Annotated in this window: 50 protein-coding genes, 8 tRNA genes, 3 rRNA genes and 1 pseudogene (2 of these 62 cut by a window edge); 13 read left to right on the plus strand and 49 right to left on the minus strand. The window is 27.6% G+C overall.

Features of this window, described 5'->3' with window-relative positions; translation table 11 throughout:
• The 5 genes and pseudogenes from BGI42_RS14335 to BGI42_RS14355 form a co-directional block, all read right to left on the minus strand.
• Positions 1–230, minus strand: a pseudogene (locus BGI42_RS14335) (lactate/malate family dehydrogenase) (its annotated part extends 189 nt beyond the left edge of the window); the annotation flags it as partial.
• 319 nt (positions 231–549) lie between these two features.
• A tRNA-Lys gene (locus tag BGI42_RS14340) sits at positions 550–625 on the minus strand.
• 6 nt (positions 626–631) lie between these two features.
• Positions 632–748 (minus strand): 5S ribosomal RNA (gene rrf / locus BGI42_RS14345).
• Between the two features lie 174 nt (positions 749–922).
• A 23S ribosomal RNA gene (locus tag BGI42_RS14350) occupies positions 923–3,831 on the minus strand.
• A gap of 342 nt (positions 3,832–4,173) precedes the next feature.
• A 16S ribosomal RNA gene (locus BGI42_RS14355) occupies positions 4,174–5,687 on the minus strand.
• The 16S, 23S and 5S rRNA genes sit together here with 1 tRNA gene alongside, the layout of an rRNA operon.
• Positions 5,688–6,664: 977 nt before the next feature.
• On the opposite strand from BGI42_RS14355, the gene BGI42_RS14360 reads away from it, so the two are divergent.
• Complete coding sequence (locus tag BGI42_RS14360; RefSeq protein ID WP_242984733.1) at positions 6,665–8,308, plus strand: methyl-accepting chemotaxis protein; 1,644 nt, start codon at positions 6,665–6,667, stop codon at positions 8,306–8,308.
• A gap of 325 nt (positions 8,309–8,633) precedes the next feature.
• Here BGI42_RS14360 and BGI42_RS14365 read toward each other — a convergent pair whose 3' ends face one another.
• The 19 genes from BGI42_RS14365 to BGI42_RS14455 all read right to left on the minus strand — a co-directional run bounded on the left by BGI42_RS14365 (position 8,634) and on the right by BGI42_RS14455 (position 27,517).
• On the minus strand, positions 8,634–9,065 hold the full coding sequence (locus BGI42_RS14365) for a MarR family winged helix-turn-helix transcriptional regulator (RefSeq protein WP_069680933.1): 432 nt from the start codon (positions 9,063–9,065) through the stop codon (positions 8,634–8,636).
• Positions 9,066–9,268: 203 nt separating this feature from the next.
• Complete coding sequence (locus tag BGI42_RS14370; RefSeq protein ID WP_069680934.1) at positions 9,269–9,580, minus strand: thioredoxin domain-containing protein; 312 nt, start codon at positions 9,578–9,580, stop codon at positions 9,269–9,271.
• 170 nt (positions 9,581–9,750) lie between these two features.
• The gene (locus tag BGI42_RS14375) at positions 9,751–10,995 is read right to left on the minus strand and encodes an HD-GYP domain-containing protein (RefSeq protein WP_069680935.1); all 1,245 of its coding nucleotides are present in this window, start codon (positions 10,993–10,995) and stop codon (positions 9,751–9,753) included.
• Positions 10,996–11,298: 303 nt separating this feature from the next.
• Positions 11,299–11,934 carry a hypothetical protein gene (locus BGI42_RS14380; RefSeq protein WP_069680936.1) on the minus strand — a complete coding sequence of 212 codons (636 nt, stop codon included), beginning with the start codon at positions 11,932–11,934 and terminating at the stop codon, positions 11,299–11,301.
• A 212-nt stretch (positions 11,935–12,146) separates the two neighbouring features.
• Positions 12,147–12,539, minus strand: coding sequence for an HsmA family protein (locus tag BGI42_RS14385; protein ID WP_069680937.1), 393 nt, complete (start codon positions 12,537–12,539; stop codon positions 12,147–12,149).
• A 1-nt stretch (position 12,540) separates the two neighbouring features.
• Positions 12,541–12,972: a MarR family winged helix-turn-helix transcriptional regulator gene (locus BGI42_RS14390; RefSeq protein WP_069680938.1), complete on the minus strand. Its 432-nt coding sequence runs from the start codon at positions 12,970–12,972 to the stop codon at positions 12,541–12,543.
• 599 nt (positions 12,973–13,571) lie between these two features.
• The gene (locus tag BGI42_RS14395; protein ID WP_069680939.1) at positions 13,572–14,498 is read right to left on the minus strand and encodes a transketolase family protein; all 927 of its coding nucleotides are present in this window, start codon (positions 14,496–14,498) and stop codon (positions 13,572–13,574) included.
• A gap of 16 nt (positions 14,499–14,514) precedes the next feature.
• Entirely contained in the window at positions 14,515–15,327 is an 813-nt protein-coding gene (locus BGI42_RS14400; protein ID WP_069680940.1) for a transketolase, read from the minus strand.
• Positions 15,328–15,395: 68 nt separating this feature from the next.
• Complete coding sequence (locus BGI42_RS14405; protein ID WP_069680941.1) at positions 15,396–16,751, minus strand: PTS ascorbate transporter subunit IIC; 1,356 nt, start codon at positions 16,749–16,751, stop codon at positions 15,396–15,398.
• Between the two features lie 71 nt (positions 16,752–16,822).
• Positions 16,823–17,098, minus strand: a complete 276-nt coding sequence (locus BGI42_RS14410) for a PTS sugar transporter subunit IIB (protein ID WP_069680942.1) — start codon at positions 17,096–17,098, stop codon at positions 16,823–16,825.
• Positions 17,099–17,100: 2 nt separating this feature from the next.
• Positions 17,101–17,502, minus strand: a complete 402-nt coding sequence (locus tag BGI42_RS14415) for a PTS sugar transporter subunit IIA (protein WP_069680943.1) — start codon at positions 17,500–17,502, stop codon at positions 17,101–17,103.
• Between the two features lie 14 nt (positions 17,503–17,516).
• A complete protein-coding gene (locus tag BGI42_RS14420; RefSeq protein ID WP_069680944.1) occupies positions 17,517–19,403 on the minus strand; it encodes a BglG family transcription antiterminator in 1,887 nt (628 codons plus the stop codon).
• Between the two features lie 462 nt (positions 19,404–19,865).
• On the minus strand, positions 19,866–21,530 hold the full coding sequence (locus BGI42_RS14425) for an alpha-glucosidase (protein ID WP_069680945.1): 1,665 nt from the start codon (positions 21,528–21,530) through the stop codon (positions 19,866–19,868).
• A gap of 155 nt (positions 21,531–21,685) precedes the next feature.
• Complete coding sequence (locus BGI42_RS14430) at positions 21,686–22,603, minus strand: AraC family transcriptional regulator (RefSeq protein ID WP_069680946.1); 918 nt, start codon at positions 22,601–22,603, stop codon at positions 21,686–21,688.
• Positions 22,604–22,936: 333 nt separating this feature from the next.
• Positions 22,937–23,935: an inorganic phosphate transporter gene (locus tag BGI42_RS14435; RefSeq protein WP_069680947.1), complete on the minus strand. Its 999-nt coding sequence runs from the start codon at positions 23,933–23,935 to the stop codon at positions 22,937–22,939.
• A complete protein-coding gene (locus tag BGI42_RS14440; RefSeq protein WP_069680948.1) occupies positions 23,928–24,551 on the minus strand; it encodes a DUF47 domain-containing protein in 624 nt (207 codons plus the stop codon). Before BGI42_RS14440 ends, BGI42_RS14435 begins: the two co-directional genes overlap by 8 nt.
• Positions 24,552–24,873: 322 nt before the next feature.
• Positions 24,874–25,293, minus strand: a complete 420-nt coding sequence (locus tag BGI42_RS14445) for a DUF2680 domain-containing protein (RefSeq protein ID WP_069680949.1) — start codon at positions 25,291–25,293, stop codon at positions 24,874–24,876.
• A gap of 125 nt (positions 25,294–25,418) precedes the next feature.
• Entirely contained in the window at positions 25,419–26,852 is a 1,434-nt protein-coding gene (locus tag BGI42_RS14450) for a sensor histidine kinase (protein WP_069680950.1), read from the minus strand.
• Positions 26,852–27,517 (minus strand): response regulator transcription factor, encoded by a 666-nt coding sequence (locus tag BGI42_RS14455; protein WP_069680951.1) that lies wholly within the window; start codon positions 27,515–27,517, stop codon positions 26,852–26,854. Before BGI42_RS14455 ends, BGI42_RS14450 begins: the two co-directional genes overlap by 1 nt.
• Before the next feature lie 351 nt (positions 27,518–27,868).
• On the opposite strand from BGI42_RS14455, the gene glpQ reads away from it, so the two are divergent.
• On the plus strand, positions 27,869–28,969 hold the full coding sequence (glpQ, locus tag BGI42_RS14460; RefSeq protein WP_069680952.1) for a glycerophosphodiester phosphodiesterase: 1,101 nt from the start codon (positions 27,869–27,871) through the stop codon (positions 28,967–28,969).
• A 282-nt stretch (positions 28,970–29,251) separates the two neighbouring features.
• Here the strand turns inward: glpQ and BGI42_RS14465 are convergent, their stop codons facing one another.
• Positions 29,252–29,956, minus strand: coding sequence for a ferric reductase-like transmembrane domain-containing protein (locus BGI42_RS14465; protein ID WP_069680953.1), 705 nt, complete (start codon positions 29,954–29,956; stop codon positions 29,252–29,254).
• 475 nt (positions 29,957–30,431) lie between these two features.
• On the opposite strand from BGI42_RS14465, the gene BGI42_RS14470 reads away from it, so the two are divergent.
• Positions 30,432–31,199 carry a DUF975 family protein gene (locus tag BGI42_RS14470; RefSeq protein WP_069680954.1) on the plus strand — a complete coding sequence of 256 codons (768 nt, stop codon included), beginning with the start codon at positions 30,432–30,434 and terminating at the stop codon, positions 31,197–31,199.
• 384 nt (positions 31,200–31,583) lie between these two features.
• Here the strand turns inward: BGI42_RS14470 and BGI42_RS14475 are convergent, their stop codons facing one another.
• A complete protein-coding gene (locus BGI42_RS14475; RefSeq protein WP_069680955.1) occupies positions 31,584–32,126 on the minus strand; it encodes a hypothetical protein in 543 nt (180 codons plus the stop codon).
• 390 nt (positions 32,127–32,516) lie between these two features.
• Here BGI42_RS14475 and BGI42_RS14480 point away from each other — a divergent pair, with 390 nt between their 5' ends.
• Entirely contained in the window at positions 32,517–32,618 is a 102-nt protein-coding gene (locus BGI42_RS14480) for a putative holin-like toxin (RefSeq protein WP_069680956.1), read from the plus strand.
• Between the two features lie 216 nt (positions 32,619–32,834).
• On the opposite strand, the gene BGI42_RS14485 is transcribed toward BGI42_RS14480, so the two are convergent.
• From BGI42_RS14485 to BGI42_RS14510, 6 genes are all read right to left on the minus strand, one after another.
• Positions 32,835–33,257: a hypothetical protein gene (locus tag BGI42_RS14485; protein ID WP_125461022.1), complete on the minus strand. Its 423-nt coding sequence runs from the start codon at positions 33,255–33,257 to the stop codon at positions 32,835–32,837.
• Between the two features lie 203 nt (positions 33,258–33,460).
• Positions 33,461–33,940 (minus strand): 23S rRNA (pseudouridine(1915)-N(3))-methyltransferase RlmH, encoded by a 480-nt coding sequence (gene rlmH / locus BGI42_RS14490; RefSeq protein WP_069680958.1) that lies wholly within the window; start codon positions 33,938–33,940, stop codon positions 33,461–33,463.
• A gap of 55 nt (positions 33,941–33,995) precedes the next feature.
• On the minus strand, positions 33,996–34,637 hold the full coding sequence (locus BGI42_RS14495) for a lactate utilization protein (RefSeq protein ID WP_069680959.1): 642 nt from the start codon (positions 34,635–34,637) through the stop codon (positions 33,996–33,998).
• Between the two features lie 302 nt (positions 34,638–34,939).
• On the minus strand, positions 34,940–35,437 hold the full coding sequence (locus tag BGI42_RS14500; RefSeq protein ID WP_069680960.1) for an SEC-C metal-binding domain-containing protein: 498 nt from the start codon (positions 35,435–35,437) through the stop codon (positions 34,940–34,942).
• 64 nt (positions 35,438–35,501) lie between these two features.
• Complete coding sequence (locus tag BGI42_RS14505) at positions 35,502–36,293, minus strand: MBL fold metallo-hydrolase (RefSeq protein ID WP_069680961.1); 792 nt, start codon at positions 36,291–36,293, stop codon at positions 35,502–35,504.
• A gap of 39 nt (positions 36,294–36,332) precedes the next feature.
• Positions 36,333–37,595 carry a UDP-N-acetylglucosamine 1-carboxyvinyltransferase gene (locus BGI42_RS14510; RefSeq protein WP_069680962.1) on the minus strand — a complete coding sequence of 421 codons (1,263 nt, stop codon included), beginning with the start codon at positions 37,593–37,595 and terminating at the stop codon, positions 36,333–36,335.
• Between the two features lie 395 nt (positions 37,596–37,990).
• On the opposite strand from BGI42_RS14510, the gene BGI42_RS14515 reads away from it, so the two are divergent.
• The 5 genes from BGI42_RS14515 to BGI42_RS14535 all read left to right on the plus strand — a co-directional run bounded on the left by BGI42_RS14515 (position 37,991) and on the right by BGI42_RS14535 (position 41,994).
• A complete protein-coding gene (locus BGI42_RS14515) occupies positions 37,991–38,530 on the plus strand; it encodes a hypothetical protein (protein WP_069680963.1) in 540 nt (179 codons plus the stop codon).
• 181 nt (positions 38,531–38,711) lie between these two features.
• Entirely contained in the window at positions 38,712–39,188 is a 477-nt protein-coding gene (locus tag BGI42_RS14520) for a dUTP diphosphatase (RefSeq protein WP_069680964.1), read from the plus strand.
• A 147-nt stretch (positions 39,189–39,335) separates the two neighbouring features.
• Positions 39,336–39,767 carry a DMT family transporter gene (locus BGI42_RS14525; RefSeq protein ID WP_069680965.1) on the plus strand — a complete coding sequence of 144 codons (432 nt, stop codon included), beginning with the start codon at positions 39,336–39,338 and terminating at the stop codon, positions 39,765–39,767.
• Positions 39,768–39,834: 67 nt separating this feature from the next.
• Positions 39,835–40,653 (plus strand): MBL fold metallo-hydrolase, encoded by an 819-nt coding sequence (locus tag BGI42_RS14530; protein WP_069680966.1) that lies wholly within the window; start codon positions 39,835–39,837, stop codon positions 40,651–40,653.
• 135 nt (positions 40,654–40,788) lie between these two features.
• Positions 40,789–41,994 (plus strand): S8 family serine peptidase, encoded by a 1,206-nt coding sequence (locus BGI42_RS14535; RefSeq protein WP_069680967.1) that lies wholly within the window; start codon positions 40,789–40,791, stop codon positions 41,992–41,994.
• Between the two features lie 88 nt (positions 41,995–42,082).
• Here the strand turns inward: BGI42_RS14535 and BGI42_RS14540 are convergent, their stop codons facing one another.
• On the minus strand, positions 42,083–43,267 hold the full coding sequence (locus BGI42_RS14540; protein ID WP_069680968.1) for a peptidoglycan DD-metalloendopeptidase family protein: 1,185 nt from the start codon (positions 43,265–43,267) through the stop codon (positions 42,083–42,085).
• 174 nt (positions 43,268–43,441) lie between these two features.
• On the opposite strand from BGI42_RS14540, the gene BGI42_RS14545 reads away from it, so the two are divergent.
• Positions 43,442–44,431 carry a DnaD domain protein gene (locus BGI42_RS14545; RefSeq protein ID WP_069680969.1) on the plus strand — a complete coding sequence of 330 codons (990 nt, stop codon included), beginning with the start codon at positions 43,442–43,444 and terminating at the stop codon, positions 44,429–44,431.
• Positions 44,424–45,404 (plus strand): ATP-binding protein, encoded by a 981-nt coding sequence (locus BGI42_RS14550; protein ID WP_069680970.1) that lies wholly within the window; start codon positions 44,424–44,426, stop codon positions 45,402–45,404. The genes BGI42_RS14545 and BGI42_RS14550 overlap by 8 nt, the downstream gene beginning before the upstream one ends.
• A gap of 96 nt (positions 45,405–45,500) precedes the next feature.
• Here BGI42_RS14550 and BGI42_RS14555 read toward each other — a convergent pair.
• The 8 genes from BGI42_RS14555 to BGI42_RS14590 all read right to left on the minus strand — a co-directional run bounded on the left by BGI42_RS14555 (position 45,501) and on the right by BGI42_RS14590 (position 46,807).
• Positions 45,501–45,577, minus strand: a tRNA-Asp gene (locus BGI42_RS14555).
• A gap of 14 nt (positions 45,578–45,591) precedes the next feature.
• A tRNA-Val gene (locus BGI42_RS14560) sits at positions 45,592–45,667 on the minus strand.
• Between the two features lie 13 nt (positions 45,668–45,680).
• A tRNA-Glu gene (locus BGI42_RS14565) sits at positions 45,681–45,755 on the minus strand.
• Between the two features lie 22 nt (positions 45,756–45,777).
• Positions 45,778–45,852: transfer RNA gene (locus BGI42_RS14570), tRNA-Thr, on the minus strand.
• Positions 45,853–45,861: 9 nt separating this feature from the next.
• Positions 45,862–45,938 (minus strand) — tRNA-Asp (locus tag BGI42_RS14575).
• A gap of 6 nt (positions 45,939–45,944) precedes the next feature.
• Positions 45,945–46,020 (minus strand) — tRNA-Val (locus tag BGI42_RS14580).
• 12 nt (positions 46,021–46,032) lie between these two features.
• Positions 46,033–46,107, minus strand: a tRNA-Glu gene (locus tag BGI42_RS14585).
• A gap of 115 nt (positions 46,108–46,222) precedes the next feature.
• Positions 46,223–46,807, minus strand: a complete 585-nt coding sequence (locus BGI42_RS14590) for a hypothetical protein (protein WP_069680971.1) — start codon at positions 46,805–46,807, stop codon at positions 46,223–46,225.
• Positions 46,808–47,030: 223 nt separating this feature from the next.
• Between BGI42_RS14590 and BGI42_RS14595 the strand changes: the two genes are divergently transcribed.
• Positions 47,031–48,275: a BaiN/RdsA family NAD(P)/FAD-dependent oxidoreductase gene (locus tag BGI42_RS14595; RefSeq protein ID WP_069680972.1), complete on the plus strand. Its 1,245-nt coding sequence runs from the start codon at positions 47,031–47,033 to the stop codon at positions 48,273–48,275.
• A gap of 147 nt (positions 48,276–48,422) precedes the next feature.
• On the opposite strand, the gene BGI42_RS14600 is transcribed toward BGI42_RS14595, so the two are convergent.
• The 6 genes from BGI42_RS14600 to proC all read right to left on the minus strand — a co-directional run bounded on the left by BGI42_RS14600 (position 48,423) and on the right by proC (position 54,251).
• The gene (locus BGI42_RS14600) at positions 48,423–49,172 is read right to left on the minus strand and encodes an acyl-[acyl-carrier-protein] thioesterase (RefSeq protein WP_069680973.1); all 750 of its coding nucleotides are present in this window, start codon (positions 49,170–49,172) and stop codon (positions 48,423–48,425) included.
• A gap of 181 nt (positions 49,173–49,353) precedes the next feature.
• Positions 49,354–49,536 carry a DUF1858 domain-containing protein gene (locus tag BGI42_RS14605; RefSeq protein WP_069680974.1) on the minus strand — a complete coding sequence of 61 codons (183 nt, stop codon included), beginning with the start codon at positions 49,534–49,536 and terminating at the stop codon, positions 49,354–49,356.
• A gap of 102 nt (positions 49,537–49,638) precedes the next feature.
• Complete coding sequence (locus BGI42_RS14610) at positions 49,639–50,925, minus strand: adenylosuccinate synthase (RefSeq protein ID WP_069680975.1); 1,287 nt, start codon at positions 50,923–50,925, stop codon at positions 49,639–49,641.
• Between the two features lie 493 nt (positions 50,926–51,418).
• Positions 51,419–51,757 (minus strand): P-II family nitrogen regulator, encoded by a 339-nt coding sequence (locus BGI42_RS14615; RefSeq protein WP_069680976.1) that lies wholly within the window; start codon positions 51,755–51,757, stop codon positions 51,419–51,421.
• Between the two features lie 13 nt (positions 51,758–51,770).
• A complete protein-coding gene (locus BGI42_RS14620) occupies positions 51,771–53,018 on the minus strand; it encodes an ammonium transporter (RefSeq protein WP_069680977.1) in 1,248 nt (415 codons plus the stop codon).
• 432 nt (positions 53,019–53,450) lie between these two features.
• Positions 53,451–54,251, minus strand: coding sequence for a pyrroline-5-carboxylate reductase (gene proC, locus BGI42_RS14625; protein WP_069680978.1), 801 nt, complete (start codon positions 54,249–54,251; stop codon positions 53,451–53,453).
• A gap of 224 nt (positions 54,252–54,475) precedes the next feature.
• On the opposite strand from proC, the gene BGI42_RS14630 reads away from it, so the two are divergent.
• Positions 54,476–54,835: a protein phosphatase gene (locus BGI42_RS14630; protein WP_069680979.1), complete on the plus strand. Its 360-nt coding sequence runs from the start codon at positions 54,476–54,478 to the stop codon at positions 54,833–54,835.
• A 68-nt stretch (positions 54,836–54,903) separates the two neighbouring features.
• On the opposite strand, the gene BGI42_RS14635 is transcribed toward BGI42_RS14630, so the two are convergent.
• Together BGI42_RS14635 and BGI42_RS14640 are read right to left on the minus strand one after the other, a co-directional pair.
• Positions 54,904–56,121 carry an IS701 family transposase gene (locus tag BGI42_RS14635; protein ID WP_069679528.1) on the minus strand — a complete coding sequence of 406 codons (1,218 nt, stop codon included), beginning with the start codon at positions 56,119–56,121 and terminating at the stop codon, positions 54,904–54,906.
• Between the two features lie 222 nt (positions 56,122–56,343).
• Positions 56,344–57,671, minus strand: partial view of a replicative DNA helicase gene (locus tag BGI42_RS14640; protein ID WP_069680980.1) — the 3' portion only. Its footprint extends 10 nt past the window's final position; the window shows 1,328 of its 1,338 coding nt (coding positions 11–1,338); the start codon falls outside the window, past its right edge; it ends in the stop codon at positions 56,344–56,346.

A 57,671-nucleotide genomic window follows, 5' to 3' on the forward strand; every position in this document is an offset into this window, starting at 1 on the left:
TCTAATGTACCTAATCTTGTTTGTCCTGGCTTAGGAGGTGACCATTCTGTTATAACAACTATATCAGCACCTTTACAATCCTTATATTCTCCTGTTGCAACCATTGTATTTCTATTTAAATACTCAACACAATGATTTAAATCCATAACTTCTACATATGCTTTTTCTTTATTGATACCAATCATTAATATTTCATCACATACCCCTTGAGTTCTCAAGTTAAATGGAATTGTAGAACCTACAAATCCAGCTCATACTATAGCAACTTTACTTTTATTTAAAGCAATACAAATTCCTGCTCATATCTTTTAACTTTAGTTTAAATCCTTTACATGCAATATAGAATACATTATATTATGTATATATTTATAAATATGTACAATAAATTATTAACATAATTAACATGCCAACTAATAATATGTGTATAAATCTTTATAAATTTATTTAATTGTGAATAACTTTTAATCTATAAGATTAATACATAATCTTTCATATATTATAATAATATAAATAAAAAAACTACTGACATATATCAGTAGTTTTCTTATTTGGTGCGCGATCAGGGGTTCGAACCCTGGACACCCTGATTAAGAGTCAGGTGCTCTACCAACTGAGCTAATCACGCAAATAAACCTGGCAACGTCCTAATCTCCCACACAGTCTCCCATGCAGTACCTTCGGCGCTATAGATCTTAACTATCCTGTTCGGAATGGGAAGGAGTGTTACTTCTATGCCATCATCACCAGATTGAGTAAACTTCTAAATTTTATATTTAGCTAAACAAACTTATACAAATCACATTAATGATTTGTATTGCCTATTCAATCAAATAACTCTTGTAGTCTTTAGTTTACTTAAAAGACTTCTATTTTGAAGAAACAATGTTCTTTCAAAATTGCACATATTTGTATATAATATTTATTGGTCAAGCCCTCGACCTATTAGTATCAGTCAGCTAAATATGTTACCATACTTACACCTCTGACCTATCAACCTTGTAGTCTTCAAGGGGTCTTACTAGCTTACGCTATGGGAAATCTCATCTTGAAGGAGGCTTCACGCTTAGATGCTTTCAGCGTTTATCCCGTCCCGACTTAGCTACCCAGCTATGCTTCTGGCGAAACAACTGGTACACCATAGGTCGGTCCATCCCGGTCCTCTCGTACTAAGGACAGCTCTTCTCAAATTTCCTGCGCCCGCGACGGATAGGGACCGAACTGTCTCACGACGTTCTGAACCCAGCTCGCGTGCCGCTTTAATGGGCGAACAGCCCAACCCTTGGGACCTACTTCAGCCCCAGGATGCGACGAGCCGACATCGAGGTGCCAAACCTCCCCGTCGATGTGAACTCTTGGGGGAGATCAGCCTGTTATCCCCGAGGTAGCTTTTATCCGTTGAGCGATGGCCCTCCCACGAGGTACCACCGGATCACTAAGCCCGACTTTCGTCCCTGCTCGACTTGTAGGTCTCGCAGTCAGGCTCCCTTCTGCCTTTGCACTCTACGAACGATTTCCGACCGTTCTGAGGGAACCTTTGGGCGCCTCCGTTACTTTTTAGGAGGCGACCGCCCCAGTCAAACTGCCCACCTAACAATGTCCTGTCACCAGATTCATGGCATCCAGTTAGAATTCCAGTACTATCAGGGTGGTATCCCAAGGATGACTCCATCAAAGCTGACGCTCTGATTTCCCAGTCTCCCACCTATCCTGTACAGACAATACCGAAATTCAATGCTAAGCTACAGTAAAGCTCTACGGGGTCTTTCCGTCCAATCGCGGGTAGCGAGCATCTTCACTCGCACTACAACTTCGCCGGATTTGCAGTTGAGACAGTGCACAAGTCATTACGCCATTCGTGCGGGTCAGAACTTACCTGACAAGGAATTTCGCTACCTTAGGACCGTTATAGTTACGGCCGCCGTTTACTGGGGCTTAAGTTCACACCTTCGCTTACGCTAAGTGTTCCCCTTAACCTTCCAGCACCGGGCAGGCGTCAGCCCCTATACATCAGCTTTCGCTTTAGCAGAGACCTGTGTTTTTGTTAAACAGTTGCTTGTGCCTATTCTCTGCGGCCTGCTCTCGCAGGCACCCCTTCTCCCGAAGTTACGGGGTCAATTTGCCTAGTTCCTTAACTGCAATTCTTCCGCCGGCCTTAGGATTCTCTCCTCACCTACCTGTGTCGGTTTGCGGTACGGGCACTACTTCTCTTTCTAGATGCTTTTCTTGGAAGCATGGAATCAGATACTTCGGTTCCGTAGAACCTTCCCCATCACGCCTCAGGATTGTTAGAACGGATTTGCCTATTCTAACTCCCTAAACGCTTAGACTAGCATCCAATAGCTAGCACATCCTATCCTTCTCCGTCACACCATCGATAATAACGATAATAGTGGTATCGGAATATCAACCGATTGTCCATCGCCTACGCCTTTCGGCCTCAGCTTAGGTCCCGACTAACCCTCAGCGGACGAACCTTCCTGAGGAAACCTTAGGTATTCGGCCTGTAGGATTCTCACCTACATCTCGCTACTAATGCCAACATTCTCACTCGTAATCAGTCCACCGCTCCTTACGGTACGACTTCAGCCCGATTACGACGCTCCTCTACCGCTCACACAAAGTGTGAACCCGTAGCTTCGGTGGTAAGTTTGAGCCCCGGACATTTTCGGCGCAGGATCTCTTGACTAGTGAGCTATTACGCACTCTTTTAATGAGTGGCTGCTTCTAAGCCAACATCCTAGTTGTCTTAGAAATCCCACATCCTTTTCCACTTAACTTACACTTTGGGACCTTAGCTGACGATCTGGGCTGTTTCCCTTTTGACTACGGAACTTATCTTTCGCAGTCTGACTGCCGGACTGATAGTATCTGGTATTCGGAGTTTGATAAGGTTCGGTAAGCGCTATGCCCCCTAGCCCATTCAGTGCTCTACCCCCAGTACTCACATTTTCCGACGCTAGCCCTAAAGCTATTTCGAGGAGAACCAGCTATATCCGAGTTCGATTGGAATTTCTCCGCTATCCACAGCTCATCCCATGCTTTTTCAACAGCAACGTGGTTCGGTCCTCCACGAGGTTTTACCCTCGCTTCAACCTGGCCATGGATAGGTCACCCGGTTTCGGGTCTACAGCATGCAACTAGTCGCCCTATTAAGACTCGGTTTCCCTTCGGCTCCGTACCTTAAGTACTTAACCTTGCTACATACCGTAACTCGTTGGCTCGTTCTACAAAAAGCACATCATCACACACATAAGGTGCTTTGATCGGTTGTAGGCACATGGTTTCAGGTTCTATTTCACTCCCCTCCCGGGGTTCTTTTCACCTTTCCCTCACGGTACTGCTTCACTATCGGTCATCAGGTAGTATTTAGCCTTGGGAGGTGGTCCTCCCTGCTTCCCACAAGGTTTCACGTGTCTCGTGGTACTCTGGATCAGAACTTGATTGTTATAACTTTTACTTACAGGACTATTACCTCCTACGGTCCAACTTTCCAGTTGTGTTCAGTTAATTATAACTTCTCGTTAATGTTCTGTCCGCAACCCCAAAGATAAATCTTTGGTTTGGGCTCTTTCCCTTTCGCTCGCCGCTACTAAGAAAATCGATTTTTCTTTCTCTTCCTCCAGGTACTTAGATGTTTCAGTTCCCTGGGTTTACCTTCATAAAGCTATGTATTCACTTTACGATACATGGGGTTTCCCATGTGAGTTTCCTCATTCGGACATCTCCGGATCTCTGGCTATGTGCGCCTACCCGAAGCTTATCGCAGCTTATCACGTCCTTCATCGGCTCCTGATGCCAAGGCATTCACCATGCGCCCTTTGTAGCTTGACCTATTTATCTAATTTTAACAATTAATGAATAGTTCTTGTAAATACAAAGAATAATTCTTGGCTTGTTGTATTATATACAATATACTCGTTTATTGAATCTTATTACTTCGTCATCTGCATAATTTTTTCATTCACGTATAAAATACGCTCATTACAAAAATCATTTGATTTCTTGTACTAAACTTCACTAAACTTCGTATTATTATGTGCAATTTTCAAAGAACATTTTGAAAGACTTAGTCTTTCAAAATTGAACAGAAATCATTAAATAAACCTTCTTATATTAAGTAAGCATTCATTTTAATTACTAGTTAAACGTCTTGTTAACTAGATTTCTCCATAGAAAGGAGGTGATCCAGCCGCAGGTTCTCCTACGGCTACCTTGTTACGACTTCACCCCAATCGCTGACCCTACCTTAGGTCGCTGCCTCCCTTACGGGTTAGCTCACGAACTTTGGGTATTGCCAACTCTCATGGTGTGACGGGCGGTGTGTACAAGGCCCGGGAACGTATTCACCGCGACATTCTGATTCGCGATTACTAGCAACTCCAGCTTCATGTAGGCGAGTTTCAGCCTACAATCCGAACTGAGACTGGTTTTAAAGTTTAGCTCCACCTCACGGTATTGCGTCTCTCTGTACCAGCCATTGTAGCACGTGTGTAGCCCTAGACATAAGGGGCATGATGATTTGACGTCATCCCCACCTTCCTCCGCGTTAACCACGGCAGTCTCGCTAGAGTGCTCAACTAAATGGTAGCAACTAACAATAAGGGTTGCGCTCGTTGCGGGACTTAACCCAACATCTCACGACACGAGCTGACGACAACCATGCACCACCTGTCTTCCTGTCGCCGAAGCGACTTCCTCGATTAAGAGTAATTCAGGAGATGTCAAGTCTAGGTAAGGTTCTTCGCGTTGCTTCGAATTAAACCACATGCTCCGCTGCTTGTGCGGGCCCCCGTCAATTCCTTTGAGTTTTAATCTTGCGACCGTACTCCCCAGGCGGAATACTTAATGCGTTAGCGGCGGCACAGAAGCCATGACAGCTCCTACACCTAGTATTCATCGTTTACGGCGTGGACTACCAGGGTATCTAATCCTGTTCGCTCCCCACGCTTTCGAGCCTCAGTGTCAGTTACAGTCCAGAAAGCCGCCTTCGCCACTGGTGTTCTTCCTAATATCTACGCATTTCACCACTACACTAGGAATTCCGCTTTCCTCTCCTGCACTCTAGATATCCAGTTTGGAATGCAGCACTCAGGTTAAGCCCGAGTATTTCACATCCCACTTAAATATCCACCTACGCTCCCTTTACGCCCAGTAAATCCGGACAACGCTTGCCACCTACGTATTACCGCGGCTGCTGGCACGTAGTTAGCCGTGGCTTCCTCCTTGGGTACCGTCATTATCGTCCCCAAAGACAGAGTTTTACAATCCGAAGACCGTCATCACTCACGCGGCGTTGCTGCATCAGGGTTTCCCCCATTGTGCAATATTCCCCACTGCTGCCTCCCGTAGGAGTCTGGGCCGTGTCTCAGTCCCAATGTGGCCGATCACCCTCTCAGGTCGGCTACGCATCGTCGCCTTGGTAAGCCATTACCTTACCAACTAGCTAATGCGACGCGGGCCCATCTCATAGCGGATTGCTCCTTTTATTGCTGTTTCATGCGAAACTACAATCTTATGAGGTATTAATCTTCCTTTCGGAAGGCTATCCCTCTCTATGAGGCAGGTTGCCCACGTGTTACTCACCCGTCCGCCGCTAATCCACTCCCGAAGGAGCTTCATCGCTCGACTTGCATGTGTTAGGCACGCCGCCAGCGTTCGTCCTGAGCCAGGATCAAACTCTCAATAAAAAGTTTAATCTTGACTTACTTTAATAAAGAATTGCTGGTTTATTTTAATGTTTCTTCTGTTCAATTTTCAAAGACCAAATTTTTCTTTAGTTGACTATTTTGTCAACTATTGTTTTAATGTGTCACCCTCAAGCGACTTAATCATTATAACATTTAGTTTGTTTTTTGTCAACAAGTTTTTTAAAGTTGAAATCTTATTTCTTAAAACTTATTTAAACTTGTCCGTCGCATCTCTCAGCGACGTGTTTTATCTTAACACTATATAATATACATGTTTGTATTAATTATATATATATTCTAAGATTATAGTTATAATACTCTTATTTTCTCTTAATAATTTCTATTTTCTAGTATTGATACACGTGGACAGGTTATTATTAAGTCCTTTTTAAAATAACTTATCTTAATACCTTTCCCCCTAAAATCAAATAATAATCTTAATTAATTTACATATTAAATTTACAAACAATTATCATAAATCAGTTAAACTACTTTTAAATTTACAAATTAATATAATTAAGGTAAACTATGTTTCTATAATATTAATTTTCAAATAAAGGAGAAAACTAAAAGATGCACGCTTTAAAAGTAAAGCACTATTTAAAAGGGTTTAATAAAATTCAAAATAAACTCATGATAATAATAAGTATTATTTTAATAATAAGTTCTACATTATCTCAACTATTATCTTTAATTTTTTAGGCAATGAATTATTTAAAGGCAAACTTAAAAATTCTGAAGCAGAAACTCGTGGAATTTCTACTACAATAGAAAATCTTTTAGACAAAGAATTAGCAGAATTAAATCAATTTGCATATGATGATGATTTTATTAATTTTTCAAGTATTGATATACAATTATTAAAAGATAAAAACTCTCAATCAAGTAAAATACAATCTTATTTAAATAAATTACTAAAAAATTATAGTAACAAAAGTTATTTAGAAACTGTCTATCTTATAAATATAGATGGAATAATGATAGCTTCAAGTGATAAAAATGCTATATTTACAGATGTATCAAATAGAAAGTATTTCAATGCAATAGTTAATGGAGAAAATTCATATATCTCAGATATAATTAAATCTAATGAAACTGGAAATTACATTAATGTTCTAAGCAAAGGAATATATAATAAAGAAGGCTTACTTGTAGGAGTTATCTGTAAAGATATAGTTTCAACTATATATACACCAATATTAAATGAATATAATTATGGTAGATTTAATGTATCTTTAACTGACACAAAAGGTTCTATTATATATGATCCAAACATAAATTTAGTAGGTAATTTAACTGGAATAAATGAAATAGATACTACATCTACTGAAAATTTTGATAAAACAAAAGTTATTTATTACTCATATAATAATGAACCTAAAATTGCCACGTGTAGTAAAATTAAAAATTCAAATTGGACTGTATATTCTTCTGCTTACATAAATGATATAAAATTACCTATAAGAAAAGCTGCTAAATGGGTTACTTTACTATCAATAATAATATTAATTATTATGATGATAATTACTAAGTTCTTAGCTAAGAAGTTTTCTTTACCTATACAAAATATAACAAAATATATGAGTATAATAGCTCAAGGAAACTTAAATGTTGAAATAGAAAAGATAAATACAGGAGATGAAATCGAAGAATTAGCTAATTCAATAAATACAACTATTAAAAATTTATCTTTAATGCTAAAAGAAGTAAAAAATTCTATACATACTGTTCATTGCAGCTCACAAAATTTAGCTACTATGAATGAAGAATTTTTCGCTTCTAACTCAGAAATAACACAAGCTGTTAATGATATAGCTAAAAGAATATGTAATGTAGCTGAAAAATCTCAAGAATGTGAAAGTATAACTAAAAATCTTGATTATGCTATAAATAATTTAAAAACTAATAATATTGAAATGAATAATCAAAGTAATGAAGTTATAAGCTCTGTTACGCAAAGCAGTGATAAAATAAATTCTTTAATACAATCAAAATTAGAATCCTTAGAAAGTTTTAATGATTTAAAACAGACAATAGAAGAATTATTCTCAGGAATAAATAATATATCTAATTTTTTAAATTTAATAAGTAATATTGCTCAGCAAACAAACTTATTATCATTAAATGCTGCAATTGAGGCAGCTAGAGCTGGAGATTCTGGAAGAGGTTTTTCTGTTGTTGCTGAAGAAATAAGATTATTATCAAATGAAACTCAAACAGCTACTAGAAATATCAATAAAATAATAAAAGCAACAGATTCTTTAGTTACTAATACTAAATACACATTATATAATACAGAAAAAATCAATACTCAAGAAAGAGAAGCATTTGAAAATATGAATGAAGCATTTATTTCTATGCAAAAAACTTTGGACAAGATGGTTATAACTTCAAATCAAATATATAAAAACATAAATGTGGTAAGTATTGAAAAAGTTCAAGTGTTAGATTCCATTATGGATGTTGCAAATTCATCTGAACAGATAGCTGCAATCACTGAAGAAGTTAATGCCTCTGTAATTGAGCAAACTAATACATTTAAAACAGTAAATAGTAGTTCTGAAGAACTCAAAGATATAGCTGAAAATTTAAATACAGAAATAGACGTTTTTATTGTATAAAAACACTCTAAAAAGGATCATATATTTTGTTTCATATATATGATTCTTTTTTACAAAATATTCAATTTATATGTAGTTAGTTTCCCTGCTATTAAACTTATTCATTTATTCTCAGTTTTTGACTTTATCTATTTCTAATATGGTACTCATTTTTTATGGCAATATTATAACTAAACAATTTTAAATTACATATCTGTATTTTTTCATTTAACTTATATATTTCAAAAATGAAAAACAAATCATTTATTAAAGTTTGATTATAAAAATATTTAACTAATGGAAATAATAAAAAAGATATCTTAAAAATATCTTCTAAGCTCACACATTATTTAAGACTATCTAATAAATTATCTAAGTTTTCTTTTAAAACTTTAGCTTGTTCTTGTGATATATTTATTTTGCAACAAACATCATTAGGAACACTAATTATATTATCCTTTAAAGTTCTTCCTTTATCAGTTAATTCAACTACAACTACTCTATCATCATTTTTATCTCGGTATCTATTAACTAACTCCATTGATTGCAATTTTTTTAATAATGGTGTTAATGTTCCTGAATCTAAATGAAGTCTTTTGCCAATACCTTTTACTGTGATTTTTTCTTCTTCCCATAAAACTAGCATTGCAATATATTGAGTATATGTAAGATTAAATTTATCTAAAACAGGCTTATATAGTTTAATTATTTCTCTAGATGCTGCATATAAAGAAAAACAAACTTGATTTTCTAATTTAATGCAATCATATTTACTCATAAAATTCTCCTATTCTTAATATATATATATATATTTTCAGTTAAAATACCAAAATTAAATTTTAAAAAATTAAATCTATTAAAATAATATTATAATTATATAAATTTTATGTCAATATGTCTAAACAATATGACTTCATATTATAAATATAAAAACTACAAGCTTCTTATTATATTAAAACTTAATATAATAAGAAGCATTTTTTATAAGTTATCTTCTATGTTTTTCTTTAATATATCTTTTTGTAAAAATCCATTTAATTTACTTACTTCTTTACCATTTTTAAATATCATGATAGATTGAATTGAAGGAATGTCATATTTTTTTACTAAATCTCTATTTTCATCTACATTTACTTTTAAAAATTTCACCCTATTATTTATTTCATCTTTTACCTCATTAAATACAGGTGTAACTAATTTAGAAGGACTTCCTAAATTTGAATAAAAGTTTACTACTGTAGTTCCATTTTCTATTTCTTTTTTAAAATCGAAACTATAAACTTGTTTTACCATAATTCTAACCTCCAATTTAAATTTTTTTTGTTAGAATTATTTTTAGCTTCTTTTTTTTCTATATACATAAAATTTATCTTTATCTAACATTATTATATATAACTACTCTATCCTCTTTGGTTATGTATATTAATTCAACACTTAAAAATATCTTTTCTTTTAAATATTCCTTATAAAAACTTATTTAATAACTCTCTATATTCATTTTTTAGATTTTCATATATTTTTATTAAATCATCTGTTTTTTCTTTTACTTTTTTAACTATATAATCATAATTTTCTATAACTAACTGAACTATGTTGTAGTCTATTTTATTGCTATTAGCCATATTTTTTAATATTTCAATTATTTTTTCCTTGCTAAATTCATTTTTATAACTTCTAACAGCCATTAACGCACTAAAAATATCTGCAATTGCTAATATTCTAGCTTCTCTTGATATTTCATTATCTTTTAAGCCAAAAGGATACCCTGTCCCATCTAATTTTTCATGATGAGCCATTGCTATATCTCTAATATCATCTATCTCTAAATCGCTAAGTATTTTATATCCTATAATAGCATGGTTTTTCATTGTTTCAAATTCTTCTTCAGTGAGTTTCCCTGGTTTCTCTAAAATCCTTATAGGAGTAGCTATTTTTCCTATATCATGAAGCATTGCTGAAATTTTAATTTTTATACATAAATCATCATTAAAATTCATTAGTTTAGCTATTTCATAACTCATAGCTTGTACTACTATGGTATGTTTTACTGTTACTTCACTTCTAAAATCTATTGCATATGTTAACATTTTTATATAATCTATTATTTCTTCTCTACTAATATACTTTTTATCAAAAAAATTAAGAAGTTCATCTTTATACGAATTATTTGTAAGCCCTTTATTAAAATCTGTTGTTTTTAAAGCTTTTAAATACAAATCTACATTTTCTTTTTTATAATCTTTTATTTTATCTTTAATCAATATGTTATCTATTTTATTATATCTTAAATGAATTAAAGAAATATAATCTGATAAACCTAATAATAATGCTTCATTAGGTATATCTTCTATATTTTTTTCTTGGATTTCCAATTGTGTAAAATGATGTCCTAATACAACTTTATTTAAATCAGATACCGGTGAAAAATATTTAATAAACAATGAACCATATATAGCATGATTTATTGGTGCTATAGAATCTATATCTAAAATCCTATTTCTTTCAGAAACTTTATATACTCCTATATCATGAAATATTGCTACAGTACATAATCTAAGAATTTCTTTATCACTATAGTTTCCACTTGCTTGTAATAACTTTAATAATATATATGATACTTTTTCACCATGATCTAATAATCTTTTATCCATAGCATTAAACGCTCTTTGAATTATTGTTATTGCATCTTTTAAAGTAACATTTTTCATTATAAATATTATTTACCTCCTTGATAAGTTTTTCTATTTAAAACTATATTATACTTATTTCACTCTAATTCCAATAATAATACTTATTTATATTTAAAGGTTATTTATCCTATTTTTAAAATTTAGAGTATTTTTATCTTATTTATACAGAAAAATTCTTTTTTTGTATTTAGATTTAATTTTTTATACTATAAGATAAAAAAAGAAATATATCCAAATACTATTTGAAAATTTGGATATATCTCTTTTTATTTTAAATATATTAATATTAATTTTTTACTTCTTAACTTATATACAATATTTTTATTCTATAAGATTACAGAAAAAAATATTTTGTTTATTTAATTCTCTTTGATACCAATCTGTTTTTATTATACTTATATATCCATCTACTATCTTCTTAACTCTTTCTTCTTTTGTAAATTGAACGGTTAACATAGCTAAAAAAGATCCTACTATTACTATTACCATTATATATCTAATCATATTAGATATATTTAAAAATACACATAAAGATATTGATGTTAATATAACTAAGAATATTGAAAAGTATGTAATAAAATTTATAATTTTTTTAGTTTCTTTTATTTTCTTTGTTAATTTGTCTACTGTAACTACATCTTTAAAAAATACATCAAGCTTGTCTTTATATAAATCTATAAATTGATTTAATATATGCTTATATATATCTTTATTTTTTATTTCTGAAATTCTCATACACATAACTAATGGATAATCATAGTCGCTAATTTCTTTATATTCATATTCATTTTTATTTTGTAAACTTGGAATTCTTACTTTTAATTGTCCTTTTACATCTAAAACTAATTCATAATTGTCATTAACTAAATTTATAAAATTATCTTTAATAATTTCTAATGATCTTATAATTGATGGATTACTTGAATATTTTTTTTCTAAAATATCTATAATTGTCATAATCTTATACCCTTTCACTAACTATAAATTTATAAAAATAAATAATATAAATACTATATTTAAAATTATATCAATTTGTGGACAAATTGTCTAAATATTGTATTTTAATTATATATATTCAAAAAAATATAAATATATTTAAATATTTACCCCTACTTTATGATATCGAGTAATATTGGAATATATTTATATCTTTAAATTTTTTTATTTTATTATGACATACCTATAATCATACCTATAATATATGGAATTAACCACACTATCCATACAGTGATACTAAATTTATGAAAAACTGCTTTTTTATTTTCATCATCTTTATATAATACCCATGTTGACCATAAAGCATGAAATAACATTAATACTATTGCTAATACCCCTGTTACTCCATGAATGGTTTGTGTTGCTGTATTTTCAATCTGCACTTGAGATTTAGATATTTGTCCCATTAAAAATGTACCTATAGCATCACATAAAAGTCCTAACCAAAATATAATTACATGACCCTTCTTCAGTGTTTTGGCCTTTCTTTCTCCAAATACACCTATTGTATAAAATACAAGTGCTAATGTTATTGGGATAATTGCTAAAATTAATTTCATATTCATACTAGTCATTCCCCTTTATTTTATCCCTAAGTTTTAATAAACTGCTTTTTACTTCTTTGATTTCTTCTTCTGTTAAATTTTTAAATACTTTATCAAAGCTCTCATTAATTTTATTTTTATATTCTTTTGCAAACTCTAATCCTTCATTTGAAAATGTAACATAAGTATTTCTCTTATCATTCTCTAATTTAATCTTTTTTACATATCCTAACAATTCTAACCTAGTAACTATTCCAGATATAGTTCCTTTAGATAAAGACATCTTTTCACATAATTCAGATATATTAACTTTTTTATTATGTGCTATTAATTTAATGACCATAATTTGTTGATGTGTAAGTCCTACTTCCTTTAAACCACAACTTACTGATCCAACAGTACTTGAATATATCTCCTTTATTAACATTGCAATCTCAAATGAATCGCTCTTCATTTATTTTTCCTCCAAAATCTAATTATTATATCTTAATTTTACTTTTTTAAAAAATAATAGCTGCACATATTAAATCAGCAATTAAATTACCATTATTATTTTTTACATCTCCTATTCCTAAAGTTAATACTCTAAAACCAGCAAAAGACCAAACTAATCCTGCTACTAGTAATAATATCTTTTTTTCTACTTTTAAAAACCTATTTAAAACTTCAATAATTTTTCCTCTTTAAAATAGTTTGTATAGAAACTATTTGGTTCCTATGCAAACTAGTTTACCACAAAATTAATGATTGTCAATAAAATCTATGTACTATGAATAAATTACCAAAATAAAATAAAACTCTGCATCAAAACAATAAGGATGTATCAAAACAAAATATTGATACATCCTTATTTTAAGTTATATAAATTTTATAAACTAATATTACTAATTTGTACATAATACTATAAACTAAAGTTTCTTATGTTTAAATCTACTTAATATCTAAGGTGCTATTTTATCACCTTAGATATCTACATAAATTCCTATTATGTTGGAAGCTACTTTATTATTTAAAAAATAACTAAATATTATAGTATTTCTACATTTTTAGTAACTATTTAACTAATTCTTTAGAAACTTTTTTAATGTTTTCAACCGTTAATCCGTGTTTTTCTAGTAATCCATCTGGATCTCCAGATTCTCCAAATACATCTTTAACACCTATTTTTTTTACCTTAGTTGGATAATTGTCACAAACTACACTTGCTACTCTATCTCCTAATCCGCCTATTATTGAATGTTCTTCAACTGTTACAATTCCTTTTGTTTCTTTAGCTGCTTTTATTATTATTTCTTCATCTATAGGTTTAATAGTAGAAATATTTATAACTCTAGCATTTATACCTTCTTCTTTAAGTTCTTTAGCTGCTTTTAATGCTTTATGAACCATTATTCCAGTGGCAATAATAGATACATCATTTCCTTCTACTATAGTATTTCCTTTTCCTATTTTAAAATTATAATCTTCTGTATATATATCATCTAATGCAATTCTACCTAATCTTATATAAACTGGAGATTTAATTTCTGCTGCTACTTTAATGCATTTACAAGCTTCAATATCATCAGCAGGTGATAAAACTATCATATTAGGTAATGATGACATAAGAGCAATATCTTCTATCGCTTGGTGTGAACCACCATCTGGACCTACTGTTATTCCTGCATGAGTGGCAGCTATTTTAACATTAACATTTGGATAACATACTGAGTTTCTTATTACTTCAAATGCTCTACCTGCTGCAAATACTGCAAAAGTAGTAGCAAAAGGTATTTTTCCACCATTAGCAAGACCTGCTGCCATACCAATCATGTTTTGTTCAGCTATACCAACATTAATAAATCTATCTGGATGTGCTTTTGCAAAAATTTCTGATTTAGTAGCTTTTGAAAGATCTGCATCTAACACTACTATATTTTTATTTTCATTTCCCAATTGAGCTAAAGTTGCTCCATATGATTCTCTAGTTGCTCTTTTCATGTATCTTCTCCTCCTACTACTTACTTAATTCAATTATAGCTTCTTCTTTTTGTTCTTTTGATGGTGCCATACCATGCCATGCAACATTATCTTCCATAAAAGATACACCTTTTCCCTTAATTGTGTGAGCTATTATTACTGTAGGCTTTCCTTCTACTTGTCCTGCTTTATTAAAAGCTTCATCTATTTCATCAAAGTTATGACCATCACATTCTATAACACTCCATCCAAAGCTTTTCCATCTATCACTTAATGGATCTACATTCATTATTTCTGATGTTCTACCATCTAATTGAATTCCATTTTTATCAACAATAGCAACTAAGTTATCTAATTTAAATTTAGCCGCTGACATAACGGTTTCCCAGACTATACCTTCTTGTATTTCTCCATCTCCTAATATAACATAAACCTTTTCATTCTTGTTATCCATTTTAGAAGCTAACGCTAATCCACATCCATTTGAAAATCCTTGTCCTAAAGATCCAGTAGAAATTTCAACTCCTGGACATTTTTTAGCATCTGGATGTCCTTGCAAGAATGATCCTAGTTTTCTTAAATTTATTAATTCCTCTCTTTCAAAAAAACCTTTTTTAGCTAATGCAGCATATTGAGCTGGAGCTGCATGACCTTTACTTAATATAAATCTATCTCTGCCTTCTAACTTAGGATTTTTAGAATCTATATTCATCTTTTCAAAATATAAATATGTAATTATATCTATTATAGATAAAGATCCCCCCGGATGTCCTGAACCTGATTCATAAATCATTTCAACAATATCTCTTCTTAATTCTTTTGATATACTTTCCAAATACTGCTTATTCATAGATTTTTACCTCCAATTTTATATTTGAAAAAATGAGGAATTAATTCCTCATTTTTAATATATATTTATTATTTTTGTACTTGTTTTTTATTACTTACTACAGTTAAACCTATCATTATAACAACTATCCCTAATAATGTTGCTGTTAATCCTACTCCTCCAATAAACTCTTGAACTTTTCCAAGGAATATACCAGCTATTCCGAAGTCACCATCTGAAAATGTTGAATTAGCAAAACCCAAATTACCTAATACAGGTAATAACCCTACTGGTAAAAATGATATTATAACTCCATTTACAAATGAACCTATCATAGCTCCTCTTCTACCACCTGTTGCATTACCAAATACTGCTGCTGTAGCTCCTGTGAAAAAATGAGGTACAACACCTGGAATTATTATTACTAATCCTAATATTCCTAATACAAACATTGAAACTATTCCACCTAGGAAAGAGAATATGAATCCTATTAATACAGCATTTGGTGCATATGGAAATACTATAGGACAATCTAGTGCTGGTTTTGAATTAGGAACCAATTTAGTTGAAATTCCTTTAAATGCAGGAACTATTTCATTAAGTACCAATCTAACACCATTTTGTATTAATATAAATCCAGCTGCAAAAGTTAATGCTTGAATCATTGAATAAACTATAAAGTTCTTTCCACCTGATAACTCAGTTTCTACAAATTCTGGCCCTGCTGCTATAGCAACTGCAACATATAATACTAACATTGTAAGTGATATTGAAACTACTGAATCTCTTAAAAAACTTAAAGATTTGGGAACTTTCATTTCTTCTGTTGATTTTGATCCTTTTCCTACTACTTTACCAATTATAGCTGATATAGCATAACCAGTCCCTGAGAAGTGACCTAATGCAACAGAATCATTGCCTGTAATTTTCTTCATAAATGGTTGTAATATTGCTGGTGACAAGATCATTATAAGACCTAATGCTAGTGAACCTGTAAAAATTAAATGAGCTCCACTCATTCCAGCTGAACCTAATATAACTGCTATCATACATGCCATAAATAATGTGTGATGACCAGTTAAGAATATGTATTTATATTTAGTAAATCTTGCTATTAGTATATTTACTAACATACCAAATGTCATAATTAACGCTGTATTTGTTCCAAACTTGTCCATAGCCATTGCAACTACAGCTTCATTATTAGGTATAACTCCTGATATATTAAATCCTGCTTCAAACATAACACCAAATGGTTGTAATGATCCAACAATTACTCCTGCTGATGCTGCTATAACTACAAATCCAACCATTGCTTTTAATGTAGCTTTTACTATAGCATCAGCAGGTTTCTTTTGAAGTATTAATCCAATTAAAACTATAAGACCTATTAATACTGATGGTTCTGACAAAAAATCTACAACAACTTTTAAAATACCCCCCATTGTAATTCCTCCTAAGCTTATTAAATATTTTATTTTAGTAAAGTGGCAGATTAATTACCACTTTACTTGTTTTAAAGACCTATTTTTTCTTGAATTTTTGCTTTTAATTCATCTCTATCCAATAAAGAATCTAAAACTATAAGTTCTGGTAAATGACGTGCACTATCTGCTAAATCTGCTCCTGTTACAAATATGTCTGCATCAGATGCTGTTACATCAGCTAAAGATGTGTGGCCTGCTTCATATTGATCATCTGCTCCTAATTCTCTTAATATATCGGTAATATTCATTTCCACCATAAAACTTGATCCTAAACCTGATCCACAAACTGCCATAATCTTTTTCATAACTAAATTACCTCCTTAATTTCCTTTTCACATTTTGAATTTATTATTACATCTAATTTTTCTTTATTCATACAAACTTCTGCAATTTTTCTTAGTAAATCTAAGTGTGATTCATTATCTTTTGCAGAAAGTGTAAAAAACACATTTATTTCTTTTCCTAAAAAATCTACTGAATTATTAAGTTTTACAATACTAACACCCTCTTTTAAAGTTCCATCTTCTGGTCTTGCATGTGGCATTGCTACTCTGTCAGCTATACAGAAATATGGACCAAGCTCTTCTATCTTTTTTAATATAGAATCATAATATCTCTTTTCAACTATTCCATTTTCCTCTAATATGTCACAAGAAATCTTTATCGCTTCTTTATAATCCTCTACTCTGTCAACAACTTTTACTAGCATTTATGTTACCTCTCCTAAGTTATACTTTTTATTTCATCATAATTTATTGCATTTTTAAATTTATCTATATTATTATCTTTTGTAATTATTTCTAATAAGTTTACTAAATTCATATTCTCAGTCTTATTTGCTAATACAACCATTGCCTTAACTGGAACTTTGTTTTTACTGCCAAATTGTATTTCTGACTTAAGAGTTAATAAGGCCATAGAATTTTCTAAAACATTATCTGGTGTAGCATGAACAAATGCTACTTTAGGTATAAATACCATGTAATTTCCTAGATTTTCTATAACTTTTATTATCTCCTTTGAATAATACTTAGTTATCTTGTTTTCATCTACTAATGGTTTTGTTGCTACTTCTATAGCTTCTTTCCAGTCAGTAATATCCGCATCTAATTGAGTAACTCTCTCAGGTAATAATTTAGTTATTTCACTTTCATTATCACCTTTAACTAAATCTATTAAATATTCACAATTTTTTTCATAACGTTTATTATAAATCTCAGTTTTAATTTTCTCTACATCGCTATTGTCTAATAATGGGTTAACTTTTATAACTTTGTATTTATCTGCTTTTACTGGGATAGTGCTTACTATAAAATCTATATCTGTACTTTCAAGTTCTTTATCAAGATCTTTTAATCTACACACATTTTTTATTACTAATTCGGGAATCATAGCCCCTATTCTTACTTTTAAAAGACTTGATGTTGCTAATCCTCCATTACATACTAGTAAGATTTTATATGTAAATTTAGATTTTATACTTCTTTCAAAGATAGCATCAAAGTACATTGCCATATACGCTATTTCTTCTTCTGGAAATTTTACACCTATAATGTCTTCTTTACTTGATAAAATATTTTCTGTTATTTGATATATAAAAGACATCTTATATTTTATTTCTTCTAACATAGGATTTTCTATGACTAAATTATTTTTTATTCTATGAATAGCCACTTTTAAATGCATTGCTATTTGGCTTGTAAATTCTAGATCATTACTACAATCTATATTAAGTACTTTGCAGAGTTCATCTAATATTTCTTTTGTTATGTTATTTACTTCTCCTCCAACAGCTCTTCTAGATCCATCAGATATCTTTAATAAATAACATATTTCTAAATCTTCTAATTCTAAGATTGCTTTTAAAACATTAAATTCTCTTCTTTTAATTAGATCATTTTTTTCCCTCCCAGAATATTTAATTTTGAAGTTATTATTACATCTACTTATTGATAATAAAGTTATAATTTCTAATTCTTCTATTGATTCTTCAGAGTATATTGTATCTATGCATTTTTCTATTTTCTCTATTTTTTCTTTTATAACAGAATATTTTAAATTAGTTTGATTTGTTAGTATTTCTTTAACATCATGTTTTAGTTCCTCATTCAACTTGCTATATATACTGAAGAAAACATTTCTTATTTTTTCTTCATTTTCATTTATAGTTATTCCATAATAAGTTTTCTTTGAAACTTTTATATCATACTCTTTTAATTTAGCAGTTACTAACTTAAAATCTTGAACTAATGTATTCTTACTAACATCAACATCTTTTGCTAATTCTTCAATTGTTACTTTTCCTTTTATTATTAAAAGCAATATAATCATTGTTATTCTGTCATCAGAAGAATAGACTTTATAATATTGTTCATTTATTATTTCTTGAATATTTTGATCATTTTTAAGGAATAACTTAATTCCCACTCGTGGTTTTCTTTCAAGAATTATATTAAACTCTTTTATCAATTCTTCTATAGAGTCTAAATCATTTCTAATTGTCCTAGAACTAACTTCAAAAAACTTAGCAATACAATCAATCGTTACATATTCATCTTTTAATTCTAAAAAATTAATTATATCCTTCTGTCTCTTGTTAAGTGTAATCAACTTTTCCCTCCTTAAGCTACCTTATATATTTATTGTATTCGGTTTCATATATTTCTTCTATACCAATTTACTTCACTAATTGTGGCAACTTTTATAATATATTTAGGTTTTAACCTGTATTCATAGTACACTAGCGAAACGTTTTACGTTAATATCTTTTATATTTTATTAATATGATGTGTACTTTTTCTATACTTTACATTTATAATTTCCTAGGAAATTTTTCCCTAATGTTGAAATTACTTTTTCTTAACTAATAATATTCTTAATAAATATTACTCTTTAAATTTCAGATAAAATATTACGTATAATTATAAGTTAATAAATTTAATTAATAATTTAAATTGTTAATGTAAATTCTTTATAAATATTTATTTTCCCTAATTAAAAATAGCTGTTACAAAATTAACTTAAAAGTTAGTTTTGTAACAACTACTTATTTTAAAAATAATATTATGAAATTTAAATTTCTAAAATTAATACTTGATATCCTTGTAATTTTAGTTTATTTTCTTCAGCATTTACTGTTTCATAATTATTAATTAATACATTCTTGTAACTTGGCATTTCAATTTCCTGTTCATCCCTTTGATAATTAGCTATTATCATTATATTTTTATCTTCTCCTTTTCTATAAAAAGCAAATATATTATCATACTCTTCTAATATTGGTTTAAATTCACCATATATTATTGCATCTTTAAACTCATCAGATTTTCTTAAATTTATAAGTTTTTTGTAAAATGTAAATACAGAATTTTCATCATTAATTTGTGATTCTGCATTGATTAACTTATAGTTTTCATTAACTTTAAGCCACGGTTCTCCATCTGTAAATCCTGCATTTTTGCTATCATTCCAATGAAATGGTGTTCTAGCATTATCTCTACTATATTTATTTATAATTTCAAATGCTTCTTCTTCTCTAAATCCATGATTAATTGCCACATTATATTGGTCTATTGTTGATATATCATCAATTTCTTCTATTGAATTAAATTTATTATTTGTCATTCCAATTTCTTGTCCTTGATAAATAAAAGGAATTCCTCTTAGCATAAGTGATATAGCAGCTAACATCTTTTTGCTATAATCATTACAATCTTCAACAGGAATATATCTGCTTACTCCTCTTGGTTCATCATGATTTTCAATAATATTAGCTTTAAACCCTATCTTAGAAGCTTTTATTTGACTATCAAAAATTACTTTTCTTAATTCATTTGGAGTAAAATCCGTATAACCATACCATCCTTTTTCATTTTCGCCTAATATATTCATACTAAAATCAAACATAGAAGAAAAATAACCATCTTTTCCTATAAATTTATAAAGCTCGCCTTCTTTTTCATTAAATACTTCTCCAACAGTAAAGGCATCAAACTTATCAAAAGTTTCTCTTTTTAATTCATTAAGCATATCGCCAACACCTTCAGCTGCATTTAACATATTATAAAGACTGCAAAGACCATCTTCTCTATCAGCTGGGAAATCTTTAAATCTTAAGTCTTTCTTTATATTAATAATTGCATCAATTCTAAATCCTGATAATCCTTTTTCAAGCCACCAATTAATCATATCATATAATTTTCTTTTTAATTTAGGATTTTCCCAATTCAAATCTGGTTGCTCTTTTGCAAATAGATGCAAATAATATTTATCACTGTTAGGTATCTTTTCCCATACACTTCCACCAAAATATGAACGCCAATTACATGGTGGATTACCATCTTTTCCTTCTCTAAAATAAAAATAATCTGCATATTCACCATCTGGATCTGCTATTGCTTTTTTAAACCATTCATGTTGATCTGAACAATGATTAACTACTAAATCCATTAATATATGCATATTTCTAGATTTAGCTTCCTTTAATAACTCATCCATATCCTCCATTGTTCCAAATCTAGGATCTATATTATAATAATCAGAAATATCATATCCTTGATCTACCATTGGAGAACAATAAACTGGAGAAATCCAAATTATATCTATTCCCAATTCTTTTAAATAATCAAGTTTATTAATAATCCCCCTTAAATCACCTATTCCATCTCCATTAGAATCATTAAAACTTTTAGGATATATTTGATATGCCACTTTATCATGCCACCATTTTTTTATCATAATTATATTTAGTAAGAATTTTTAAATCATATGAAAATTTAACTACTTCTTACTAAAATTCACCTCCTCATAAAACTCGCTTTTCTTTACTATGATTATATAATACAGTCTTATTATTAGGTTTTCTTACGTATTAATGATTTAAAGTTACGTTTTTATGACTTTTTATTATCAAATTCTTTTCTATATTTCATAGGACTTTTTCCTGTATACTTTTTAAATACCTTAATAAAATTACCCATATTATGAAATCCACATTCTAAACATATATCCATTACTTGCCTATTAGTTTCTTTAAGTAATTCCTTAGTTTTCTTTATTCTATATTCATTAACATATTCCATAGGAGTTTTACCAATCATCTTTTTAAAGAAACGACAGAAATACTGTTCATTCATATTGATTTGCTTAGCTAAATCCTTTATATGTATCTTTTCAGAGTAATTATTTTGAATGTAAGAAATAGCTGTTTTAATATACTCTATCCTATAATCTTTATTCTTATCACTATTCTTTATAAGTAAATTATTTTCATACAATAGAGCTAAAATTTTTAATAAAGAAGCCTTTATTTTTATTTGTGAAGATAGATTTTCTGTAATATTCCCCTCTGGCTTTTGTGATATTTGACCACCTATTTTATATGATTCTAGAATTTCATAATACTCTTTTAAAATTTCTTCTCCATACTTTTCTTTTTTAAAAATAAAATGTGGCATTTTTAGTTCACCATTTAATAATGGTTGTATTAATGAGCCTTGTATAGAATCAAACATTTCAAAACTAAGCATTTTTAAGTCAAATACAATAGCACTTTCTTTACACGGATGATTGGATTTAACAAAATGAAGTTCTTCACTATTTATAAAACAAATACATTCCTCATTTACAATATATTTGTCCATATCAATTTCTATATGAAATATTCCTTGTCTCATGTAAATTAATTCTAACTGATCATGCCAGTGATGTTTTACAATCAAATCTTTTGAATCACTCTCTGTACAATAAAATGCACATGGGAAATTTACAGTTCCATGTTTTTTAATTTCCTTAAGTTGATTTTTCTCCATAATATAACCTCTAATTCAAAATATAAATTAAATTTTCCACTAATTTTTATATAATTTTACCATACAAAAAATGTTTAAAAACAATATTATTCTAATAATAAATTAATTTCATATATTAGATTTAGTGAAGTAACCTTTAAATTATTAAAAGTTTCTAAATTTGCTTTCTTTATTAAATTACTATATTTATTTTTACTTAACACTGAATCTGCAATATATTGGTATAGAATAAAACCTGTTAAAACAAATAAAAAAGTGCCATTTCATAAAAATTGGCACTTTTTTATAAGCAACTATAAAAATATTTTTATTTCGCATATTATGTATTTATTGCTATATAAATAATTTAATTATTAATATAATTATTCCTGAAAATATTGCTGTTATAGGAATTGTTAAAACCCATGCCCAGACTATTTGTTTTGCTACTCCCCATTTTACATTTTTAAATCTTTTAGATGCTCCAACTCCCATTATAGTTGTTGTTATTATATGTGTTGTACTTACTGGTGCACGAAATAATGTCGCTGTTAATATTACACATGCAGCACCAGTTTGAGCTGCAAATCCATTTACAGGAGTTAATTTAGCCATTCCACTTCCCATGGTTTTAATTATTTTTTTACCACCTATAGAAGTTCCAAGAGCCATTGATAATGCACAAAGAAAAATTACCCATATTGGTACTTCAAAGTTACCTATTAACCCACCACTTAGTAATGCCATAGTTATTATTCCCATAGATTTTTGAGCATCATTTCCACCATGATTTAATGCCATAAATGCTCCTGCCAATACTTGTAATTTAAAAAATATCTTATTTACAATTGTTCTTTTATAAGATTTTAATACAAAATTTAATATTACCATTAATATATATCCAACTATAAACCCTATTAATGGTGAAATAAATAACCATAAAACTACACTATGAAAAAGATTATACCAATTAACCACATTAATAGTGCTAGTGTATGCAATTCCTGCTCCAATAAGAGCTCCTATTAATGCATGGGATGAACTACTAGGAATTCCAAAATACCATGTTATTAGGTTCCAAATTATAGATGAAATTAATACACACATTATTACCCATTGAGGTATAGATGCATGACTTACTATATTATCTCCAACAGTTTTTGCAACAGATGTTCCCATAAAAGCACCAAAAAAATTACATACACAACATATTATTATAGCTTTCTTTGGAGTAAGTGCTCTTGTGGTTATTGAAGTTGCAACTGCTGTAGCTGTATCATGAAACCCATTTATAAAATCAAATGTTAATGCAAAAATTATTATTAATACTGTTATAATTAATGAACTATACATTTTTAATTACAACTCTTTCTACTATGTTTGCTACTTTTTCACAATTATCTACTGTATCCTCAAGAATTTGGTATATCTCTTTCCATTTCATAATTATAATTGGATTCTCTTCGTACTTAAGTAGTTGTTGTACTGTTTTTCTAAATATTTTATCTGATTCACTTTCAATTTTACTTATATTTATTATTTTTTTATTTATATCTTTTGATTTGCAACCATGTAATTTTAATTCACTCATTAATATTACAAGTTCTTGAGTAGCTTGTACTAACATATTGCATAATTCTTTTAATTCTTCTGTGCTTTCTGTTATTTCAAACATTATAAACCTATGAGCTAATGAGTTAATTAAGTCTAAAATATTATCCATTTCTTTTATGATTTCATATATATCTTCTCTATCTATAGGTGTTATAAATGCATCGTTTAACTCCTTAATTAAAGTGCGAACTAATTCATCCCCAATATTCTCTAATTCTGATGTCTTTTTTACTTGTAATTCTTTTTTTTCTAAACACTCCAAACTATTTTTTAATTCAACGGCAGACTTATTAACGATTTCAGCCGATTTTAATAACATCTGATAAAACTTATCCTCTTTACAATTATTAAACATTATTTCATCTCCTAGACTAATATAAAAAATCTTACATCCTATCCCCTAAATAATTATATTCCTTTTATGGTAATTTTTTAAACTAGTTTGGACAAAATTTTAAAAATTTAACATGGATTTAATATTTTATGTAAAGTATTTACCTTGTCTTTATTTATTAATAAACCTATAATATAGTTTTGAAAAATTTATAAAACTTATTTTTATAAATTCTAATTATATATTTTTAGTAATATTAATATAAAACAAAAAATAACTGTAGCTATCTTAGATAAAGAATTTTTAACTACAGTTATTTATTAAGAGTATTAAATTTTTAATTTTATTGGTTATTTAAACATGAACCATTCTTCATTCCCATTCCATTTCCTTTTCCATTCCCATTACCAAATTTAAATTTACCTGAATTGTTTGAAGCCTTATTTAGTCCATACCCTGATTTATTTATTTTGTTTTCACCTGGAGTTGTGCAAGATTCTGATCTTGTTCTCATTTCCTCCTTAATTTCTTCTCCTCTTTCTGCTGTAATATTTCCATTCTCTACTGCCTTATCTACTCTTTCAAACTTAATATTCAACATTTCATTTTTTGCATCTTCAAATGATAACCCATTATCTATTAAAGCTTGAACTCCTGCTGTTTTATTAGATTTAGATGTAGACATTTCATCAGCAAATGCTAATACACTTCCACTTACTGTTAATATACCTACTAATGCTAAAGTTAATATTGATTTTTTCATCTTAATCCCTCCAATTAATAATTGTTCAGTTTTTTTATATAATTTATCTGATACATTTATATTAACTGGTTAATGTAACATCTATGTCACAATAATATAATACTTGTTTAACATTTATAATAAATTTACTGTATTAAAGGAATTTTAATCCAAAATTCAACTCCACGATCTTTATTCTTTACTCCATACTGACCTTTATGAAGCCTAACTATTTCTCTCACTATAGTTAATCCAAGACCAACTCTTTTTTCTTTGTAATTTCTAACTTTATCAACTCTAACAAATCCATCCCATATTTTTTCTATATATTTATCTTCAATATTTTTTCCACTATTAAATACCTTAATTATTCCAGAAGATAAAACAATTATTTCGATAATATTTTCTTTATCTACATGACTTAAAGCATTATTAATATAATTTTGAATTGCTTGTTCTAATCTAATTTCATCTGCAATTACTAATGCATTTTCAAATTTACAGATTAAATTAATATCTTTTTTTTTAAATTGTAATGAATTCTTTTTTACTATTTTTCTAACTAAATCAGCTAAATTTACTTCTTTGATTTCTAATCTAAATGTATTAGATTCTAACTTATACAAATCTAAAATATCATTTACTATTACTTGCATTCTTTCTGCCTCATCATTAATAACTCCTATATAATATTCTTTATCATTATTTGAACATACAATCCCACCTGAAAGGGCTTGCGTATAACCTAAAATTACTGTAATTGGACTCTTTAACTCATGAGATACAGATGAAACAAATTCTTTTCTTAAATTTTGATTTTCTTTTTCTTTTTTTATCATACTTTCAAGTTTTAAATTTTTATAATTCAACTCATTTAAAGTATTTTCAATTTTATAAGAAAGACTATTTACACTATTGCTTAATACTGCTACTTCATCTTTGCCTTTTACATTAATGTCATCACTAAAATCTAGTTCTTTAATTTTCATAGTTTTCTTAGTAATCTCTATAATTGGCTTTGTAAATTTATTAGAAAATATTAACGTTAAAATAATAATTAAAAATACAATAGGACTAAATATCATTATTAAAAGATTTATAGACTTAGACTTTGCTTCATCTATAATATTTATTGGTGTTTTTACAATTATTCTGTTTAAGTTATTATTAACATCCTTCATTGCTGTTAAAAAATTTACACCAGTAGATTTATCATAAAGAATTAATCTGTCTATTTCATTAAATGTTCCCATATCTTTTATATTTTTAAATTTATTTTTTCCAAATACCCAATTATTTTTTCCTTCATGTGTAGCATATATAGTTCTTTCTGAAATTTCATCTTTTATATCTATTTGAACATTATACTTATCTGCTAATTCATCTACTATTTTTCTTAAATCTTCATTATAATTTGTATTTATGGTAGATTCTATTTGTAATATTATTGTTTCCATTTCTTTTAATTTTTCTTTTTCAAAATATACTTTAAATATAGTTCCATAAATAATTATTCCTATGATAAAAATATTTAAAATTAATATTATTCCAAAGAACAATTTTAGTTTTATTGATTTCATTACTCTTCACCTAATTTATATCCAAAACCTCTTATGGTTTTTAAATTAATAGCATAATGTTCTAATTTATTTCTTAAACGATTAATATGCGTATCTACTGTTCTTGTATCTCCAAAATATTCATCTTTCCATATAACTCTAAGAAGTGTATCTCTATCTATTACTTTATTGACATTGTTTAAAAAATAAATAAGTAATTCATATTCTTTTGGACTAAGATTTATAAATTTCTTATCTAACTTTACTAAATGTTTATCTTTATCTACCTCTATACCTTTGAATTTTAGAATATTATCGTTTTCTTTTATATTATTATTTTTTAGAAGTCTTTTAATTCGTGCTAATAATAATTGTATATTAAAAGGTTTAGAAATATAATCATCAGCTCCAATATCAAAACCAAACAACTCATCCAAATCACTATCTTTTGCAGTAAGAATAATAATAGGTATTAAAGAATTTTTTCTTATTTCCTTACAAACAATCCATCCATCATAAATAGGCATCATAACATCTAATATAATAAGATCAAAATTTTCTGAATTATACCTTTCCAAAGCTTGCTTTCCATCCGTCACTGTAACCACTTCATATTTATTAAATTTAAGAAAATCATATAATAATCTTAAAATTCTCTCATCATCATCTGCCACTAAAATTTTCATATATAATTCTAACCTCAACTTTCTTTGTAAAAATATGATTTAATTATACTAAATAATTTTAATATCTATTTTATCAGATAATTTATTATAATATCTATTATTTTTATGTCTAAATTTGAAATAAAAAAACATTAAATTAGTACTTGCTAGATTCTTAAATCTGTAGTATCATTCAATTATAATAGTAATATTAACCATAATTGAATAATATTTTTAGTAAGAGAGTTTTTGAACGCTATTTTTAACGGTAATTATATTACCGTTAAAATAGCGTTTTTTTAATCTAATTGCTACATTATATTAATAAAAATAGAATTATAAATTCAATGTAAACGTTTAGGAGTGATATTGATGAAAAAAATACGTAAATTAGTGGCTTTAGCTACTACCTTAGTTTTAAGTTTAGGTCTTGTTGTTTGTGGACAAGTAAATTGTAATGCAGCAACTATATCAACTTCAAGAGAAGCCAGCCAAAGTATTGAACAATCTGATAAAATAATAATTGCTCATAGAGGTGCTTCAGGCTATTTACCTGAACATACTTTAGAAGCATATTCTTTAGCATATGCAATGGGAGCAGATTATATTGAAGCAGATGTTAATATTACAAAAGATGGCGTTCCCGTAGTAATGCATGATACTCATCTAGATACAACAACTAATGTAGCAGAACTTTATCCTAATAGAAAACGTGCTGATGGAAGATATTATATAGTTGATTTTACTTTAAAAGAAATTAAAAATCTTAGCGTACATGAACGTATAGACCTTGATACAGAAAAAGCTGTTTTTAAAAATAGATTTCCTTTAAAAAATTCTCATTTTGAAGTGCCTACTTTGGAAGAAGAAATCCAATTAATCCAAGGTCTTAACAAAAGTACTGGTCGTAATGTAGGAATATATCCTGAATTAAAATTCCCTAAATTCTACTTACAAAATGGACATGATATTGGATCTATTACTTTAAATATGCTTGATAAATATGGCTATAATCAAAAAGATGCAAAATGTTATATCCAATGTTTTGATCCAACTTACTTAAAGAGCTTTAAAGAAACTTTAAATCCTAAGTGTAAATTAGTTCAATTAATAGGTCACTCAGATTGGGAAGATAATAAAGGTGATAATGTTCCATATATGCTTTCTGATAAAGGATTAAAAGATATCGCAAAATATGCTGATGGAGTTGGCCCTTGTACAGATCAAATCTTAGATGAAAATGGAGAACAAAAAGAAAGTGATTTAGTTTGTAATTCAAACTTTGTAAAAGATTCTCATAATAATAATCTTGAAATTCATCCTTATACAGTACGTAAAGATGCCCTACCAAAATACGCTAAAGATGCAGATCAATTTATAAGAAAATTATTATTTGAAGTTAATGTAGACGGTTTATTTACAGATTTTACCGATATCGGAGTAAAAGCTAGAAATGAAGGACCATTAAAATAAAAAGTTCATATATTTTAATAAATTTTTGAGATGTAGTGAGATTTTCTTTTACACAAACCTCACTACATCTCAAATAAATTATAAACCTGAAGTACTTATATTAATCTTTAAGCATTTTTATATTAACCATATTATTTTTTGGTACAAATATACTTAATCCTATAACTTATATTCATTAATATTTTAACTTAAAATATATTATTCCTATATTAATACTCTGATTTATAAAAATAGTACATTCTTTATTTTAATTTATCAATACATTTTTCTTTCTAAAGCTAGTTATATAACTTTAGCTCTAGAAATTTCTGATTTTCTCTTTTGATCAATTATATACTTTCTTATTCTTAAAATTATATATGTTCCAAAAATTAAAGTATAGATTATTATATTAATCATATGCTTATCAAGCTTTGTAGAATACAATACCATTACATGAATATATATCATAATAAAAAATGGATATGCTAATCTTTGAACTTTTTTCCAAGTAAATGCCTTCATTTTTTTTCTTATGCATCTAAAAGAAGTTATAAAAAGTGGTAACATAATTGATATCATAATAAGAGTCAATGATGCTGCTATTAATTGAAACTTACTTAATGAAGCTTGATCTAAAAATAGCTTTGGAAAATAATATATTCCGTAAATTATGTTATGCCCTAAAGTTGAAATACATGCCATAATTGATATCTCGCCTCTTATACTAAATAATTTTTTGACTATCGCATTATTCTTCTTAACTGCCCCCAAATACATGACAATAATAAATGTTGCGGTTGAAAAAGCCCCCCTTTTAAATGGTCCTGTGAGATATGTTGTAACCCATTTTGGATATAATTCATACATGCTAGTTCTATAATAATAGATTATAAATATTGTCAATACAATGGTTAAGACATAAAAGAAACTAGGTCTTTTCTTTATCTGTTTACTCAATGCTAAATAAAATACCATTGAAAATAATATTGAAATAATAAGTATCATTTTAATCCCCCTTATTTTATTAATTATTTGAATAAATAATACCATATTATAATATCATCCCAATTCATTTCAGTCAATAATCAATATCATTTGACATATAATATCAAAAATTATTTTATTAGATACTCGTATTAGGCTTACTCATAAAGCCTTAAAATTCCTAAATTTATAAAGTCTTTTTAACACAAAAATATATAGATTAACTTTTAGTTTTAATTTATTCTTAACCTTAAAATTACCCAACTTTAAAATAATGAGAAAAAATAAGCATTTATAATCTATTTATAGATTATAAATAGATATACGGTAAAATTAATCATTAAAGATAAATATATATAATCAATTAACTTGAAATAAGATAATTAATACCATATAATATATTTATTATAATTACTTATTTTAATATTTTATAAATATGCATATTATAAATTTTATAAAAAAGCACTTAAATTAATAATTTGAATGGGGGATCTATATGTGGTCTAGAGAAGAATTAAAAACTAAAGCTAAAGAAGTTTTAAAAAAGATTTACTGGAAAGCATTTCTTGTCAGTATAATCATCGGATTAGTAGGAAATAATAATTCTAATCCAATAATTAGTAATTTCAACATTTTAAGTGACTATATTGATTCAGATGCTAATAATAATATCTTTTTAGATTTAAATTTTGTATTAATTACATTAACTACATTTTTAATAATATTATTAATAATATCACTTATTCGTATTTTTCTTGGTTATTGTTTAAAAGTAGGTGGGACAAGATATTTTGTTCAATCTGCTCAATATAAAGATAATAAAAAATGCTTTAGATTTGGATTTGATAGCGATAACTATATAGGCATAGTAAAAACAATGTTATTAACAGATATTTTTATTTTCCTTTGGAGTCTGCTATTAATCATTCCTGGTATAATAAAATCCTATGCATACAGAATGGTGCCATATATTCTTGCAGATAATCCAAATATCGGGGCTAAAAAAGCCATTGCCTTAAGTAATGAAATGACTAGAGGACATAAATTTGATATATTTGTATTAGACTTATCATTTATTGGTTGGTATTTATTAGGTACATTGGCTCTATTTATAGGTACATTATTTGTTATGCCTTATGAAAATGCTACAAACGCTGAACTTTATTTAGTATTAAGAAAAAATGCTTTAGAAAATAACTTATGTACCTATGAAGATTTATTATTAAATCAACAAATATTAGATGACAATAATGACATATGGTAGCACTAAAATAAATAAGAGATGCTTAGAAGTAATACTAAGCATTTCTTATTTTAGTATTCTTAATTTTTCTTAAATCTCTTAATATTGAATTTCTCTACAACATTACTCATATCTCTTGCTATTTATATTTATATTTCAATCTCAAAACTAACAAAAAGTTTATTATCATCATTTGCTCCAACATAAGAAACAACCGAATGACTTGTCGGTAATATTTCGATATCTCTTTAAATTATTCTAGGATATAAATATAGACTTACGCTCTTTGAGGTAAGCCATCTTATAAATTCTTTATTAAAAATTTATCATTTACAGGTGTTAGATAATATAATTTATTTTATCGCTTAAATTATTCTTTTATATTTGAGTTTGCACTCTCCTTAATTACTTTAACTGAGATTCTAATAAATTTCTTATGCTTTTCTTATAATTTGAATTTTTTTCTAAATTTTTCATTATATTTTCCATTATGCCATCCATATCCCATATAAATTCATTCTCATACATTTTAAAAGCGCATCTTCCATAATCTGTAACTTCTCTTTCATATATGCTTTCATCAACATTTTTATCACTTATATAGTTTACATGGGTTACGCAAAATTCATTGTTCCATAATAACCATAATTCATATAATCCAGGTTTCTCATTCATATAACATTTAACATTTTTACTTCCACTCTTATACTCACCTACTTTTATAGCATGTTTACATAAATTATTAAATGATGTCAAATTACTAAATTTAGTATTTGGGCTAAAGCGTACTATATTCTCTATTTTTTCATAAACTAAATGCTTTCTTGAAATACTGACTATCTCCATTATTTCTGTTATTTTAGAATTTAATAGTATAGAACTTTTTTCATTAATAACCTTATTATTAATTTCTATTTCATTGATTAAACTTTTTATTTTATTTAACATGTTGCCTCCAATATTTGTAAATATAAATAAAACTACAAGTATGTTCTTATAAATATATAATATAAATCCATTCTCCACTATTATTTATCGGCATAAAATAATATATTTTTATATAAATAACATTATTTTTCAAATGTAAAAATAGACCATAACTATAAAAGCAGTTTTGGCTCATAAATATTATTTACATAATTATATATAAATTATTTATACTCCTGAAAAGCTAACATCTTCAACTAATGTTAAAGTATCTGTTGTTATTTGATTATTTCCATTCTATTCTTGTGTATAATTTCTATATAATTATTGTATAATTCTAAATTACAATTTTATAGTTAATGGTGGCCTACTGGTATCACTTACCTCTTTTATGAAGGGAGGTGATATTTAATGAGTAATGATGTTTTAATGTTACTATTTATTAGTGGATTATTTTTATTAGCACTATTAACGTTTATAGTGTTACTTATAGATGAAATATTAAAAAAATAGTAGCCCCTACTCGCAATTGGAAGCTACTATTTTTATTTCATAAAAATATGTGATATCAGTTGCCTAAGCAACTAGATTTATATATTATAGGATGTTAGTAGCACCCTATTTTATTATCTACATTTCTTATCTGTATTATATCAAATTTTTATAAAAATTAAACATAAATAATTCAAATAACATTTCTATTCATCACGCCAACTTTGAAGTTGTAAATCAAATATTAGTGTGAATATAAAATAATGTAGCTGATTGAGTGTCATAGAAATATACAGAATAATTGTCAAACTTTTCATAATTTGAATTTCCAATTGCTTCTCCTTCTTTTGTTTTGATATAAATATAATCACCTGCGGAAATACAAGAGTCATCAAAATCATATTCTTCGGTTCTATCTTCAGCATCCATCCATGATGCAAAGTTAGTAAAATATGAGCGGATATTTTCTATATCATCCTCTTTGACCATTGAATAAGTCTCATTTTCGGAAAACAAATCAGAAGATGCATCATAGTAATATTTACAGTAATCAGTATAATCTTGAAAACCATCTTTATCAAAGTGTTCATCTTTACTTACATATCCATCTAAAATTTCTTTATCCAAAGCAGAAGAACAGCCAATTAAACAACCAATCAACCCAATTAGCAGAACTAATGCATATATTATTTTTTTCATTATTTTAACCCCACATTCAAAGTATAATTTGTCTCTTACTTAATTTATTAACTTTATTTGTTATTACATATTTTGTAAATTAATTAATGCTTATAATACACTTTTTTCACTTATAAAAATAGCCTCAGGCAAATTATATCAATACCTAAGGCTAAAAACTTCACTTACTTGTGATACGGTTCTCCATTACTTATTCTAAAAGCTCTATATATTTGTTCTAATAACATAACTCTAAAAAGTTGGTGTGGAAATGTCATTTTACTAAAGCAAAGACTATAATTAGCTCTCTTTAGAACAGCATCACTTAAACCAAGGCTTCCACCAATTACAAAGCACAAATTGCTATCACCTCTTACGGCACAATTATCAACAAATTTAGATAATTCTTCAGATGACAACATCTTTCCTTTTAGGTCTAACGTAATTACATACATGCTATCTTTTATAGAATTTAAAATCTTATTACCTTCCTTATCCTTTATGATAATTTCATCTTTTTCTGATGCATTATCTGGAGTTTGTTCATCAGGTAATTCTATTATATTTAATTTACAATAACGAGATAATCTTTTAGAATACTCATCTATAGCTTGTTTTAAATATTTTTCTTTCAGTTTACCAACTGTAACAATCGTTATATTCATTGGTTCTCCTTATCTATAGTACATAAATAATTTTTATTAAATATTTTTATTCTAATTAATATCCTAATATCTCATTCATAAATATTACATGAATTCTATTTGGATCTACTTGTCTTTTTATTAATGTATATTCATTACAAATTCTTTCTTTACTGCTACAATCCATACATTTTCCTATCTTTGAACATGGAGTTGCTCTATTTAATCTTTTTGCGTTTGCTGGTGCTGATTTCTCTTTATTTCTCTTTATTGCATCATCAATCGTTGGAACTATTTTATTAGAACCTGCGATTATTATTACTTTTTTAGGTCCATAAAGAATTGCTGCTACTCTATTACCGTTTCCATCAACATTGTAGATTTCACCTTTTTCAGTAATAGCATTTGAACTTGTAAAATAAGCATCAGATAAAAACGCCTGCCTATATATTTCATTTACTTCTTCACGTGTAAGATTAGGCTTATTTCTATCTAATAAATCATATTTCCCACTCTTAAGATAGTCCATAACACCACTTTCAAATAATGTCATTGAACCTCCAAATGCAACTCTATTACCTGGTTCTATTATATCTTCTATAATATTTATTATCTCTTCTCTAGATTTAGCAAAATACCCATTCATGTTATTTTTTATTAATTCATCTATTGTTCTTAATATTTTTTGTTCATTTACCCATACAACGTTATTATCCATATTATCACCTCATGCTATAATTTATGCTCAAAATTAATTTATTTAAGTATAAATTATAGCACCCACAAACAAATATTTCCATATGGTATTGAAATAATAATCTTTTATTATTAAGTTTTATAAATAAATTACGATTTAATTCAATCTATAAAAATATAAAGGATACTATTATTTATTTAAAAATTCTATACTTTACTAAATTATTATTGACATCAAAATATCTTAATATTTATTTTTAGCTAAATATACATTAAAATACTTATATATAATAAAAGGGATCTAATTTAGATCCCTTTAAAAAACTATTTTCCACAACACTTTTTATATTTCTTTCCACTTCCACATGGGCAAGCATCATTTCTTCCAACTTTTTCGTTGTTTCTAACAATTTTAGAATCTCTGAATTGTTTTTGAATTTCTTTTCTCTTTTCTTCTGAGAATATTCCATCCCATTGTGGTAAGTTGTAAAGATATTCTGCTTTTGCATCTAACATATTATAATATAAATTTTCTAAATTAATATCTAATACTAATTCAGTATTCTCATCTAAAGTTTCTAAATCATATTGAGTATTTAAACTATCATTTATTCCATCAATAAATCCCATTATAAATTCTAATGAAGAATCATATTCTTTTGCTAAATCAGCAATTGTTGTTTTTTTAGCTTCTTTATGTTTTGCTAGTAAATCCTTATAAATAGTTTTCTCTAGTTTACTATATTCTTGCCAGAAAGCATTTTCCCCTTTAGTCTTTACGTATTCTACAACCATATTAGTCCAATCTGTATATAAACTCATTTTTAAAATCCTCCCTTGATATTGCTTTTATTTTTTATTTTAAATTTATTTTATATTAAGCAATTTAAAACTCTATATATTCACTAGGCTCATGTCTATTTGCCATAGTTAATGTTATGTCATTCTTGTCATTAATTCCATTTTCTCTTAATACATTAACTACTGTTTGATATGCTAAATCTGGTTGATTATTGGTACTACTTAAATGACCTAAAATAACCTTCTTATTAAAACCATTATTTAATATTTCTACAATAGCCTTTGCACAATCATCATTAGACAAGTGACCTATCTCACTTAATATCCTTCTTTTTAAATTATATGGATATGGTCCATATTTAAGCATGCTTACATCATGATTACTTTCAAGTAAAATAATTTCTGATTCTTTAATATTATCATATATTTCTTTTGTAAATGTTCCTAAATCAGTTGCTATACTAACTTTTTTATTTTTATTAGCTATAGTATAACCCATAGGCGATATTGAATCATGTGGAATATTAAAAGCCTTTACATCTAAATCATTAATTTGAGTAACTGATCTTTTATCAATTACCTTTATATTATGTTCTTTTATCTTCCCAATTAATGATTCCATAGCACTCCAAGTATTGGAATTTGCATATATTGGTATATCATATTTTCTTGACAAAACTCCGACACCCTTTATATGATCACTATGTTCATGAGTTACAAAAATCCCATCTAAATCACTTGGGGATTGATTTATTGATTTCAATGCTTCATCAATTCTTTTACCTGGAAGACCTGCATCTATTAAAATTTTTGATTTTTCAGAAGCAATAAACATACTATTCCCACTGCTTCCACTGTATAAAGAACAGAATACCATTTAAATTCCTCCCACCATATCATAAAACATAGCTATATATTATTCTACTATAATTCTCTTTATATCTGCTCCTAAAGCTCTTAATTTATTTTCTATGTGCGGATATCCTCTATCTATATGTTCTATACTTGTTATTTCTGTTTTTCCTTCTGATATTAATCCTGCTATAACCATTGCAGCTCCTGCTCTTAAATCAGTAGCTTTTACTACTGCTCCAGTAAGCCTATTCACGCCTTCAATAATAGCTACTCTACCTTCAACTTTTATGTTTGCACCCATCTTTTTAAGTTCATCTATATGTTTATGCCTGTTCTCCCATATAGATTCAGTAACTATACTTTTTCCAGAAATAGTGCTTAATAAAGCTGACATAGGTTGCTGAATATCTGTTGGGAATCCTGGGTAAGGAGTTGTCTTTACATTTACTGCTTTTAATTCATCACTAGCACAAACCCTTACACAATCATCATCTTCTTCAATTACTGCACCCATTTCTTTTAATTTTGCTGAAATTGACTCTAAATGCTTTGGAATAACATTTCTTACATAAACATCCCCACGAGTTGCAACTGCTGCTATCATAAATGTACCAGCCTCTATTTGGTCTGGAATAACACTATAAGAACAACCATTTAGTTTTTCAACACCTTGTATTCTAATAACATCAGTACCAGCACCTTTAATATTTGCACCCATTGAGTTTAAAAAGTTAGCTACATCAACTACATGTGGTTCTTTTGCCACATTTTCAAGAGTAGTAACACCCTCTGCTAAAGTTGCTGCAATCATAACATTTATTGTAGCACCAACTGATACTACATCAAAGAATATATTTGTTCCTTGTAATTTTTCTGCTTTTACTGTTACAGCACCATGTTCTATAGTAACTTCCGCACCAAGAGCTTCAAATCCTTTTATATGTTGGTCTATTGGTCTAACACCAATAGGGCATCCCCCTGGTAATACCACTTTCGCTTGTTTAAATCTTGCTAATAAAGCACCTATAAAATAATATGATGCTCTCATTCTTCTTACATCTTCACTTGAAGCATCAAATCTACTGACATCTGTACTATCTATTTCTAATGTATTATTATCTATTTTTACTATATTACAACCTAAACTTTCTAATATTCTTTCCAGGCAATGTACATCTTCAATATCTGGTATATTGTCAATTATACATTTTCCTTCACTGGCCATTATAGCTGCTGGTAATATTGCTACAGCTGCATTCTTAGCACCATTGATCTCAACAGAACCTTTAAGAATATTCCCTCCATTTATTATCAATCTTTCCATCGAATTCACCCTATTCATAAAATCTATATTTAAATACGTCAAAGTCCTGATTCTATCTATATTTTAACTAGACATTATTGTCCTATTATATTTATTAAAATCTACTTTTATCATTATATCATAAACTAAATTTATTTAAATATATTTTTTCCTTATATTAATAGTTTTTTAAACATTTTACTTAATAAATTTCCTTTTTATAATATTAAATGTAATATAACCAAATTTTAGTCATATAAATTATGTTTTTTATGGTATATTATTTAAATGATTACATTTTTATTATTATCATTCATATTTTAATTATTCTTCTATTTTTTTATTTGTTTTATTATGTTATAATTTATTAAAACTTTGTAATAGTAAAACATTTTAATCTAGATTGTGAGGTTTACATGAAGTATTATATAGTTGCGGTATTTGATGATGAAACATACCAATTAATTTCCCCTATTCAAAAAAATATGTCAAAAAAATTCAGAGGTAATAGAAATTCACCTTTGCCATTTATTCCTTTATGTATTTTAGATAATCCTAATTTAGATAAACTTTATCCAATGATAAAGAAGATTATATCGCCTTATAAATTTTTTAGAATCGATGCTTTAGATTCTGTTTATGTATGTGACAGTTCTAGAAGTGTTAATTTAAGAATTGATAATAAAGGATACATTAAAAGAATTTCCCGTTCACTTAGTGACATGTTAATTTTAAGTGGATTTAATGTTAAAACATTTGAAAGTAACTTTGTTTCTCTATCAAATTTAGGTTATATATCAAAAGATCATAAAAAACAGGATATAAAATTAAATTTTCCATATTTATATAAACATAAGTCTTATATAAAATTAAAGATAAAAAAAATAGAAGTTTGGAAAATACCTACATCAAAAAAAGATTCACCATTAAAATCATTTGTTTTAAAAGAATTTTAAATATATTTACTTTTAGTAAGAGAGAATTATATTAAACATTAAGTAATTCCCTTTTACTATTATTTTTTTATTTTTAAGAAAATTTTAAATATTTTTTATTGTATTCGTTTTCCATGCTTTCTTTTATTTTAAAACTTTTGTAAAATAAAAATAATGATTTATTAAAGTAGGGGGACTCAGTATGAATGTTAAAGACCTCTTTGAAACTCAAAGAATGATAAATAAAAATTTAACATTAAATAATCAATTAGATAACTGTAAGATTAAAACTAGAAAATATTTAGAATTTAATATTAAAATTAGCGAATTAGCTAATGAGACTAAATGTTTTAAGTACTGGAAAGATACTAGCAATTTCATAGATATGCAGGTTGTATTTAGAAAATATATATCTTGTTTATCACAAATTATTACTATAGGACTAGATAATAATTATTCTGATCTAACTGAAGTTGATGTAAAACCTAATGACTACTGTTTAAGTGATCAATTTCTAAACTTATATATTGATATAAATGATTTAATTATATCACCATCAAAAGATCACTACCTTACTTTATTCGAAGACATCTTAAGTTTAGCAATAACTTTAGGATTTACTCAAGCAGAGATAAAAAATGCATTTTCTAAAAATACGTATGAAAAAGTAGCTCTTTAATTTAGAGTTACTTTTTTTTATTTATAGTATAAAAGTATAGTTATTATAAATAAAACGATACTTATTCTTAAAAATTCTCCTAACTATTTTATTGTAAATCTAATATTTGTCTATTTATATGGTCATAATATTTTTGAGGTGATTTTTATGATTAATATAATATATGCCATAATTTCTGGAATTTCTATGAGTTTGCAAGGAGTATTTAATACAAAATTGGGTGAAAAAATAGGAACTTGGGAAACTAATGTTATAGTTCAACTTACTGGACTAGTTCTAACTTTAGTAATTTCATTTTTATGGGGAAAAGGCAGTTATTCTAATATAAAAAATACTAATAAAATTTTTCTTTTAGGTGGAGCATTAGGTGTTGTTATTATATTTACAGTAATGAAAAGTATTGGTGGAATGGGAACTACTTTTGGTATAGGTACAATATTAATAGCTCAATTACTTTCAGCTGGAATAATTGATGCATTGGGGTTATTTGGTACTGAAAAAATCAAATTTAATCTTCATGAATTTTTAGGAATAGCAATTATGATAGTTGGTATCGTAATATTTAAATGGAAACACTAAATTAATCGTTGTATAATATTCTTAAATTATTATAAATTAATTTATTTAAAATACGAAAGGATTATATATGTCGAATTTTTTTAAAAATATAAATTTCTTATTTCATTTAACTAACAATAATATAAAAGAATATTTTAAAGAAAAAAATTCTATTAAATCAGATCAGTTACAATTAAATTCTATTAATTGGTTTGGTCATGCTACAACAGTCATAAATTTAAGTGGAAAAGTAATTATAACTGATCCTGTCTTGTCTGATTTATTAGGTTATTTTAAAAGAGTTGTTGAAAAACCTAATTACTTAAAAGATCTAAAAATAGATTATATAATTTTATCTCATGGACATATGGATCATATGCATTTCCCATCTCTTAAAAAATTAAATAAGGATGCTATTGTCATTGCCCCTAAAGGATATAAAAGAATTCTTAAATTTTTAGGTTTTAAAAAGGTATTTATTTTACATCCAAATGAAATTTATGAAGATAATAATATTAAAATAACTGCCTATGAAGCAAATCATGATGGACGAAGATTTTATGTAGGAATTGATAATGAAAGCTTATCTTATTTAATTGAAAGAAACTATAGAAAAGTATTTTTTGCAGGTGATACTGCTTTTACTAATAATTTTAAAGGAATTACATCTGATGTTGCATTAATGCCTGTTGGATGTTATATGCCAGAGAGATTTTCTTATATGCATTGTACTCCTACCGAATCTTATAAAATGTTTAAAACGATGAATTCTAAAACAATGATACCGATTCATTATAAAACATTTATAATATCTTTGGAGGACTTTAATGAAACTGAACTTACATTAAAAAATATAAAAGATAATAACATTAAAATAATTGATATTGGTGAAACTTTTGTTTTCTAATATTATCTTATATACATAGGAAATTAAATTGTACTTTTTAATTGTATAATAATAAATATTTTAGTTAACTTGTGTATTAACAAAACACTTATTATTCATATACTATATATTGAAATAACTAATTGGGAGAAAAATATGTTCGGATTTTCATATAAAAATAAATTAGATCCTAATTTAAAGTACTATATGTCTAATAATTGTTATAAAAAATATAGAGTGCTAGTAAAATATAATAATTTTCAATCCTCTATAGAAAAAAAGGTTAAATCATATAAAGGTAAATTACATCATGTTATAAAATCTGCTAATTTAATAAGTGCAACTTTAACTTCTCGAGGAATTGAAAGACTTGTAGAATATCCAGAAATAGAAAAAATTTATTTAGATGAATACCTTTTTCTTTGTGGTATGAGTGTTACTACGGCTAATAAAGTACATTTTTCAGAAAAATATAAGCTATCTGGAACTGGAGTTGGCATTGGAATTGTAGATAGTGGTGTATTTCCTCATCCTGATTTAATATCACCTAGTAATAAAATATCTTTATTTGTTGATTTGATTAATGACTTAAATTATCCATATGATGATAATGGGCATGGTACATCAATTAGTGGTATTTTATGTAGTGGTGGACTTGCCTCAAATGATATGTACAAAGGAATAGCACATAAAAGTAAGCTTTTTTGTTATAAAGCCTTTGATAAATTAGGAAAAGGGTTTGCTTCTGACATATTATATTCAATAGAATCTTTAGTAGAAATATCTAAAGAAAATAACATAAAAATATTGTGTTTACCATTTGAATTATTGAGTCATAATACATTTATTATTTCTTGTTTTAATTTATCATTTAAATATGCAGTATCAAATAATATTATTCCTATAGTTCCTAGTGGAAGCACTTTAAATTCATCATCTAATATTATGGGAATATCCACATGTGACAATTGTATTACAGTTGCCGGCTTAAACAGTACTACACCAATATTAAGACCTTATGCATATTCTTCAGCTGGACCATTTGGAAAATCAGAAAAACCAAATTTATCTGCTTCTTGTGTAAATATAGTTTCATTAAACAGTGATACTAATTATTTAAGTGAAAAAAATGGTTTAAAAATTTATCCTAAAAAACTTGATGCACCATATAAAACTTTTACTGGAACTTCACTAGCTGTAGCATATATTAGTGGATTATGTGCTTTATTATTTGAAAATAATCCTGAGTTAACTTTTAATGATTTAATTTCATTATTAAAAGTTGCTTGTGATCCTGTTGATGATATTTCTAAAGTTATTTGTGGCGAAGGCATTATTAATATTGATAGATTAATGCCCTAGATTAATAAAAATAATAAATACTAACAGTATTTATTATTTTTATCTTTTTAATGTTATAACTTAACCTTATTTTTTATATAAAATAATTTTACTTTTTAATATAAGCTTCTGGATTTATGGGAACTCCATTTGATCTTAATTCAAAATGTAAGTGAGGTCCTGTGCTTCTTCCTGTACTTCCTACTGCTCCAATAACTTCTCCTTCTTTAATTTTTTGTCCTTTCTTTACCTTAATTGAACTTAAATGACCATAAAGTGTTTCTAATCCGTTCTCATGTTTTATTTTAATCATATTACCATATCCACTTACAACGCCAGCTTCTTTTATAATACCATTAAAAGCAGCTGTAACTGGATCGCCTGTATTTCCTGCTATATCTATACCATTATGTTTCCTTCCCCATCTTGAACCAAATTTCGAAGTAATATATCTACCTCTAGTTGGATATTTCAAAAATGTTACTTTCGCTCCTATTGGTGTTTTACTTCCTCTATATTCAATCCTATCTTTAGGTTCTTTTAATACATATTCAGAAATTATATTTTCATTTATCTTTTTTCCATTACAATAAGTAACTTCTGAATTAACTTTTTTACTACCTTTTTCACCTTCTTTAACAGTAATTTTTCCTATATACATACTGTCATCCCTCTTTATTTTAGTTTTGGGTTCTATAGTTACTTCTTTTTCTTCTTTAACTTTAACTTTTACTTTTATATTTTTATCATTTACCATGTTATTAACTATTTCATCAATATCATTAATTTTTGAAACTGGTACTTTAACATCTAAATATTTTATATCACCTTTTATTTCAGTATCAATTGTTGAATCTAAATTTATATTAAACTTGTTTACATTTTGTATTATAAAGTCTTTTAATACATCCTTAGCTTCATCTTCATTTAAAACTATTCCATAATTTTTATCATTTATATTTATCTCTTTTGCATTAACTTCATCATTAATAGCTTTCTTTATATTCTTTTTAATACTTTTTTCACTTGATTTATCTATATTATCTTTATTAACTTTAAACTTTACCTTCTTATCTTGTACTAAATCTATTCCTAACCTTTGATTTATTTCATTATTAATCTCGCCATAAATTTGTTTAAATTCTTTTTTATCATCAGTATATCCTACTAACCTTCCACCTATATATGCTTCATATGTTTTTTTAACATTAGCATCTGCTATTAAAATTATTGAATTAAATATAAATATAACGCAAACTATAAATTTAATTACTTTAATTTTTCTAGTGTTCATAATTTAGTCCTTTCATTTTCTAATTTAAAAATACAACTTATAATCTATCCCATTACACAAAATTTATTCATTTCTTTAAATATTAGTTGTTTTCTCTGTTTATTGTGGTTATAATGTTGGTTTGTTATAATAATTTACAAAGACTTTTATTATGGAAGGTAGGTAGTAATAATTATGAGCACTTTTATGCTAAAAAATAAGCCACCAGCATTTACTCCTGTAAGTAATATTTTTATTGAAAAATATATGCCTAAAGCTAGAGGAGAATTTATAAAAGTTTACTTACTAATGTTAAAGTATAGTACTTGTAATGAATTAGGAGTAAGCTCATCAATACTAGCTTCCTCTCTTAACTTATTAGAATCTGATATTATGAATGCATTTAATTATTGGAATGATGAAGGTGTTATAAAATTTACACCAATTGATAATATGGGAAATTTTAATATAGAATTTTTGAATCTATCAGAGGAAAATGTAGATGATACAAAACAAGTTGACTTACTTAATGCTCTTGATGAAAATAATACAAAAGATATGTTAAAACATATAGAAAAACTATTAGCTAGACCTCTATCCCCTAAAGAAATGTCAATTTATTTAAATTGGCAAAGAGAATTAGGGTTTTCTTCAGAATTAATTTTAATATTAATAGAATATTGTGTATCTAAAGGAAAAGTTGATGCAAGATATATAGAAAAAGTAGCTTTATCTTGGCACGATTTAAAAATAAAAACTGTGGAACAGGCTCAAAATTTAATAACGAAAACAGAAGATAAGTGGTTAAATATAAGAAAAATTCTTAATTATCTTGGTATTAAAAATACTGAAATTATGAAGCCTCAACAAGATATTATGGAAAAATGGCTTTTAGTTTACAAATTTCCTACTGAAATAATATTCAAAGCATGCAATATATGCTTTGAAAGATTAAATAGGTCAGATTTTAAATATATTGATGGTATATTATCTAACTGGTATAAAAATAATATAAAAACATTAGAAGATATAGCAATTAAAGATAAAACACCTAAAAATAAAAGTTATAAAAAAATTAATTATTCATCTGAAAAGCCACCTCTTAAGTTTAATAACTTTGAAGCAAGAGAATATGATTATGATTCTTTAGAAAAAAAATTACTAGGATGGGATAACAATGATTAATGGATATCAAGCAGAAATATTAAAAATATATGAAAACATTAGAGAAACTGAAGCTAAAAGTTTAAAATTACGAAGATTAGAAGTTTCTAGTATTTGTCCTGAAATATTGGAATTAGATAATGAAATTCAAAGAATGTCTTTAAGAATGTCTCTGGAAATAATAAAATCTGATGATGGCGAAAAAACTTTGAGGGAATTTAAAGAAAAAATTATTGATTTAAGAGTTAAAAAATGTGAAATGCTTGTAGCAAATGGCTTTGACCCTGAATATTTAAACTTAAAATATACTTGCAATAAATGTAAAGATACTGGATTTATCGGTGCAAATAAATGTAATTGCTATAACCAAAAACTTATTAGGCTTTACTATAAAGATTCTGAGTTAGAAAACACTATAAAAGAAAATAATTTTAATAATTTTGATTTAAATTTATTTTCAACTCATAGATTAGGAGATGAAAAGTATTCTCCAAGAAAAAATATTGAAAATATATTGAACTATGTTTTAAATGATTATATTCCAAATTTCTCAACCCAAAATACAAACTTATTGTTTTATGGCAATCCTGGTAGTGGAAAAACTTATTTATCATATTGTTTATCAAAAGCTATATTAGATAAAGGCTATCTTGTAGTATATAAAACTTCTGACGAATTAATTAAAAACTTAAGTGAGATAAGATTTAATAATAATTATAACTTAAGCGAACTGCTTTTAAATTGTGATTTATTAATAATTGATGATTTGGGGGCAGAACATTTAAATGAATTTTCTATAACAGAATTATTTAACATTATTAATAAGAGAATCTTAAATAAGAAAAAAATGCTTATTTCTACCAATTTAACATTACCAGGTATAACAAAACAATATACAGAAAGAATAGCTTCTAGATTACTTGGTGATTTTAAACTTTGTAAATTCTATTCAGAAGATATAAGAATTAAAAAAAATCTACAAAAAAACAAATAAAAAAATAGCTTCTATTAATTTTAGAAGCTATTTATATATATATTAAGTAGTTATTGACTTTGAAAAATAAAAAACTCTAGTAAAACTAGAGTTTGTTGGCGACTCAGAAGGGACTCGAACCCTCGACCTCCGGCGTGACAGGCCGGCACTCTAACCAACTGAGCTACTGAGCCATGTTAAGTTTTTATGGTGGGCACAACAGGGCTCGAACCTGTGACCCTCTGCTTGTAAGGCAGATGCTCTCCCAGCTGAGCTATGCGCCCATAAGGATAAAAATGGTGACTCCTAGGGGAATCGAACCCCTGTTACCACCGTGAAAGGGTGGTGTCTTAACCGCTTGACCAAGGAGCCATATTAATTTGTTTTGTTTAAATGGAGCTGGCAATAGGAATCGAACCTACAACCTGCTGATTACAAGTCAGCTGCTCTACCGTTGAGCCATGCCAGCTAATTTAATTGGCGACTCAGAAGGGGCTCGAACCCTCGACCTCCGGCGTGACAGGCCGGCACTCTAACCAACTGAGCTACTGAGCCATCTTATGGTGGGCACAACAGGGCTCGAACCTGTGACCCTCTGCTTGTAAGGCAGATGCTCTCCCAGCTGAGCTATGCGCCCATAAGATAAAAATGGTGACTCCTAGGGGAATCGAACCCCTGTTACCACCGTGAAAGGGTGGTGTCTTAACCGCTTGACCAAGGAGCCTTGATTTTTCTTTTTTCGTGACCGTGTTCCCGACCACATAGACTATAATACATAATTTTATATTGTGTGTCAACACATTTTTAAAATTTTTTTATTATTATATTTTTACTTAGTATTAAATCAATAATTTTTGCTCATTTTTATCCTTAGCCTTTAATGCACTAATAGCCTTCCCAAACCCTGATAACATCCTATTTCTGTGTTCTATTTCTTTTTCAACTTTACTTATTTCATTAAAACAAATATTTAAAAAATTTTCTTCAGAAATTTTATTAATAATTATATTATATCCTTCTTTTTTAAAGTTTTGTCCTGATGATAATACCTCTATAGGAAACTTATTGTTTACCAATATTAATATTTCCTTTTCCCAAATACCTCTCCTATTTATCTTATATTTGTCTTTTAATACATTTAATTCTACTAATTTTTCATCTATTTCATCTTCTAAAGATTCAAGTAATGCCATATAAAAGAAAATAGATATTCCTTTTGTTAATTTAATTTTTAAAAATTGTCTATTCTCTATAAGAAATTTATCAACTTTATTTTCAGGTATTAATTCTAAATCTTTTAATTTAAAAGTTTTTAAACCACTTCCTGTAGGATAATTTATTAAAGCTTGATCAAAATTCATTCTTCTAATTTCAAAAGTTGCTTCAAAATCTTCTAATTCTTTATTAATAATTTTTGCTTTCACAGTTAAAATCACCACTTCGTTAATTATTTTTAAATAAATCTTTAATCCATATAATTTAACAATCATATTAAAATAATAATATAGATTTAATTAACCCTTGTCTTAATGTTTATTATTCCTTACTTTTAAGATTTATATTACTATGTTAGAATTTATTTAAGTACTTTAGAAAATAATTATATAAGTATTACTTTATAATTCATTCAATATAAGGAGATTACATATGACTCATCATGATTTAATAATTATTGGCGGTGGAGCTTCAGGATTAATTGCTGCAATAATAGCTAAAGATCTAGGAAAAGATGTAGCTATAATAGAAGCAACTGATAGAATCGGTAAAAAAATTCTTACTACTGGAAACGGTAGATGTAATATATCTAACAATAATATCTGTTCTCCATTTATTAATTTTCATAGTGAAAATAATAATTTTTTCACTAAAACTTTAGATAAATTTACAGTAGAAGATACAAAAAACTTATTTTTATCATTAGGTTTACCTCTTGTAGAACTTGAAAATGGAAAAATGTTTCCTAAATCACTTCAAGCTTCTTCTGTAGTAGACATATTAAGAATGTCTTTAAATGACAAAAATATTCCTTTATACCCAAATTGTAAAGTTACAGATATAAAAAAATCAAAAAAATTTGTTATTCATACAAATAATGAAGAATTTAAAGAATTTAGTTGTAAAAATTTAATTCTAAGCTGTGGTGGTAAATCTGCTCCTAAAACAGGTTCTGATGGATCTGGTTTTAAACTCAGTAAACTTTTAGGTCACAGTATAATAGAGCCTCTTCCAGGGATTGTACAACTTAAATTAGACTATCCTTACTTAAAAGCATTATCAGGAATTAAATTTAATGGTGAAGTAAGTATTATAATTGATGGTAATGTAATTAGAAAAGAAAAAGGAGAAATATTGTTTACTGATTATGGAATATCAGGACCACCTATTTTACAATTATCTTCTTATGCTTCAAAAGCACTTTATAAAACGAAAGATATAAAAATAAGTGTAGATATGTTTCCTAATGAAACCAAAGAAGATGTAGAAAACTTTATATATACTCATTTTTCTATTTTTAACTATAGAGAAATATGTTCTTGTTTAATAGGTGTAATAAATAAAAAAATGATTTCAACACTTTTAAAAGATGTAGGGATTAAAGATATTCATTCTTGTTGCTCTGAATTAGATTGGAAATATTTAAATATACTAATTTCAAGATTGAAAAATTGGGAATTTAAATGTATTGGAACTAACGGATTTTCTAATGCACAAGTTACCTTAGGTGGAGTTAATACTAAAGAAATAGATGATAATACATTAGAATCAAAATTAATAAAAGACCTTTTCTTCTGTGGTGAAATAATTGATGTTCATGGTGATTGCGGTGGATTTAATTTACAATGGGCTTGGAGCTCAGGATATTTAGCAGGTAAATCTGCTGCTGAAAAATAAATTTTATATTTATAAAACCAGTTACAGTTTTACTTATCTATTGCATATATAAACACTATTAAACATAATATTAAATTAATTAAAAAATATAAAGTCATATCAAATTATAATTACTAAATAATATTTTGATATGACTTTATTAAAATATTATTTTTTTACCCAATCTGCTTCTAAAAATGTTATTTCTATTCCTTCATCATTTTTTATTTTATGATATGTTTTTAAAGTATTATCATCTATTTGTCTTAAAGTTGCTGTTGATGATATTGTTTTTCCATAAGTAGTTTCTTTTGCAAACAACACTTTAATTCTCTTTAATTCATATTTCTTTATAGTCTCAAGAGGTACTGCCTCAATTGCCCATTCTATATATTTCACATTATTTACATGTTTATTAGAATCTATATCACTGTATCTTATCTGGAAGTCTTTAATAAATTGTTCTTCCTTAACTTTCTCTATATCTTCCATTGAAACATCATGGTCTAAATCGTTGTCTACACCATAGAATTCATATTGCTCTTTTTGTATTCTCACAGGTCTTCTTTTTTCAATATTTATTAAGAAAAATAAAGCTAATGCTTCACCTATTAGAATACCTTCTGAATCTTTAATATAATATTTTCTTAATCCATAAAATTTTTTAAATCCTATAGCTTCTGTTGTTAAATTTATAGTTTCTCCAAACTTAGGGTATCTGTACATCTTTATATCATATTTGTAAAATACCCATGTACAATTATTTTTTGTGCAATACTCCACTCCTCCACCTACTGATTCAGACTGCCTACTACCAACATCACATATATAGTTAATAATAGACGATAGCTTACATTTTAAATTGGCATCTACGTCATAATAATTTACCTCATATTTTTTACTAAAAGCTTTTCCCATAACTATATCATTACTAAAGTAAAATTAAATTTTTTACTTTAGTAATATATCCCCCTTCCTTTATATACATAATATATATTATACTGCAAATTATTCCTATATATAAACAATACAGTTTAAATATTTAAATAAAATAAAAAAAGACTGCTACAAAATATAGCAATCTCTTCATATTTAATCTCTATTTATTTAATGCTTCTATTAATTCGTCTAAGTTAAGACCATGTACCATAGCAGCTTCTTCTATTGTTTCAGCTTGAGCTGATGGACATCCAACACATCCCATACCAAAACTCATTAAAGTTTCAGCTTTAGATGGATCATTTTTAACTACTTCACCAATTGTCATGTCCTTTGTTATCATATTTTTCACCTTCTTATTAATAAAACTTAATTCATACAAATATTATCTACTATGAATTATATTTTATCCTAAAAATAAAGTCAATAATATTAATACTTATTATTATATACTATCTATTCTTATTGTGTGTTCTCTCTTCGGACCAACACCAATTATAGAAATTTTAGTATCTGTAAATTCAGCTATTCTATTTAAATATTTCTTGGCATTTTCAGGTAACTCATCATATGTTCTAGCTTCAGCTACACTTTCATCCCAACCATCGAATTCTTCATATATTGGTTCACATTTAGCTAGATCTTCTAAACTTGCTGGGAAGTAATCTATAACTTTTCCATCAAATTTATATCCTACACATACTTTTAATTTTTCTAATCCTGCTAATGTATCTATCTTAGTAACAGCTAATGAAGTTAATCCACTTACTCTTGCAGCTGTTTTAACTATAACTAAGTCTAACCAACCACATCTTCTTGATCTCCCAGTTGTTACTCCATATTCATGACCTTTTTCTCTTATCCAATCTCCAGTTTCATCTAATAATTCTGTTGGGAATGGGCCTTTACCAACTCTTGTAGTATATGCTTTTGTTATTCCTACTGCATTAGTTATCATACTAGGACCAATACCTATTCCACTACATACTCCACCAGCAGTTGTATTAGATGATGTAACATAAGGATATGTTCCGTAATCTATATCTAAAAGCATTCCTTGTGCACCTTCAAATAATACAGTTTTATCTGTCTTAATATTTTCATAAACCTTAACTGAAGTATCTTGAACAAACGGTCTTAATTTCTTTCCATATTCTAAATATTCATTTAATATTTCACTAAAGTTTAAAGGCTCTCCACCTAATACTTTAGTAATATAATCATTTTTCATTCTTATATTTTCTTCTAATTTTTCTTTAAAAACATCTTCATGCATAAGATCGCAAACTCTAATTCCACATCTTTCAAATTTATCTGTATAACATGGACCTATACCTTTTCCTGTAGTTCCAATATCATTCTTACCTCTTGCCTTTTCTTTTAAAACGTCTAATGTTTTATGATATGGCATTATAAGTTGTGCTCTATCACTTATGATTAATTTTTCTGGTGTAACTTTAACTCCCACACCTTCTAAGTAATTTATTTCTTCAAATAAAGCTTTAGGATCTACTACAACTCCATTTCCAATAACATTTAATTTGTCATCATATAAAATTCCTGATGGAATTAAATGAAGTTTGTATTGCTTATCGCCAACTTCTACAGTATGACCAGCATTATTACCTCCTTGAAATCTAACAACAACCTCAGCTTCCTCTGCTAAATAGTCTGTCATCTTTCCTTTTCCTTCATCTCCCCATTGGGCTCCTAAAACAATAAATGCTGACATTTGTTTGCCTCCTTAAATACAAGCTTTAATAGCTTTTATATAAAAATATTTGGATATTTATTTTTTTTAAATAACTCTCCTTTTAAATAGTAGCAAAGTAGATTCGTATGGTCAACTAAATATCGAATATTTTTTTAATTTTTTAAAAGATAATTCGTATAATTGAACTATTGTAAGAATTATATCAATATATATTAATAAAACCATTAAATAGTGTTTATATACATATTTATTAAGAATCTCTAAAATTTCATAAAAAAGATAAGTAAAATAGAAATTAAATCAAATTGCAAAATAAATAATTCTAAAGATTCAAGACTAACCTATACCCCTTGTGTTGTAAAACATTGTATATAAATGTATTAAGACTCTGATAAAACATATGAATACACCTGAAAATTAAATTCCATTGCTGTTATATCATATTGTACTGCACATTATGACTTAAAATAAAAGCATCGTAAATCAAACAAATTTACGATGCTTTTATTTATTACAATGCTTTATTGCCTCTTTCACCAGTTCTAATTCTGATACATTCTTCAATATTTATAACAAATATTTTTCCATCTCCGACTTCACCAGTTCTTGCTATTTCTGAAATTAATGAGATAACTTCTTCCACTTTATTATCTTCAACAACAATTTTTACTTCTATTTTAGGTAATACATTAGTTATCACTTCACTACCTCTATGATATTCAGTCCAACCATATTGATTACCACATCCCATAACTTGATTAATAGTTATACCATTAATATTTTTACTTTTTAAAGCTTCCTTAATCTCCTCAAGTTTTGAAGGTCTAATGATGGCTTCTATTCTTTTCATAATATTTTCCTCCTTAATCCAATCCAGTAAATGCAGGATAAGCAGATTCACCATGTTCAATAACATCAAGTCCATCAGCTTCTTCATAGCTTTCAACTCTAATATCACCAAATAATTTCATAACTTTTACAATTAATAAAGTCATAATTACTGAAAATATAATAGTTATTATAATGCTTATTATTTGAGCCATAAAAAGTCTAGTATCTCCAAATAAAAGTCCATTCCATTGTACTGCTGGATTAATAGATGTTTTTGCAAAAATTCCAGTAGCAATTCCACCCCAAACTCCACCTATTCCATGGCAACCAAAAGCATCAAGTGCATCATCATATCCAAATTTTGATTTTACTTTTCCAATAAATAAGAAACATATTGGTGAAACTAATGCTCCAATTATAATTGAAGACCAAATCGGAACAAATCCTGCTCCAGGTGTAATTGCAACTAATCCTACAACTGCTCCTGTTGCTGTACCAAGTACTGTTGGCTTACCATGTTTAATTTTTTCAATTAACATCCATGAAAGCATAGCTGCTGCTGCTGAAGTATTTGTTGTCATAAATGCATGAACAGCAAGTGAACCAGCACCCAACGCACTTCCTGCATTAAAACCAAACCAACCAAACCAAAGTAGTGCTGCCCCAAGAACTACAAGTGGTATATTATGAGGTTTATATGACATCATTCCATAACCTCTTCTTTTTCCAAGCATAATGCAAGCTACAAGTCCAGAAACTCCTGAACTAATGTGTACTACATTTCCACCTGCAAAATCAACCGCACCAAGCTCTTTAATCAATCCTCCATCACCCCATACCATATGAGCCATTGGATAATATACTAAAACTGACCAAACTGTAATAAAAATAAATAAAGATGAAAATTTCATTCTACCTGCTAAAGATCCTGTTATAAGTGCTGGTGTTATTATTGCAAACATCATTTGAAATATAGCAAAAAGTAATTGTGGTATATTACTTGCATATGCTGCATTAGGTTCTGAACCTACATTTACAAGTCCAAATAAATCAAATCCACCTATTATTCCATGAAAATCTTTACCAAATGACAATGAATAACCTATTAAAACCCACATTATAGAGGCAAGTCCACAAATGAAAAATGATGTCATAATTGTATTTAAAACATTTTTCCTTCTCTCCATACCACCATAAAAAAATGCAAGCCCAGGTGTCATTAAAAATACAAATGCCGAACAAATCATAATAAACGAAGTATCTGCTAAATTAATATCCATAAAAGCTCCCCCTTTAAATTAAATATTACTTATTAATTTAAAAACTTTTAATTGCTAGCTTTAAAGTTTCAAATTTTTATAATTAATATAAAAAAAAGGAGTTAAAAAACTGCGAATTCATCACAATTTTTAACTCCATTGTTATGCTTTATAGTATATTATCGTAATATAATTTTGTCAATAATATTTCAATATGAAAAATTTTGAAAATTATATTTATACCTTTAATTTTTAAAAATTATTCACAATAAATCATAAGAAAACTTATCCACAGATATATTTTTTAAAATTTATCCACAAATTATATCTAAAAAAGTTATCCCCATAAAATATTTAAATTTTTATCCACAAAACAGAGGGAGCAATAAAATTCTCCAAAGTTTTGCTTATATATAATAATTCTCATAAAAGATATTTATTTTTTATAATAAATTACATGTTTTTAGACTTTTCTGCGCATTTATCTATAGCTTGAATAATACTACTTCTAAAACCTAACTTTTCTAATTCAATTACAGCATCAATTGTAGTTCCAGCTGGTGAACAAACTGCATCTTTTAATTCTCCCGGATGTCTTTCTGTATCTAAAACCATTTTTGCAGATCCTAATACACTTTGAGCTGCCATCTTATAAGCTTTATCTCTAGGTATACCTAACTTTACAGCTCCATCAGCCATTGCTTCTATAAACATAAATACATATGCTGGAGAAGATCCACATAAAGCAATAAATGCATGAAAATCTTTTTCTGCTATATCAACACATTCTCCAAAACTTTTAAATATTTTTTCACAAAATTCCATATCTTCTTTAGTTACATTTTTATTAGGACAAATAGCTGACATGGCTTTTCCAACTAATGCTGGTGTATTTGGCATGCTTCTAATAATTTTATGTTTATTGCTTATTAGCTCCTCTAATTTTCTGATAGTAATACCTGCAGCCACACTAATTATTAATTTATCCTCTGTTAAATCATTTTTAATTTCATTAATAACTTCTTCAAACATATAAGGTTTAATAGACAGAATTATTATATTAGAATTTCTAACCACATCTTTATTATTAGTACTAGTATTTATATTAAATTTATTCTTTATATTTATTGCTGAATTCTCTGTCCTTGTAGAAACAAATATATCTTCAGGCATAAAGGATCTTGAATTTATTAATCCACCAACCATAGAACTACCCATATTTCCACAACCAATAAAACCTATTTTTCTATTCATAAATTAGCCCCCTTCTTTTTATTTTTATCATATATTTACACTATATTTTAGGTAATGTTAATATATCAAATACAAAATAAATACTACACTTGTACTTTACACTAATAATATAAACATCTTCTAAAAACATAACCTGTTTTTAAATTTTTCTCCACCATAATCATAGTATAGCTACTCTTCTATTTCATAAAATAATAATGACATTAGAAGGGAGGTTAATATCTATGATGAGCGATTCTCTACTTTGTTATAATTCTTTATTAAATAAAGAAGATTTTATAAACTACTTTTTAGATAAAAATACCTTAGACTCAAAAATTCCTAAAATTAATTTGAAAGAAACTTGTAATTTTTATTATGTAGACATACTGTTTTCTAGTGAAAAAAATTATTTTATAGAGGTTTTCTACAAAAATAATTTTCTAATCTTTAAATTTTATGAATCTAATAATATTAATTATAATTTTAAAAGAATCTACTATTTAGAAAATATTAATATAGATGAACTCTCTCTTTCTAAAAATAAAAAACAAATAAAAATTAATATTCCTAAATTAAATATTTATAAAAATAATCATATTTAATATTTAATTAAAAGTGGAGAGGTTAAATTTAATAATTCTACTAGACTTGTGCAGTAAATAGGAAAAATTTAAGCTACTAGTCCTAATTTGGAAATAGTAGACTCTAGATTAATCCCGTTATCTGCACATTCATGTGCAAAAGCAACTATTTTTACCAAATAGTTGTTTCGGAAGTGTAATATTACATCACCGATATTTTTCAATTTATATAATTTACCATATTTAACTCTGAAAAGCTCAAGGAAAGTATACGTTAAAAATATCATACTCCAATATCTATGTATTGATTCTAAAGATTGAATTTGAAATTCATCAAAACCAAGAGCTGTTTTATGATATCTATAACTTACTTCAATATCCCAACGCTTTTCGTAGTATGAAATTATTGTTTTATTATCAAGTGAAACATCAGTACTTATAATGAATGCTGGCTTATCAGATAAATCACTTTTAGTCCAGCTTATAAGTACAACGGCATTTTCTATATCGTTGAGTTTTCCTTCATATCTATAAACGTAGTACTTGTTGTTACTAGCGGTAACTAAGCTAGTTTCATTAGTTCTAATGTATGAAGAAAACTCTTTTACATTTGTTTTAATGCCAGCAGGATATATCACTCTGTTAGATTTTATTCTACCGATAGTGTGACAACCATTTATTAAACCGTGAAGCAAAATTTTTGCTGAAGTATACCATGAATCAACTAATAAATAGTTGTTTTTAGTTGCAGGAGCAAATTCATTTATTAGTTCCATTGCAAGTTCATTTTTATCTAGAAATTTTTTAGATAGCTTTTTACTAGATTCCTTTCGGTGATATTGTTTGAAATTCAGAGGTATAGAATAATCATTAATCTTATAGTGGGATGTAACTAAGCAGTGAGACCACTTCGGTTTGTTACCATCAGCATGAGAATTGTGAAAATCTAAACCTTCAATTTTTTTACTTGAAGTATTTTTCTTACTCAAGGTATCATCAATAATTAGGAATCCAACATCACTATCTTCACAAGTATTGGAAATTTCAGAGATTGCATGAAATATGCATTCTTCCGTAACATATTCATGATTCCATGAATATGAACTTAGGAATCTTGAACCAGTACTTCTGTGTCGGTTAGATGTAATCTTATTGTAAGCTGAAGAAATAGTCTTATTTCCTTCGGTTACGATTATTCCAGATGTTAAATTTACCATATGATTCTTTAACGCAGAAGAATATGGAATATTTAACTCTAAAATATAGTTGCTAATAAATTCGTTTTGGTTTAATATTGTTGTCGGCATATAAATCTCCTTAGGTTTTAGTTTTGCAACAATAAATCTAGCATGTTTGAGGTTTATATGCTACTTTTTTATATAATTTTTCTTTTGGTAAAATATGAATTATAAACCAATGGTAAATTTTCTTAAATCAATGCACAAGTCAAGTAATTCTAATTAAAAATCTAAATAATAGTATCTCTCTTCTCTCCACTTTAAAATATAAAAATCATATTAATTTAGATTTTATTCTCTATGAATAACATCTAAATTTCCAAATTTACTGTATTGACCAAGCCATGCAAGTTTTACTGTTCCAACTGGACCATTTCTTTGCTTAGCTATTATACATTCACCAATATTCTTATCCTCAGTTTCCTTATTATAATATTCATCTCTATATAAGAACATAACAAGGTCAGCATCTTGTTCTATAGATCCTGATTCTCTTAAATCTGATAACATCGGTCTATGATCTGCTCTTTGTTCTGGAGCACGGGATAATTGTGATAATGCTATAACTGGGCATTCCATTTCCTTAGCTAATGCTTTTATAGATCTTGATATTTCTGATACTTCTTGTTGTCTATTATCACTTCCTGAACTTCCAGACATAAGTTGTAAATAGTCTATAACTATTAAATCTATACCATATTCCATTTTTAATCTTCTACATTTAGATCTCATTTCCATTACTGAAACCCCAGCAGTATCATCTATATATACTTTAGCTTTAGATAAAGGTCCTGTAGCTCTAGCTATGTTCTCCCAATCCTTATCATCTAATTCACCGGTTCTAAGTCTTAACATATCAACATTAGCTTCAGAACAAAGCAGCTTATAAGCTAATTGTTCTTTTGACATTTCTAAAGAAAATACAACTACACTTTTCCCCTCTCTTAATGCTGCATACTCAGCTATATTTAATGCAAAAGTAGTTTTTCCCATAGATGGTCTAGCCGCAATTAGAATCATATCACCCTTTTGGAAGCCTGATGTTTTTGCGTCTAAATCTGCAAATCCAGATCCTACACCTGTAATTTCTCCTCTATTATTAAAAAGTCTTTCTATTTCAAGAAAACCTCTTTCTAATACATCACTTAATGGTTCAAAATCTTTCGATGTTTTCTTTTCAGCTATATCAAAAATCCTTTTTTCAGCACCATCTAATACATCTTCAACTTCACCTTGATTGTTATAGCTAGCTTCTATTATAGAGGTTGAGGCTTTTATAAGTCTTCTTAAAACTGATTTTTCTTCTACTATTTTTATATAAGAAGATAAATTAGCAGTAGTGGGAACTGAAGCACTTATTTCTGTTATATATGTTACTCCACCAGCTCTTTCAAGCATCTCTGTGCTTTTTAGATTTTCTAAAAGAGTAACTAAATCTACAGCCATATCTTTTCTAAACATATCTAATATAGTTCTAAAAATTATCTTATGACCATCTCTATAAAAATCTTCTTCTTCTAAAGTTTCTAAAACTTTAGCTATAGCAGATTTATCTATAATCATAGAACCTATAACCGATTGTTCAGCTTCTATGCTTTGAGGTAAAGTTCTCATAACTT

Source organism: Clostridium taeniosporum (assembly GCF_001735765.2).
Classification (GTDB): domain Bacteria; phylum Bacillota; class Clostridia; order Clostridiales; family Clostridiaceae; genus Clostridium; species Clostridium taeniosporum.

Bases quoted from the DNA above. Each gene is read 5' to 3' on its own strand.
- BGI42_RS14360 (WP_242984733.1), top strand. From the start codon at position 6,665: ATGATAGCTTCAAGTGATAAAAATGCTATATTTACAGATGTATCAAAT.
- BGI42_RS14365 (WP_069680933.1), bottom strand. From the start codon at position 9,065: ATGAGTAAATATGATTGCATTAAATTAGAAAATCAAGTTTGTTTTTCT.
- BGI42_RS14370 (WP_069680934.1), bottom strand. From the start codon at position 9,580: ATGGTAAAACAAGTTTATAGTTTCGATTTTAAAAAAGAAATAGAAAAT.
- BGI42_RS14375 (WP_069680935.1), bottom strand. From the start codon at position 10,995: ATGAAAAATGTTACTTTAAAAGATGCAATAACAATAATTCAAAGAGCG.
- BGI42_RS14380 (WP_069680936.1), bottom strand. From the start codon at position 11,934: ATGACAATTATAGATATTTTAGAAAAAAAATATTCAAGTAATCCATCA.
- BGI42_RS14385 (WP_069680937.1), bottom strand. From the start codon at position 12,539: ATGAATATGAAATTAATTTTAGCAATTATCCCAATAACATTAGCACTT.
- BGI42_RS14390 (WP_069680938.1), bottom strand. From the start codon at position 12,972: ATGAAGAGCGATTCATTTGAGATTGCAATGTTAATAAAGGAGATATAT.
- BGI42_RS14395 (WP_069680939.1), bottom strand. From the start codon at position 14,498: ATGAAAAGAGCAACTAGAGAATCATATGGAGCAACTTTAGCTCAATTG.
- BGI42_RS14400 (WP_069680940.1), bottom strand. From the start codon at position 15,327: ATGAATAAGCAGTATTTGGAAAGTATATCAAAAGAATTAAGAAGAGAT.
- BGI42_RS14405 (WP_069680941.1), bottom strand. From the start codon at position 16,751: ATGGGGGGTATTTTAAAAGTTGTTGTAGATTTTTTGTCAGAACCATCA.
- BGI42_RS14410 (WP_069680942.1), bottom strand. From the start codon at position 17,098: ATGAAAAAGATTATGGCAGTTTGTGGATCAGGTTTAGGATCAAGTTTT.
- BGI42_RS14415 (WP_069680943.1), bottom strand. From the start codon at position 17,502: ATGCTAGTAAAAGTTGTTGACAGAGTAGAGGATTATAAAGAAGCGATA.
- BGI42_RS14425 (WP_069680945.1), bottom strand. From the start codon at position 21,530: ATGATAAAAAAATGGTGGCATGATAAAGTGGCATATCAAATATATCCT.
- BGI42_RS14430 (WP_069680946.1), bottom strand. From the start codon at position 22,603: ATGGAGAAAAATCAACTTAAGGAAATTAAAAAACATGGAACTGTAAAT.
- BGI42_RS14435 (WP_069680947.1), bottom strand. From the start codon at position 23,935: ATGTATAGTTCATTAATTATAACAGTATTAATAATAATTTTTGCATTA.
- BGI42_RS14440 (WP_069680948.1), bottom strand. From the start codon at position 24,551: ATGTTTAATAATTGTAAAGAGGATAAGTTTTATCAGATGTTATTAAAA.
- BGI42_RS14445 (WP_069680949.1), bottom strand. From the start codon at position 25,293: ATGAAAAAATCAATATTAACTTTAGCATTAGTAGGTATATTAACAGTA.
- BGI42_RS14450 (WP_069680950.1), bottom strand. From the start codon at position 26,852: ATGAAATCAATAAAACTAAAATTGTTCTTTGGAATAATATTAATTTTA.
- BGI42_RS14455 (WP_069680951.1), bottom strand. From the start codon at position 27,517: ATGAAAATTTTAGTGGCAGATGATGATGAGAGAATTTTAAGATTATTA.
- glpQ (WP_069680952.1), top strand. From the start codon at position 27,869: ATGAAAAAAATACGTAAATTAGTGGCTTTAGCTACTACCTTAGTTTTA.
- BGI42_RS14465 (WP_069680953.1), bottom strand. From the start codon at position 29,956: ATGATACTTATTATTTCAATATTATTTTCAATGGTATTTTATTTAGCA.
- BGI42_RS14470 (WP_069680954.1), top strand. From the start codon at position 30,432: ATGTGGTCTAGAGAAGAATTAAAAACTAAAGCTAAAGAAGTTTTAAAA.
- BGI42_RS14475 (WP_069680955.1), bottom strand. From the start codon at position 32,126: ATGTTAAATAAAATAAAAAGTTTAATCAATGAAATAGAAATTAATAAT.
- BGI42_RS14480 (WP_069680956.1), top strand. From the start codon at position 32,517: ATGAGTAATGATGTTTTAATGTTACTATTTATTAGTGGATTATTTTTA.
- rlmH (WP_069680958.1), bottom strand. From the start codon at position 33,940: ATGAATATAACGATTGTTACAGTTGGTAAACTGAAAGAAAAATATTTA.
- BGI42_RS14495 (WP_069680959.1), bottom strand. From the start codon at position 34,637: ATGGATAATAACGTTGTATGGGTAAATGAACAAAAAATATTAAGAACA.
- BGI42_RS14500 (WP_069680960.1), bottom strand. From the start codon at position 35,437: ATGAGTTTATATACAGATTGGACTAATATGGTTGTAGAATACGTAAAG.
- BGI42_RS14505 (WP_069680961.1), bottom strand. From the start codon at position 36,293: ATGGTATTCTGTTCTTTATACAGTGGAAGCAGTGGGAATAGTATGTTT.
- BGI42_RS14510 (WP_069680962.1), bottom strand. From the start codon at position 37,595: ATGGAAAGATTGATAATAAATGGAGGGAATATTCTTAAAGGTTCTGTT.
- BGI42_RS14515 (WP_069680963.1), top strand. From the start codon at position 37,991: ATGAAGTATTATATAGTTGCGGTATTTGATGATGAAACATACCAATTA.
- BGI42_RS14520 (WP_069680964.1), top strand. From the start codon at position 38,712: ATGAATGTTAAAGACCTCTTTGAAACTCAAAGAATGATAAATAAAAAT.
- BGI42_RS14525 (WP_069680965.1), top strand. From the start codon at position 39,336: ATGATTAATATAATATATGCCATAATTTCTGGAATTTCTATGAGTTTG.
- BGI42_RS14530 (WP_069680966.1), top strand. From the start codon at position 39,835: ATGTCGAATTTTTTTAAAAATATAAATTTCTTATTTCATTTAACTAAC.
- BGI42_RS14535 (WP_069680967.1), top strand. From the start codon at position 40,789: ATGTTCGGATTTTCATATAAAAATAAATTAGATCCTAATTTAAAGTAC.
- BGI42_RS14540 (WP_069680968.1), bottom strand. From the start codon at position 43,267: ATGAACACTAGAAAAATTAAAGTAATTAAATTTATAGTTTGCGTTATA.
- BGI42_RS14545 (WP_069680969.1), top strand. From the start codon at position 43,442: ATGAGCACTTTTATGCTAAAAAATAAGCCACCAGCATTTACTCCTGTA.
- BGI42_RS14550 (WP_069680970.1), top strand. From the start codon at position 44,424: ATGATTAATGGATATCAAGCAGAAATATTAAAAATATATGAAAACATT.
- BGI42_RS14595 (WP_069680972.1), top strand. From the start codon at position 47,031: ATGACTCATCATGATTTAATAATTATTGGCGGTGGAGCTTCAGGATTA.
- BGI42_RS14600 (WP_069680973.1), bottom strand. From the start codon at position 49,172: ATGGGAAAAGCTTTTAGTAAAAAATATGAGGTAAATTATTATGACGTA.
- BGI42_RS14605 (WP_069680974.1), bottom strand. From the start codon at position 49,536: ATGATAACAAAGGACATGACAATTGGTGAAGTAGTTAAAAATGATCCA.
- BGI42_RS14610 (WP_069680975.1), bottom strand. From the start codon at position 50,925: ATGTCAGCATTTATTGTTTTAGGAGCCCAATGGGGAGATGAAGGAAAA.
- BGI42_RS14615 (WP_069680976.1), bottom strand. From the start codon at position 51,757: ATGAAAAGAATAGAAGCCATCATTAGACCTTCAAAACTTGAGGAGATT.
- BGI42_RS14620 (WP_069680977.1), bottom strand. From the start codon at position 53,018: ATGGATATTAATTTAGCAGATACTTCGTTTATTATGATTTGTTCGGCA.
- proC (WP_069680978.1), bottom strand. From the start codon at position 54,251: ATGAATAGAAAAATAGGTTTTATTGGTTGTGGAAATATGGGTAGTTCT.
- BGI42_RS14630 (WP_069680979.1), top strand. From the start codon at position 54,476: ATGATGAGCGATTCTCTACTTTGTTATAATTCTTTATTAAATAAAGAA.
- BGI42_RS14635 (WP_069679528.1), bottom strand. From the start codon at position 56,121: ATGCCGACAACAATATTAAACCAAAACGAATTTATTAGCAACTATATT.